Annotated in this window: 55 protein-coding genes and 1 other RNA gene (2 of these 56 running past the window's edge); 2 read left to right on the forward strand and 54 right to left on the reverse strand. The window is 66.3% G+C overall.

Translation table 11 applies throughout. The features are described from left to right. The 53 genes from dxs to tgt all read right to left on the reverse strand — a co-directional run. Window positions 1-496: the beginning of a 1-deoxy-D-xylulose-5-phosphate synthase gene (gene dxs, locus MSB02_RS02565; RefSeq protein WP_267193646.1), read on the reverse strand. Its footprint begins 1,439 nt before the window's first position; only the first 496 of its 1,935 coding nucleotides appear in the window; the start codon lies at window positions 494-496; the stop codon falls past the left edge of the window. A 110-nt stretch (window positions 497-606) separates the two neighbouring features. Next, window positions 607-978, reverse strand: coding sequence for an exodeoxyribonuclease VII small subunit (locus tag MSB02_RS02570; protein WP_267193647.1), 372 nt, complete (start codon window positions 976-978; stop codon window positions 607-609). A 6-nt stretch (window positions 979-984) separates the two neighbouring features. Then, window positions 985-1,440, reverse strand: a complete 456-nt coding sequence (gene nusB / locus MSB02_RS02575) for a transcription antitermination factor NusB (RefSeq protein WP_267193648.1) — start codon at window positions 1,438-1,440, stop codon at window positions 985-987. Window positions 1,441-1,465: 25 nt separating this feature from the next. Beyond that, window positions 1,466-1,816 (reverse strand): Asp23/Gls24 family envelope stress response protein, encoded by a 351-nt coding sequence (locus tag MSB02_RS02580; protein WP_267193649.1) that lies wholly within the window; start codon window positions 1,814-1,816, stop codon window positions 1,466-1,468. Then, entirely contained in the window at window positions 1,809-3,218 is a 1,410-nt protein-coding gene (accC, locus tag MSB02_RS02585) for an acetyl-CoA carboxylase biotin carboxylase subunit (protein WP_267193650.1), read from the reverse strand. Before accC ends, MSB02_RS02580 begins: the two co-directional genes overlap by 8 nt. Further along, complete coding sequence (gene accB, locus MSB02_RS02590) at window positions 3,218-5,077, reverse strand: acetyl-CoA carboxylase biotin carboxyl carrier protein (RefSeq protein ID WP_267193651.1); 1,860 nt, start codon at window positions 5,075-5,077, stop codon at window positions 3,218-3,220. The genes accC and accB overlap by 1 nt, the downstream gene beginning before the upstream one ends. Window positions 5,078-5,160: 83 nt before the next feature. Next, complete coding sequence (efp, locus tag MSB02_RS02595; protein WP_267193652.1) at window positions 5,161-5,721, reverse strand: elongation factor P; 561 nt, start codon at window positions 5,719-5,721, stop codon at window positions 5,161-5,163. A 12-nt stretch (window positions 5,722-5,733) separates the two neighbouring features. Next, on the reverse strand, window positions 5,734-6,822 hold the full coding sequence (locus MSB02_RS02600; RefSeq protein WP_267193653.1) for a M24 family metallopeptidase: 1,089 nt from the start codon (window positions 6,820-6,822) through the stop codon (window positions 5,734-5,736). Next, on the reverse strand, window positions 6,813-7,265 hold the full coding sequence (gene aroQ / locus MSB02_RS02605; RefSeq protein ID WP_267193654.1) for a type II 3-dehydroquinate dehydratase: 453 nt from the start codon (window positions 7,263-7,265) through the stop codon (window positions 6,813-6,815). The genes MSB02_RS02600 and aroQ overlap by 10 nt, the downstream gene beginning before the upstream one ends. Next, window positions 7,265-8,905 carry a 3-dehydroquinate synthase gene (gene aroB / locus MSB02_RS02610; RefSeq protein ID WP_267193655.1) on the reverse strand — a complete coding sequence of 547 codons (1,641 nt, stop codon included), beginning with the start codon at window positions 8,903-8,905 and terminating at the stop codon, window positions 7,265-7,267. The genes aroQ and aroB overlap by 1 nt, the downstream gene beginning before the upstream one ends. Next, window positions 8,902-10,050, reverse strand: a complete 1,149-nt coding sequence (gene aroC / locus MSB02_RS02615) for a chorismate synthase (protein WP_267193656.1) — start codon at window positions 10,048-10,050, stop codon at window positions 8,902-8,904. Before aroC ends, aroB begins: the two co-directional genes overlap by 4 nt. Window positions 10,051-10,190: 140 nt before the next feature. Beyond that, the gene (locus tag MSB02_RS02620; protein WP_267193657.1) at window positions 10,191-10,823 is read right to left on the reverse strand and encodes a hypothetical protein; all 633 of its coding nucleotides are present in this window, start codon (window positions 10,821-10,823) and stop codon (window positions 10,191-10,193) included. Between the two features lie 24 nt (window positions 10,824-10,847). After that, entirely contained in the window at window positions 10,848-11,447 is a 600-nt protein-coding gene (pilO, locus tag MSB02_RS02625) for a type 4a pilus biogenesis protein PilO (RefSeq protein WP_267193658.1), read from the reverse strand. A gap of 82 nt (window positions 11,448-11,529) precedes the next feature. Beyond that, the gene (locus MSB02_RS02630) at window positions 11,530-12,120 is read right to left on the reverse strand and encodes a PilN domain-containing protein (protein ID WP_267193659.1); all 591 of its coding nucleotides are present in this window, start codon (window positions 12,118-12,120) and stop codon (window positions 11,530-11,532) included. Continuing rightward, window positions 12,117-13,238 carry a type IV pilus assembly protein PilM gene (pilM, locus tag MSB02_RS02635; protein ID WP_267193660.1) on the reverse strand — a complete coding sequence of 374 codons (1,122 nt, stop codon included), beginning with the start codon at window positions 13,236-13,238 and terminating at the stop codon, window positions 12,117-12,119. Before pilM ends, MSB02_RS02630 begins: the two co-directional genes overlap by 4 nt. 186 nt (window positions 13,239-13,424) lie before the next feature. Beyond that, a complete protein-coding gene (locus tag MSB02_RS02640) occupies window positions 13,425-15,044 on the reverse strand; it encodes a hypothetical protein (RefSeq protein ID WP_267193661.1) in 1,620 nt (539 codons plus the stop codon). Between the two features lie 30 nt (window positions 15,045-15,074). Then, window positions 15,075-15,620, reverse strand: a complete 546-nt coding sequence (locus MSB02_RS02645) for a prepilin-type N-terminal cleavage/methylation domain-containing protein (RefSeq protein WP_267193662.1) — start codon at window positions 15,618-15,620, stop codon at window positions 15,075-15,077. A 2-nt stretch (window positions 15,621-15,622) separates the two neighbouring features. Continuing rightward, window positions 15,623-17,188 (reverse strand): type IV pilus modification PilV family protein, encoded by a 1,566-nt coding sequence (locus tag MSB02_RS02650; protein ID WP_267193663.1) that lies wholly within the window; start codon window positions 17,186-17,188, stop codon window positions 15,623-15,625. A 141-nt stretch (window positions 17,189-17,329) separates the two neighbouring features. Beyond that, complete coding sequence (locus MSB02_RS02655; protein ID WP_267193664.1) at window positions 17,330-18,169, reverse strand: prepilin peptidase; 840 nt, start codon at window positions 18,167-18,169, stop codon at window positions 17,330-17,332. 129 nt (window positions 18,170-18,298) lie between these two features. Beyond that, on the reverse strand, window positions 18,299-18,712 hold the full coding sequence (locus MSB02_RS02660; protein WP_267193665.1) for a type IV pilin protein: 414 nt from the start codon (window positions 18,710-18,712) through the stop codon (window positions 18,299-18,301). Between the two features lie 99 nt (window positions 18,713-18,811). Further along, window positions 18,812-20,026, reverse strand: a complete 1,215-nt coding sequence (locus MSB02_RS02665; protein ID WP_267193666.1) for a type II secretion system F family protein — start codon at window positions 20,024-20,026, stop codon at window positions 18,812-18,814. Window positions 20,027-20,104: 78 nt separating this feature from the next. After that, complete coding sequence (locus tag MSB02_RS02670; RefSeq protein ID WP_323748486.1) at window positions 20,105-21,775, reverse strand: GspE/PulE family protein; 1,671 nt, start codon at window positions 21,773-21,775, stop codon at window positions 20,105-20,107. 100 nt (window positions 21,776-21,875) lie between these two features. Beyond that, entirely contained in the window at window positions 21,876-22,919 is a 1,044-nt protein-coding gene (locus MSB02_RS02675) for a hypothetical protein (protein ID WP_267193667.1), read from the reverse strand. Between the two features lie 5 nt (window positions 22,920-22,924). Further along, complete coding sequence (locus MSB02_RS02680; protein WP_267193668.1) at window positions 22,925-23,452, reverse strand: GTP-binding protein; 528 nt, start codon at window positions 23,450-23,452, stop codon at window positions 22,925-22,927. Between the two features lie 17 nt (window positions 23,453-23,469). Then, window positions 23,470-25,506 (reverse strand): DUF4388 domain-containing protein, encoded by a 2,037-nt coding sequence (locus MSB02_RS02685; protein ID WP_267193669.1) that lies wholly within the window; start codon window positions 25,504-25,506, stop codon window positions 23,470-23,472. Between the two features lie 52 nt (window positions 25,507-25,558). Further along, window positions 25,559-26,176 (reverse strand): roadblock/LC7 domain-containing protein, encoded by a 618-nt coding sequence (locus tag MSB02_RS10525; protein ID WP_323748487.1) that lies wholly within the window; start codon window positions 26,174-26,176, stop codon window positions 25,559-25,561. Window positions 26,177-26,318: 142 nt separating this feature from the next. Beyond that, window positions 26,319-27,986, reverse strand: coding sequence for a GspE/PulE family protein (locus MSB02_RS02695; protein ID WP_267193670.1), 1,668 nt, complete (start codon window positions 27,984-27,986; stop codon window positions 26,319-26,321). Further along, complete coding sequence (gene aroE / locus MSB02_RS02700; protein ID WP_267193671.1) at window positions 27,986-28,894, reverse strand: shikimate dehydrogenase; 909 nt, start codon at window positions 28,892-28,894, stop codon at window positions 27,986-27,988. The genes MSB02_RS02695 and aroE overlap by 1 nt, the downstream gene beginning before the upstream one ends. A 25-nt stretch (window positions 28,895-28,919) precedes the next feature. Then, window positions 28,920-29,408, reverse strand: a complete 489-nt coding sequence (locus tag MSB02_RS02705; protein WP_267194113.1) for a YqeG family HAD IIIA-type phosphatase — start codon at window positions 29,406-29,408, stop codon at window positions 28,920-28,922. A 12-nt stretch (window positions 29,409-29,420) separates the two neighbouring features. Continuing rightward, the gene (locus tag MSB02_RS02710; RefSeq protein ID WP_267193672.1) at window positions 29,421-30,098 is read right to left on the reverse strand and encodes a tetratricopeptide repeat protein; all 678 of its coding nucleotides are present in this window, start codon (window positions 30,096-30,098) and stop codon (window positions 29,421-29,423) included. 5 nt (window positions 30,099-30,103) lie between these two features. After that, complete coding sequence (locus MSB02_RS02715) at window positions 30,104-30,841, reverse strand: ABC transporter permease (RefSeq protein WP_267193673.1); 738 nt, start codon at window positions 30,839-30,841, stop codon at window positions 30,104-30,106. Beyond that, entirely contained in the window at window positions 30,838-31,791 is a 954-nt protein-coding gene (locus MSB02_RS02720; RefSeq protein WP_267193674.1) for an ABC transporter ATP-binding protein, read from the reverse strand. The genes MSB02_RS02715 and MSB02_RS02720 overlap by 4 nt, the downstream gene beginning before the upstream one ends. Window positions 31,792-31,796: 5 nt before the next feature. Further along, complete coding sequence (gene mltG / locus MSB02_RS02725; protein ID WP_267193675.1) at window positions 31,797-32,924, reverse strand: endolytic transglycosylase MltG; 1,128 nt, start codon at window positions 32,922-32,924, stop codon at window positions 31,797-31,799. Further along, on the reverse strand, window positions 32,921-33,352 hold the full coding sequence (gene ruvX, locus MSB02_RS02730) for a Holliday junction resolvase RuvX (protein WP_267193676.1): 432 nt from the start codon (window positions 33,350-33,352) through the stop codon (window positions 32,921-32,923). Before ruvX ends, mltG begins: the two co-directional genes overlap by 4 nt. Before the next feature lie 4 nt (window positions 33,353-33,356). Further along, window positions 33,357-35,984: an alanine--tRNA ligase gene (gene alaS / locus MSB02_RS02735; RefSeq protein WP_267193677.1), complete on the reverse strand. Its 2,628-nt coding sequence runs from the start codon at window positions 35,982-35,984 to the stop codon at window positions 33,357-33,359. Between the two features lie 31 nt (window positions 35,985-36,015). Beyond that, window positions 36,016-37,245: an AI-2E family transporter gene (locus tag MSB02_RS02740; protein ID WP_267193678.1), complete on the reverse strand. Its 1,230-nt coding sequence runs from the start codon at window positions 37,243-37,245 to the stop codon at window positions 36,016-36,018. A gap of 1 nt (window position 37,246) precedes the next feature. After that, window positions 37,247-38,032 (reverse strand): SigB/SigF/SigG family RNA polymerase sigma factor, encoded by a 786-nt coding sequence (locus MSB02_RS02745; RefSeq protein ID WP_267193679.1) that lies wholly within the window; start codon window positions 38,030-38,032, stop codon window positions 37,247-37,249. Beyond that, window positions 38,025-38,420 carry an ATP-binding protein gene (locus tag MSB02_RS02750; RefSeq protein ID WP_267193680.1) on the reverse strand — a complete coding sequence of 132 codons (396 nt, stop codon included), beginning with the start codon at window positions 38,418-38,420 and terminating at the stop codon, window positions 38,025-38,027. Before MSB02_RS02750 ends, MSB02_RS02745 begins: the two co-directional genes overlap by 8 nt. 32 nt (window positions 38,421-38,452) lie before the next feature. Continuing rightward, the gene (locus MSB02_RS02755; protein WP_267193681.1) at window positions 38,453-38,785 is read right to left on the reverse strand and encodes a hypothetical protein; all 333 of its coding nucleotides are present in this window, start codon (window positions 38,783-38,785) and stop codon (window positions 38,453-38,455) included. Window positions 38,786-38,847: 62 nt separating this feature from the next. Next, window positions 38,848-40,146 carry a replication-associated recombination protein A gene (locus MSB02_RS02760; RefSeq protein WP_267193682.1) on the reverse strand — a complete coding sequence of 433 codons (1,299 nt, stop codon included), beginning with the start codon at window positions 40,144-40,146 and terminating at the stop codon, window positions 38,848-38,850. A 2-nt stretch (window positions 40,147-40,148) separates the two neighbouring features. Continuing rightward, entirely contained in the window at window positions 40,149-40,703 is a 555-nt protein-coding gene (locus MSB02_RS02765; RefSeq protein ID WP_267193683.1) for a TlpA family protein disulfide reductase, read from the reverse strand. A 27-nt stretch (window positions 40,704-40,730) separates the two neighbouring features. Continuing rightward, window positions 40,731-40,901, reverse strand: a non-coding RNA gene (gene ssrS / locus MSB02_RS02770) — 6S RNA. 48 nt (window positions 40,902-40,949) lie between these two features. Further along, window positions 40,950-41,264 carry a hypothetical protein gene (locus MSB02_RS02775; protein WP_267193684.1) on the reverse strand — a complete coding sequence of 105 codons (315 nt, stop codon included), beginning with the start codon at window positions 41,262-41,264 and terminating at the stop codon, window positions 40,950-40,952. 9 nt (window positions 41,265-41,273) lie between these two features. Continuing rightward, window positions 41,274-43,043, reverse strand: a complete 1,770-nt coding sequence (gene aspS, locus MSB02_RS02780; protein ID WP_267193685.1) for an aspartate--tRNA ligase — start codon at window positions 43,041-43,043, stop codon at window positions 41,274-41,276. 15 nt (window positions 43,044-43,058) lie between these two features. Next, the gene (gene hisS / locus MSB02_RS02785) at window positions 43,059-44,330 is read right to left on the reverse strand and encodes a histidine--tRNA ligase (protein WP_267193686.1); all 1,272 of its coding nucleotides are present in this window, start codon (window positions 44,328-44,330) and stop codon (window positions 43,059-43,061) included. A 72-nt stretch (window positions 44,331-44,402) separates the two neighbouring features. Beyond that, window positions 44,403-44,777: a hypothetical protein gene (locus MSB02_RS02790; protein WP_267193687.1), complete on the reverse strand. Its 375-nt coding sequence runs from the start codon at window positions 44,775-44,777 to the stop codon at window positions 44,403-44,405. 100 nt (window positions 44,778-44,877) lie between these two features. Next, window positions 44,878-45,495, reverse strand: a complete 618-nt coding sequence (locus MSB02_RS02795) for an MBL fold metallo-hydrolase (protein ID WP_267193688.1) — start codon at window positions 45,493-45,495, stop codon at window positions 44,878-44,880. Then, on the reverse strand, window positions 45,492-47,690 hold the full coding sequence (locus MSB02_RS02800; RefSeq protein WP_456151389.1) for a RelA/SpoT family protein: 2,199 nt from the start codon (window positions 47,688-47,690) through the stop codon (window positions 45,492-45,494). Before MSB02_RS02800 ends, MSB02_RS02795 begins: the two co-directional genes overlap by 4 nt. A 73-nt stretch (window positions 47,691-47,763) precedes the next feature. After that, window positions 47,764-51,399 (reverse strand): single-stranded-DNA-specific exonuclease RecJ, encoded by a 3,636-nt coding sequence (gene recJ / locus MSB02_RS02805; protein ID WP_267193690.1) that lies wholly within the window; start codon window positions 51,397-51,399, stop codon window positions 47,764-47,766. A gap of 71 nt (window positions 51,400-51,470) precedes the next feature. Continuing rightward, window positions 51,471-52,388, reverse strand: a complete 918-nt coding sequence (secF, locus tag MSB02_RS02810) for a protein translocase subunit SecF (RefSeq protein ID WP_267193691.1) — start codon at window positions 52,386-52,388, stop codon at window positions 51,471-51,473. Beyond that, window positions 52,381-53,727 (reverse strand): protein translocase subunit SecD, encoded by a 1,347-nt coding sequence (gene secD, locus MSB02_RS02815; RefSeq protein WP_267193692.1) that lies wholly within the window; start codon window positions 53,725-53,727, stop codon window positions 52,381-52,383. The genes secF and secD overlap by 8 nt, the downstream gene beginning before the upstream one ends. A 43-nt stretch (window positions 53,728-53,770) precedes the next feature. Further along, window positions 53,771-54,031: a preprotein translocase subunit YajC gene (yajC, locus tag MSB02_RS02820; RefSeq protein ID WP_267193693.1), complete on the reverse strand. Its 261-nt coding sequence runs from the start codon at window positions 54,029-54,031 to the stop codon at window positions 53,771-53,773. Window positions 54,032-54,175: 144 nt separating this feature from the next. Continuing rightward, window positions 54,176-55,297 carry a tRNA guanosine(34) transglycosylase Tgt gene (gene tgt, locus MSB02_RS02825; protein ID WP_323748488.1) on the reverse strand — a complete coding sequence of 374 codons (1,122 nt, stop codon included), beginning with the start codon at window positions 55,295-55,297 and terminating at the stop codon, window positions 54,176-54,178. A gap of 80 nt (window positions 55,298-55,377) precedes the next feature. Here tgt and MSB02_RS02830 point away from each other — a divergent pair, with 80 nt between their 5' ends. After that, a complete protein-coding gene (locus MSB02_RS02830; protein WP_267193694.1) occupies window positions 55,378-55,950 on the forward strand; it encodes an RNA polymerase sigma factor in 573 nt (190 codons plus the stop codon). Next, window positions 55,928-56,962 carry a hypothetical protein gene (locus MSB02_RS02835; RefSeq protein ID WP_267193695.1) on the forward strand — a complete coding sequence of 345 codons (1,035 nt, stop codon included), beginning with the start codon at window positions 55,928-55,930 and terminating at the stop codon, window positions 56,960-56,962. The genes MSB02_RS02830 and MSB02_RS02835 overlap by 23 nt, the downstream gene beginning before the upstream one ends. A gap of 21 nt (window positions 56,963-56,983) precedes the next feature. Here MSB02_RS02835 and queA read toward each other — a convergent pair whose 3' ends face one another. Then, window positions 56,984-57,671, reverse strand: partial view of a tRNA preQ1(34) S-adenosylmethionine ribosyltransferase-isomerase QueA gene (gene queA / locus MSB02_RS02840; RefSeq protein ID WP_267193696.1) — the 3' portion only. 347 nt of this gene lie beyond the right edge of the window; 688 of the gene's 1,035 nt are visible here — the last part of the coding sequence; its start codon lies off the right edge, out of view — the gene reads right to left on this strand; the stop codon is at window positions 56,984-56,986.

The raw sequence follows: 57,671 nt of genomic DNA on the forward strand, positions 1-57,671 counted from the left end.
GGTGGCCCGCATGGTCCAGCGCCTCGAACGCCATGCCCCCGGTCAGCGATCCGTCGCCGATCACCGCTACGATGGTCTCGTCCGTGCCGTTCAGATCGCGCGCAGCGGCGAGACCCAGCGCCACCGAGATCGACGTGCTCGCGTGCCCCGTGTCGTGCACGTCGTAGGGACTCTCGGTGCGCTTCGGGAACCCGCAGACGCCGCCGTACGTGCGCAGCGTTCCGAATCCCTCCCTGCGCCCAGTGATGAGCTTGTGGACGTACGCCTGGTGGCCTACATCCCAGATCACGCTGTCAGCGGGGCAGTCGAGCGCCCGGTGAAGGCCCAGCGTGAGCTCCACGACACCAAGGTTCGGCGCGAGATGACCGCCCGTCTCAGAGACGGTAGCGATGAGAGTCGCCCGGATCTCGGCAGCCAGCTGCGTGAGCTCCTCGCTGCTGAGCGCCTTCAGAGCGGCCGGTTCGTTTATGGAATCAAGAATGGGCGTCTGTGACACTGATCAGGCACACTCCCGTGCGTGGGGGTCGCGGCGGCACCCTGGATTCCCATCGTACCACCCGCGCGCTGCACGAATGCCAGCGCCGCAACCCTGCCGTAACTGGCCGGTCACTCTGCCGATGAGTCGGCCTGCTGCGCGTCACCCGTGGCATCGGCACCCTCATCGGGGTCCGCGCCGTTGAGCGGCTGACCCGGCACATCGTCTTCAGCGGCCGTGCCTTCGATGTCGGGAACGACCACCTCACCGGCCCCGGACGCATCATCCGGTCCACCGGTGCCGTCGACCTCTCCGCTCCCGGGCGCAGGAGCGGCACTCATGTCCGTGTGGTCGACGAGCTCGGTGCAGATATTCGCGAGGCGGACGCCCTCCTCGAGCAGATCGAGGCTCTTCTCGAGCGACGTGTCCTTCTTGCGCGCCTCTGCGGCGATCTCCTCCAGCCTGACCCGCGCGGTCTCGAACGTGTACCTCTCATCCGCCATCGCCGGTCAGACCCCTTCCTCATGTTCCACGTCATCGGTCACGTCGTCCGGTACCGGCTCGCCACGCAGCTCCGCGATCTTGCCGAGCACCCCGTTGACGAACTTGGGCGAATCGTCACCGCCGTACGCCTTGGCCAGCTCGACGGCCTCGTTGATAGCCACCGAGGCCGGAACGTCCTCCTCGAACATGATCTCGTACACGGCCAGACGCAAGATGTTCCGGTCCACGAACGGCATACGCATCAACGACCAATGCTGTGAGGTGGCTTCGATGCGCGCATCCACCTCGCCCTGGCGCGCCTCTGTGCCGAGCACGAGCTGGCGGCAGTAGTCGGAGGGCTCCCCGTCCTCGTCGTTGAACGATCGGGTGTCGAGTATCGACCGGACGTCCTGCCCGGTGATATCGCGCTGGTAGAGTATCTGGAGCGCCTGACGGCGCGCGCGGGTTCGCTCGAGCATCATCTACCCGTACCCGGTCTACCGTACGTCACTGCTCGTCCGGGAAGACGACCCCGTCGACGTACACGTCGACGGAAGCGACCGCCTGGCCGGTGTGCGTGAGCAGGGCGTCCGTGACCGCACGCTGGACCTCGGTCGCCACCTCACGCAGCGGCCTGCCATACGATGCGCTGATCCGCACGCTCGCGGTGAGTTCGTTACCCTCTCCCACCTCGACGACCACACCGCGAGCCGCACCCTTGGGCACAAGTCCCGCGAGTCCGCCCGCAGCCGGCACGATCGCCGCCACGCCCTCCACGGACTGCGTAGCCACCTGGGCGATGGTCTCGAGGACGCCCGGGGCGACCCCGATGCCGTCCAGCGTGATCTCCTCAGACATCGTGCCCCTCCTCGGGTCGGGAGCCGTCGATCACGAACGCGTTCAGAGCAGCCTGGTCGACATGCTGCTCAACGTAGTCAGTATAGACCTCGGCCTTCACGAAGTGCGGTTCCTCCACCACGAACTGGTGGAACGGGATGGTGGTGGGGATGCCGACGACGATGAACTCGTCGAGCGCCCTGCGCGCACGGGCGACCGCCTCATCCCGGGTCTCGCCCCATACGATCAGCTTGGCGAGCAGGGAATCGTAGTACGGGGGCACCATGTACCCGCCGTACACGTGGCTGTCCACGCGGACACCGAACCCTCCCGGCGGGTTGAAGCACTCGACCATCCCGGGGTGCGGCCTGAAGTTGTGTATCGGATCCTCGGCGTTGATGCGGAACTCGATAGCGTGGCCGCGAAGCGTGACCGAATCCTGCGAGGCATGTGTCATGCGGTCGCCGGCTGCGATCCGGATCTGCTCCTTGATGATATCCACGCCGGTGATCTGCTCGGTCACGGGATGCTCCACCTGTACGCGCGTATTCATCTCCATGAAGAAGAAGCTGCCATCCGTGTCGAGCAGGAACTCCACGGTGCCGGCGTTCACGTAGTCGACCGCACGAACCGCCTTCAGGGCCGCTTCGCCCATCGCCGCCCGCAACTCCTCGCTGAGCGCGGGTGAGGGCGCCTCCTCGATCAGCTTCTGGTGACGCCGCTGCACCGAGCAGTCACGCTCGTAGAGGTAGATCGCATTGCCGTGCGTATCGGCGAGCACCTGGATCTCGATGTGCCGCGGCCGCGACAGGTACTTCTCGAGATACACCTCGTCGTTGCCGAACGCGGCGGCGGCCTCCGTCTTGGCCGCGGTGAAGTTGTGGACGAGCTCCGACTCGTCGGCGGCCACACGCATGCCCTTGCCACCGCCGCCCGCGGACGCCTTGATGAGCACGGGAAAGCCGACCTCGCGAGCGAAAGCGAGCGCCTCTTCGGCCGTTTCGACGATGCCGTCGCTGCCAGGGACGCACGGCACTCCGGCAGCCATCATCGTGCTGCGTGCCACCGCCTTGTCGCCCATCCGCTCGATCGCATCCGCCGAAGGACCCACGAACACGAGGCCTGAGTCGGCACATGCGCGGGCGAAGGCCGCGTTCTCCGCGAGGAACCCGTACCCCGGGTGCACGGCGTCGGCGCCGCTCGTGAGCGCCGCGGAGATGATGTTGGGCATGTTGAGGTAGCTCGCCGACGATGGCGCCGGACCCACGCACACGGCCTGGTCGGCCATCCGTGCGTGGAGAGAGTCCCTGTCAGCCTCCGAGAAGACGGCCACCGACCTGATACCCAACTCCTTGCACGCGCGCACGACGCGGAGTGCGACCTCCCCGCGGTTGGCGACGAGCAGTGTCCGTATCGCAGCCACTAGGCGACCGGCTCGTAGTAGAAGAGGACCGCACCGTACTCGACAGGCTGCGCGTTGACGGCGGCCACCTCACGGATGACGCCGGCCTCCTCGGCAGCGATCTCGTTCATGAGCTTCATCGCCTCAAGGATGCACAACGACTGGCCCTCGGCCACGGTATCGCCCACCATCACGTACGGGTCGGCGCCCGGCGACGGAGACGCGTAGAACGTGCCGACCATAGGCGCGGTCACCGCACGCCACGTTGCGGGTCGCCCGGCGGTGGATGTGGTATCGACCACCTGGGGCGACTCCGGAGCGGCAGGCGCCGGCGGAGCGGGGACATGCTGGTGATGTGACGGTTCGACCGACGTGCCGCCCTTGCGGACGACCACGCGGGCATCGCCCTCCTCGACAACGATCTCGGTGACGTCCGAACTCTCGATGAGCTTCACGAGCTCTGCGATGTGATTCACGTTCACTGCGTCGTCCTCTCTGGCATGATCGATCTCGCGCCCGGTCATGAACACAGCGCCTTCGGCCCCCTCGCGATGACGCTCGAGGAACGCTCGCGCCTCGTTGGGGAACAGCGCGTACATCAGTACGTCTTCTTCAGTGTGCGCAAGGTCGCCGACCTCGGCGGCCACCTGGTCATACGTGGTCGTCACCAGCGATGCCGGACGGACATCGGCGGGCAGCGGTTCCGCATCGCGCAGGACGCTCGCGACGACATCAGGATCCATCGGACCGGGCGCCTTGCCGTACAGTCCGCGGATGTAGTCCTTCATCTCCTGCGGGACCACCGACCACCGCTTGGCGGTGAGCACGTTGATCACCGCCTGCGTACCCACGATCTGGGACATCGGCGTCACGAGCGGCGGATACCCCACCTCGGCGCGGACCTTTGGGATCTCAGCGAGCACGTCGGACAGTCTCGAGCTGGCGTTCTGTAGCTCGAGCTGGCTGATGAGGTTGCTCATCATGCCGCCCGGGACCTGATGGCTGAAGACCTCCATATGCAGCAGCGAGGTGACGCCTCGCTTCAACTGCTTGGCCTGTCTGATGTCCTCCCAGTACTGTGCGATCTCGAAGAGCAGGTCGAGATCGAGGCCGCTGTCGTAGGGGCTCTCCTTGAGCGCCGCCACGATCATCTCCACCGCCGGCTGACTGTTGCCGAAGGCGAGCGCCACCACCGCAGTGTCTATGATGTCCGCACCGGCCTCAGCGGCCTTGAGGTAGTTCATGGGCGCCATGCCGCCGATGTAGTGACAGTGCACGTGGACCGGCAGTCCCACTTCGTCCTTGAGCGCCCGCACCATCTTCTCGGTGCGGAAGGGCGTGAGCATGCCCGCCATGTCCTTGATGCAGATCGTGTCGGCGCCGAGATCCTTGAGCTGCTCGGCATAGCGGATGTAGCTGTCCAGCGTGTGCACCGGGCTGACGGTGTACGAGATCGCGCCCTCGAAGTGCGCGCCCGATTCCTTGATGGCGAGAGCTGCAGGCGTGATGTTGCGGATGTCGTTGAGCGCGTCGAAGACCCTGAACACGTCGATACCGTTGCGGTGCGACGCCTTCACGAAGCGATCCACGATCTCGTCGCTGTAGTGACGGTAGCCGACCAGATTCTGGCCGCGCAGCAGCATCTGGAGCGGCGTGTTGGGACAGTGCTGCTTGATGACGCGAAGCCGGTCCCAGGGGTTCTCGTCGAGGAACCGCAGCGCGGCATCGAACGTCGCGCCGCCCCACACCTCGAGCGACCAGTAACCCACCGCATCCATCTTGGGCAGGATGGGCAGCATGTCGCCGAGCTCCATGCGGGTGGCCCACAACGACTGGTGGGCGTCGCGGAGCGTCGTGTCGGTGATCTTGACCGGTCGCATCGCACCGTCCTCTCAGCGGGTAGGCGTGGACCACCGCAGGAGCACTTCTGCCTGCGGGGCCGGTCGGAACAGTATAGCGGAGGCTACACGCGCGTGATATAGGACCCGTCGCGCGTATCGATCTTGAGCGTATCGCCCTGTTCCACGAACATCGGGACCTGGACGACGGCGCCGGTCTCGAGGGTGGCGGACTTGGTGCCGCCCTGGACCGTGTCACCCTTGAATCCCGGGTCGGTCTCGGTGACCTCGAGCTCCACGAACATCGGCGGCTCCACACCGATCATCTCGCCGCCGGCGTAGACCACCTGCACCTCGTCGTTCTCCTTGAGCCACTTGGCCGCGTCGCCAACGAAGTCGGCCGCGATCTCGAACTGCTCATAGGACTCGGTGTCCATGAAGTGATACGCAGAGCCGTCCGAGTAGAGGTACTGGAGACGCTTCTGCTCCACCCGTACGTCGTCCACCTTCTCGCCTGCACGGAACGTCACGTCGTTCACGCGGCCGGTCTTGAGCTCCTTGAGCTTGGTGCGCACGAATGCGCCGCCCTTGCCCGGCTTGACGTGCTGGAAGTCGACGATGATGTACATCTTGTCGCTGTACATGATGCACATGCCGGTCTTGAACTGGTTGGTGGCGACAGCCATATGTGGACCTTCCTAGATCTCGATGAGTTCCTTCGGGGCGTTGGTCAGGCGACGGTGACCCCCGTCGTCAACGACCATCAGGTCTTCGATTCTAACACCTGCCACACCTTCGACGTAGACGCCTGGCTCGATGGTGACGACCGCGCCGTCGCGCAGCGATTGAGTGCTGCGGGGGCCGATCGTCGGCAGTTCGTGGATATCCAGACCCACTCCATGCCCGATGCCGTGCGTGAAGTAGTCCCCGAAGCCGCGCTGCGCGAGCACGTCACGGCCCGCCTTGTCCACATCGACACAGGGCATCCCCGCGCGTACGGCTGCGATGCCGGCCTCGTTGGCGGCGAGCACCGCGTCGTAGATCCGGCGCTGCTCGTCCGTTGGCTTGCCCACGCACACGGTCCGGGTCATGTCGGAGCAGTAGCCCCCCACACGTGCGCCGAAGTCGAGCACGATCATGTCACCCGGCTGCACCTCCCGCGGGCCCGGGATCGCGTGCGGGTGCGCTCCGTTGGGGCCCGACGCGACGATCGGCGAGAACGGCATGCCCTCGGAACCGTTGCGACGCATGGTGAACTCCAACTCGAGCGCGATCTCGGATTCCGTCCTCCCCGGCACGATGTATCCGAGCATGTGGTGGAACGCCTCGTCCGCGATCGCGGCCGCAGCCGCGATCCGGCCGACCTCTTCGTCCTCTTTGATCTGACGGAAGTCCTCGATCAGGTGGTCGATGACCCGGACGGCGCCCCTGAACTGCTCGGAGATGAACTTGAACCGGCCATAAGGCACGCTCGACTCGACGGCGAGCGAGTCGACGTCCATGGCGTGGAGCTCATCGCAGACCTCCACGTACAGGTTCTCGCGTTGGATGCCGACCTCCCATGGCCCGCCTTCGGCCGCCGCTGCCGCGGCGTCGGCATATCGCATGTCGGTGTAGAACCGGGTCACATCGGCGGTCACCAGACATGCGCCATTGATCCCATCGTCTATGACGCCGTCGAAGCCCGTCAGGTACCGAAGGTTGGCCGGAGCGCTCACGAGCACGGCCGTCGCCCGCTCATCCTCCATGCGTCGGCGGAGCTTGCGGATGCGTCCTTCTATGTCCATTCGTCCTCCTTGCGAAGATGCCTCACGAGACGCTCAAGGCCCGCGGTGTAAGAAGCGGGTCCCAGGCCGCTGATCTGATCGATACACACTGGTGCCGTGACGCTCACGGCGCGGAACTCCTCACGAGCCCCGATATCGCTGAGATGCACCTCGACCACGGGGAGACCGGTTGCCGCGATCGCGTCACGCAGCGCGTAGGAGTAATGCGTGTACGCTCCCGGGTTGAACACCGCCCCGTCACACTCGCCCATCGCCTCATGCAGCCGGTCGATCAGCGCCCCCTCGTGGTTCGACTGGAAGAACATCACGTCCACGCCGAGGTCACCCGCGGTATCGGCCACGAGCGCCTCGATATCATCGAGCGTCTTGGTGCCGTACACCTCCGGCTCACGTCTTCCGAGGAGGTTCAGGTTCGGCCCGTTCATCACGAGTATCCGCAGCATCATGCCTCCCGGTCGATCACGGAACGCCATTCCTGCAGCGCACCCAGCACAGTGGCATCGTCGAGCGCCACCACCCGCCAGCTTCCCGGGCGTTCGACCAGAACGAAGCGCACAGCGCCGGAACGCGCCTTCTTGTCGGACTTCATGGCCGAGAGCACGGCATCGGGAGTGAAGCGCTCGACGGCGTCGCCGACCTGCTCCAGGAACGCCTCACGAGAGCCGCCGATCCGCGCAACGAGCCCGTCCACCCTCTCCGCCAGTGAACGCGGCGCATCCGCCACATCCACCGCCAGCGTCATGGCGAAGCGCATGCCCTCGGCCACCGCAAGCCCGTGCGGCAACCTGTCGTATCCGGCAAGCATCTCGAGGGCATGGCCCAGCGTATGGCCGAGGTTCAGGCACTCGCGCGTGTCCGACTCACGAAGGTCGGCGCTCACCACGGCCGCCTTGAACGAGGCCGCGTCATGCACCGTCTGCCTGATCGTGGCTGCGTCACGCGCCATGATGCGCTCCGTACGCGACTCGAACAACTCGAACGCGGCGTCGCCGGCGAGCACCGCCGCCTTGGCTGCTTCCACCAGGCCGTTCGTCCACTCGGACGCCGGAAGCGTGTCGAGCAGCGCTGTGTCGGCGAGCACGAGCCGTGGCGGCCAGAACGCCCCCGCGAGGTTCTTACCTGCGCGTAGATCCACGGCGGTCTTGCCGCCGATCGCGCTATCGACCTGCGCGAGCAGCGTCGTGGGAACCTGCACGACCTGCACCCCGCGCATGTAGGTCGCCGCGCAGAAGCCGGCGATATCGCCCACGACACCGCCCCCGAGAGCGACCACGCATCCGCCGCGGTCGAGACCGGCTGCCGCGAACTCCTCCAGCAACACACCCGCCGTCTCCCAGGACTTCGACCGCTCGCCGGGTGCGATCACGTGCACCGACAGCGTGGCGCCTGAGCGTTCGATCGAGGCCGTCACACGATCGCCGACGAGATCGCGGACGTGCTCGTCAGTCACGAGAGCGATCCGCCGGGCGCCGGTGACGTCCCGGATCCTCGCGCCGATCTCATCGATCAGTCCGGGTCCCACCACGATGCTGTACGCATCCGGCGACCCGGCCTCCCCTACCGGGATGCTCGCCGAGGTGAGCGAGCCGACGACCGCGGCGACGTCGTCGGCCACATCCTCGGCCGGCCGTCCCACTGTGTCGATCACGTGGTCGGCCGTGCTCGTGTAGAGACCGAGTCGTGCATCCAGGATCGCGCGGGCCGCTGAGACACCCGCCCCCGCGAGCAGCGGACGACCGGCGGCGTCCCCCACGCGGGCGATCGCCTCCTCGGGCGTCACCGACAGGTACACGACGGTGCCAAGGCCGCGCAGAAGCGCCCGATTGTCTTCGCGCAGGATCACACCGCCGCCCGTTGCCACCACGGCGGCCGGCTCCCGCTCCAGGGAGCGGAGCGCGTCGTGTTCGGCGCGCCGGAACCCGGATTCGCCGTGCGTGCGGAAGATCTCGCTCACCAGCGCCCCTTCGCGCTCCTCGATCATCGCGTCCAGGTCCAGGAACCGGCGCTTCAGGCGCGCAGCGACGAGCCGACCCACCGTGCTCTTGCCGGCACCCATGAACCCTGTGAGGAAGACGTGGCTCACCAGGCGATCCTCTCCCGGTACGCCGCAAGCGCCGTCCGCATGTCGTGGAGGCAGGCCCCGCCAAGAAGGCCCTGGTATGCGTCGGCGAGCACGAGCGCCACCTCGGCCTCGGCCACTACGGCGGCTGCCGGTACCGCGCACACGTCGGAGCGTTCGCGGGCCGCATCAGCGACCTCGCCGGTACTGATGTCCACGGTCCTGAGCGGCCGCATCAGCGTAGGTATCGGCTTCATCGCCGCACGCAGCACGACCGGCTCGCCCGTGGTCATGCCGCCATCGATGCCGCCCGAACGATTCGTGGCGCGCCGCAGCCGGCCGCTCTCACCCAGCACGATCTCGTCGTGGACGGCCGAGCCGGTGCGAGCCGCGGCGGCGAACCCGAGGCCGAACTCCACGCCTTTGATCGCGGGTATCGACATGACCGCCGAGGCGAGACGCGAATCGAGCCGCTGTCCCTGCTCGGCATAGCCGCCGACACCGGGCACCAGCCCCTCCACGCACACGGCGAACACTCCGCCGAGGCTTTCGCCCTGCTGACGGGCATTATCGATGGCGGAGCGCATCTCGGCGGCGACATCCGCGTCCGGACACGACACATCGCTCGTCGCCACCGCTGCCGGGTCCGCCTCCTCGGGACCGAGCGCCCCGGTAGCCGCCGGCCCGATCCGCTCGACCCATGAGCGCACCGATACGCCGAGAGCCGCGAGCAGCGCACGTGCGACAGTCCCCGCCGCCACCCGCGCCGCGGTCTCCCGGGCGCTGGCCCGCTCGAGTATGTCGCGTACGTCGGCGGCGCCGGTGCGTTGCACGCCCCCGAGATCGGCGTGACCGGGTCGCGGAGCCGTGACCGCTTCCACGCCGTCACCACTTCCCCACGGGTCCATCACCTCGGACCAGTTCGCCGCATCACGGTTGACGATCCTCATGGCCACCGGGCTGCCGAGAGTGCGCCCGAAACGTACTCCTGCCACCACAAGCGCACGGTCTGTCTCGATCGCCATACGACCGCCACGCCCGTATCCTTGCTGGCGGCGGGCCAGGTCGTGATCGATCGTCGCACGGTCGAGCTCGATACCGGCCGGCACGTCGGAGACGATCACCACGAGCTCCGGGCCGTGTGATTCCCCTGCCGTTGTGTACCGCACCGCATCGCCCCTCTCGTATCGGTACCTGGATTCTACCGCAGTGGCGGGCCGGCCCTACCGTACGCCTCGCGCTTCCTTCAGCAGAGACACATCGGGCGCCGCATATGCGACGCCCGACAAGGATCGTGTGCTGGGCCCTGCTACTTCGTTATCCCCTGACCCACCGCCAGGGTCACCTGGATGTCGCCGTAGAGCATGGTCACGCTGGTGGAGCTGACCCGCAGCACTTCCCACGGTGTGTCCGGGATACCCTCTCCGGGCCCGAGCGTGTACGTGGTTCCGTTGTACCGCAGCTCCGCCTTCATGATGCCGTCTTCGGTCACCACACCGTCGAGATACAGGACATCGAGCGTATCAGGAGTGACGGTGTCGGTGTCGCCCGGGTCAGTGGTAGTCGTCGAATCCGTCGATGTGCTTGTTGTGGGGAGCGGCTCGAGCAGCGGATCGAAGATGTCCCTGAACGTGAAGACCTCGCTGTTGCGGACCTCGGCAGCCGGTGCGGCCGCCTCGACCGTCATCGTCGAGTCTCCAGAATCGTCTTCAGCCTGGCCGGTCTCAGTGACCTCGACCACAGCGTCGTCGATCGCATCGGAGAAGAGCGAGCCGAGTATCACCGCCGCTACGACACCACCGATGATCGCCAGCAACGCCAGGGCGCCGACGATACCCACAAGGCGCCCCCCGGGGGTCGAGAAGAAGCCCGGCTTCTTCTCCGGCACATCGGTCGTCTCCGGCGCCTGCGCTCCGGTCGCATCCATGCGGTCATCAGACATAGCGGTCACCTCCTCGCTGCTCGATCATTGGGCGGCCGGAGCCTCGGTCGAAGCCGCGGCCATGACGTACACTTCGATGGTGCCTGATACGTCGATGTACGCGTCCACTTCCTCGGTCTCCGGCACATACGTGAACGTCATCACGGTCACTCGCGTCCCACGGTCGAGGTTGTTCACCCGTCGGCAGAAGTCGATGACATCCGCCCACTGCCCCGTGCAGCCCACCGTGAGCTCCACCACGTCATACGCCTGTGAAGAGCCGTCTTCGGCCACCGGCGCTGCCGAGATGTCGCCTACGGAGATCGTGGGCAACTCCACGCCCGCCGCGTTCGCCACATCCTGAAGCTCGATGATCACCGAGGGAAGCTGCGGCGAATCGGGCACCTGGTTGGCGATCTGCATGAGCTCGACCTCATTGGCGGCTGCCTGAGCCTTGACGCTCTGACGGCGCGCCAGCAGAGCCTGGGCCGTCTGCAACTCCGTCTGGGCCGCTGCGATCTCCGTGTCCACTGCCGAGGCCTGCTGGAACTTCGGCAGGATCGCCAGGACCACGAACGCGATCGTAAGGACCGCGATGACGCCGATCGCGATGTACATCTGCATCTGGGCTGAAAGACGGTTCATCGCAGACATCCTCCGCTACGGGGCGAACGTACTCGGCGGGGCAGGCTCACCCGTCGCGGGTCTGTTGTATCCATGTATCGCATCACTCGGCCTCACCCTCTGTGGCCGGGGGCACGACTTTCGACGTGATGGTGTACTGGATCGCGTCCTGCTCGGCGAACTCGGTCTTCACCGAGCTGGCGAGCCAGACGTCGCTGAGGTCTTCGAGGTCCGCAAGCCTCACGAGCGCTTTGGCGATCGCCTTGTGGCCGAGGTCCGGGACATCGTCCGGGGAGTCTATCGCGTACCCCGCGAGAGAGATACCCGCATCTTCATCAACGGCCATCGTCTGCACCCACAGGTCCGAGGGGAGCACCAGCGACACCTCGTCGAGCAGCTTCGCCCAGTCGATCCGGCCGCCGAGAGCCGCCTGGACGGTGGCCTGGCGCTCCTCGAGCTCGCTTGCCCGGGTCTCGAAGATGGCGAGTTGATCGGCCTGCGCCTGGATGGCCTGGGCCTCCTGCTGGACGGCCGCGAGTTCGTCCTTCTTGTTCTGGAGCCTGTAGTTGGCGACACCCCACACGCCCGCAAGGAGCACCGCGATCACGATCGCCGCAACGACGACCCATATGATGCGGCGTTCCGCCTGCCGGCGCTCGAGTATCTCCGGAGGAAGCAGGTTCACACGCATCATGACTGCAACCCCCCCAACGCCAGACCGATCGCCGTGACGGCACCCATCCTATCGGAGCCGAGCGCCTGCTGGGCGCCGGAAGCAACGTTGATCCTCTCGAACGGGTCGGCCACGAGCACCTGGGCCTGCAGCCCCTTCTCGAGATACGAGGCGAGGTTCCGCAACTGCGCGCCGCTTCCGGTAAGGAGGATGCGCTGGATGCTGCGCACCTGCGCCGTCTGCGTGAGGTAGTAGTCGAGCGATCGCCGTACTTCAGCGATGAACTTGTTGACCTCCCGCTCGATGGACTCCTGCACCACCGGCACGTACTCGGGATCCACCCCCTGGATCGCGGTGTCAGCGCCGGCGTCGATGCTCGGCAGTCCGACGCGGCGCTTCAGATCCTCGGCCTCGTCGAACCCGATATTGAGCACGTTGGCCACGGCGTGGGTGAACGTGCTGCCAGCGAGCGACGATATCCTGTTGAAGCGCGGCACGCCGCGTTCCACCACGGTGATATTGGTGAGGCCGGACGAGATGTGGATGATGGCGGTGGCCTGGCCGTCGTCGTCGGGCAGGACCTGATCGCTATCGCCCATCAACGCACGCACCACCGCGAACGAGGAGACGTCGATCTGGTCGAGCTTGAGTCCGGCCCCCTCGACCGCCGACACGGTGTTGGCGATCATCTCGCGGTGCGCGGCGACCAGCAGCACCTCCATCATGTGCTCGTCGCTCTGCGTCATGTAGTCGCCGATGATCTGGAAGTCGAGGATGGAGTCCTCGACGGCCATAGGGATGTAATCCTGAGCCTGATACTGGATCGCGCTCTGCAGCTCGCCGCGCTCCATGAACGGAAGGTCGATGAGCCGCACGATCACGCGCTGGTTGGAGACGCCGACATTGACGTTCTTGCCGCGCACCTTGGAGTGGCGCCAGAGGTCCTTGATCGCCGCTGCCACAGCGCCCGTGTCGACGATCTCGCCGTCAGCGACTGCGCCCATGGGAACAGGAACCGAGCCATACCCGGTCAGCGTGAAGCCGGAACCGGTCGACTTGACCTGGGCGACCCTTACGTGATCGGTCCCGATGTCGAGACCACAAGCGGTCTGACCTGAGCCGATGGAGAGGGAACCCAACGGTGTCCTCCTTCTGCTTCTGCTGCTACGGCAAGACTGCGACTGGTACTGCTACTGCGACGTTCCCCCGGACTGACGTGCTCCATATGCAGGCATCCGAGAATCTGCATACAGCACATAGTTGGGACTATCGAACATCAGTTCATGCCGGGTTGTCAATAGCGGCCGGTCGTCACGCATGGCTGATCACCCTCGCGTCCACAGTCCTGGCGCGAGCAGACCGGAGCCGGAACCGGGTAGCGAGTCGGGCAGATAATCGGGAAGCAACGGGTTGGTGACCAACGTGCAGTTGTTGGCCGTGAACTCCATCTGTGTGGCGAGGACGGTGCCCCTGACCAGCATGTTGTTGGTGGTGAAGTGCGCTGTGCCGAGGCAGTAGTACGCGCCCGCATAATCGGGCAGGATGTCCCTGAGCGCCTCGCGGTCGGAGGCCGATGTGCCGGCCAGCGGGTTGTTGCCTCCCTGGTTGAACCAGATGTCGCCGGGCGTCACCAGTCCGAGCGCCCATTTGTTGTTCTCCCCCTGGACGTTCGTGCCGTAGGGCCGTAGATCGCACTCCATCGCGATATCGCCATTCGCTACGATCGTGCCATTACCGACGTACGTGATCGGACCCGCACTGCGATCGAACGTCACCGGGCCGTCCACGAATACCGTGCCGCTGATGTACAACACGCCGGTAGCCGCGTTGTAGGAGAAATCGTCCCAGCGGTTCGCCGGATACGAGTCGACGCCGGTCGGCCCCGGGCCGGCGATCATCACGCCATCGGTGGTGTTCACCGAACCCCACGCGCCAAAGCTCGTGTTCCCGATCGTGAGCGCAGTGGCACCGGTCCCCAGACTGCTCACCACACCGCTCTCCGGGCCGATGAACTTGTACGGTTGCGATGAACCGGGGTTCGCCATCGCCCTGCTCCAGGTGGTGGTGTTGGGCGGTTGCATGTTGTCATACCGCGCGGGGTCGTTCTCGATGTCGGTCTCGAGGTTGATGAGATCGGTCGACCCCATGATGTTGTCGAACGACTCGTCCTTGGCCAGTTGTGCCGACTCCTCGATGCCCACCTGGTCGAGCGGCGGCAGCGAGATCTCCGGAACCCTCGATACACGCGTACCGACGTACACGCCAACACCCTTGCCCGTACCGCTTCCGGTGTTCTCGGGGATGGCCGGCAGCCCGTCGGTAGGGATGCCGTCGCAATAGACCTTGATCGGCTGCACCTCGATGCCGAGCCAGGAGTTCGGGTTCTTGCGGCGTATCACGCCGTTCTTCACGAAGAGCGGACCCTCGAGCACAGCCATGTTCGCCTGGATGTTGAGGTCGCCCTGCATGTAGAACGGGCCCACGATGCTCGACGTGCCGTTCAGCGCCGAGGAGCCGCTCATCAGCGAGTCGGAGCCGGTGGAGAGGTTCATCTCCCACAGGTTGATGAAGTAGAACCGCTGCTGGACCGTCTCGGTCACGCCATCAGGACCCGTTCCCACCGACGTGAGCACCCACTCGCTGTCGCCCAGATCCTCGATCGTGATCGAGTAGGCCCCGTCCGGTGTCGACCCCACGATCGGACCGCCTGCGGCCATGGCCACGGCAGTTGCCTCCGTGAACGTGGACAGGACCTCGTCCAGCCCGCTCGAGGCGACGCGGAACGCCTTGGTGTCGTTCTCCATCTGCACGGACTCGTGTAGCGCCTGGCTCGCGATGGTGTAGCTCGTCACCGCCAGGATCGAGATGACCACGCCGATCCCGAGCACAGTGACGAGGGCGACCCCGCGGTCGTCCCTGATCATCGAACGCAGTCTGCGCCCCATTCTGACCCGCTCCTTCAGCATCAGCTGACCTCAGTTCCGTATGAAGACCGTGCGGCTGTCGCTCAGTGTTGAGTCACGGTACGACACCATCAGCGTGACCTCCACGTGTGTGGCGTCGTTCGCCACATCACTCATGTCCGTGATCTCGCCATCAGGACCGTAGTACCGGAACAGCGGCACACCTGCTGCGATGTTGGCATTCGACTCCGACCACACGGTCTGCTCGGCCGTACCACTGGCGGCCGTCCCCCGCGTGACGAGTAGCTGCGTTCCGTTCACTTCGAACTGCCAGCGCTCCTGAACGCCATCCGCGTTCTGGTCGGTGAAGACGGCGACCCGGTTCTGCTGGACACCGGGGTAGCTGACATCGAACCCGAGGGACTGGGTGAACACCTGATCGACCAGGTCCAGCGGCGCGGCTATCTCCTCGCTCACGAGCGCCTGCTCGTCGCTGAAGGCCGTGCCGCTCATCGCGATATGCATACCGCCGTAGGCGACGCCCATGATGATGCCGAGCAGACCGATCACGGCGATCAGTTCGCTGAGCGTATAACCGTCATCGTGGCGAAGAGACATCGTCACCACGTTCCTTCAGTGAACGTGTACGTGCCGGAAGCGCTGGACGCGGTGCTCACGGTGTTGGAGACCACCGTCTGAGCGGTACCGCCACTGTAGCCCTCAGGAGTGAACGTGACCTCGACCCGGTACGAACGCACCGGGAAGCTCATGTTCTTGCCGCTCACCTCGACCGTGTCCTCACACGTTGCGGATGGCCCTGTCTGGACCACGGTCTCAGCGCCATCGGTGATCCGATAGAACGTATACGTGATGCCGTCGGATACCGGGAACTGCGGCAGTGAGCCACTCAGGTTCGACGTGACGACGTAGGAATACGTGCTCCCCTGTCTGCTGGCGTCCACTGTGTAGGTGCCTGAAACGAGCGGCCGTGACACGAATATGGTGTTGACCCAGCCGGAGCGCCAACGCGGACTCTTGGCGCGCACGTGTGTGATGTAGCGCCGGAAAGGCAGCGTTTCGATAGCGTGAGACATCGTGTCGCCATCGTAAGCGCTCGCGTCGGACCACTCGTACGAGTCGACGTAGTTCCAACCGAGCCACGACTCCTCGTAGGTATCCCACAGATCCTGCCGGTGCCAGACCACATCGTACCCCTCGGCGCCGTGAGACCCGTCCATCACCTTGGGCCAGGAGATCGATGTGCTCGTTGCCGACTCAGGCAGCGCCGCCACCGATGCCGGGGCAGGCGGCGCGAAGTTGTCCACGAGGTAGTAGCGGACCACGTCGTCCGATCGCGCCGGGGTGGCATTGTCGGTGACGGTGGCCTTCAGGGTGCGCCACCCGTCCTGTACCTGTCGCACGTCATACGGAGCACCCACCTCCGGATACACCGTCTCGATCTCGTTGGTGTCCCACATGAACAGCAGGAGCGTGGAGCTAAACGACTGTGTGCCGCCAGGCCAGACGGCAGGGTCTCCATCAGGGTTCTCGCAGGGGAAGCCGTACGACACCTGCACGCTGGCGATAGTCCGGCCTTCGGCAGCGGCCGCCTCGACGTCGATGTAGAACGGCTGTGCGGCCGTGCTGTACTGTTCGGGCTCAAGCCCCAGCGGGGCCCACGAGGTGTCCCAGGCCACGGCGCGGTCAGGCGGCATCAACGAACCCCAGGTGATCGTCGGGTCCAGCGCGTCCGAAGGCGTGGTGAGGAACTGTTCCCTGTCGCGGACCGTCACCTCTGTGCTGGTGTTCGTCACCCCTCCGCGGCCATCGGCGATGGTGATGTCCACCACGAGCGTCTTCAGGGCGTCGTTGCCCACCACGGGGGTGACGGTGGGATGGATCGTGATGGTATACCCGTTGGTCACCTGGACCGTCTCGGTGGTAAGCACGCCACCTTCTGTCACCAGGGCGACATCCTCGAACGGCAACGCGTGCACCGACTCGATGTACGCGTTGAGCGCGTTGGTGAGGATGTTCTTCTCTTTAGCCTGGGCGCCCATCAGCGTGGTGCGACCCACAAGGCCGAGCACACCCGATAGGATGATGAACATGATGACCGCCGCCGCCATGATCTCGACGATCGTCATACCGTCATCGCGCCGCGCCCGTTCCCAGATGCCCCTCATCTGTCCCACTTCCATCCAACACGCCATGGACGACATCGCACTATGCGCATGCCGCTGTTGCATGGCTCTGTCTGCTGTATCGGCAGTGGCCGCGCCTCACTTGAGCGTCCGGCTTCCTCGCCGAGCATTCTAGCAGCCCGTTCACGCGATACCCACGAGGCTCAGATAGCCGCTCACGAGCGCAGGTCCAAGGACGGCTGTTATGGCAGCACCAGCGGCAAGCCACGGGCCGAACGGGACACGCCGTTGCGAGAGGTCGCGCCCACGCGCGATGACCGCGCCGCCGACCGCTCCGAGGAGACTGGCGACGAAGAAGGTCACGAGAACGTACGGACCAAGGAACAAGCCGAGCGCACCGAGCAACTTGACATCTCCCATACCGAACCCGCTCCGCCCTCGTATCGCGCTGTACACGAATGCGATCATCGCTGGCAGACCCGCACCGAGCAGCACCCCGATGAGCGAGAGGGCGAGCGGGTGCGCAGCCACACCGCTAGCACCGTCCGCGGTAAGAGGCACGACATGCGCCCCACCGAGCTCCGAGAGAAGAGCGCCAAGAAGCCCGACGGCTGCGAGCGTGGCGACGAGCGGGTTCGGCAGCCGCATGTGCTCGAGGTCGATCAGCGAGAGCGCGAGCAGGAACCAGAAGAGCGCCGCACCGAACAGAGCGCGCGCACCCGGCCCCCACACGAGAGCCGCCGCAACGAAGAGCGCGCCCGATACCGCCTCGACAAGCGGATACCGCGGAGCGATCGGCTTGTGGCAGTGACGGCAACGGCCACGCAGAACGAGCCACGAGACCACAGGGATGTTGTCGTACCAGGCGATCGGTGTGTCGCAGCCGGGGCAGTGCGAGCCGGGGTGCGCGATGGACTCACCGCGCGGGACACGCCAGATCACGACGTTGGCGAAACTGCCGAACAGCAGCCCGAAGAGTCCCATCGAGAGAGTGAAGTACCACCCGGGGATGTCGAACGCCACGCCACACCTCTCGTTGCACGGATGTCAGCGCACAGCATACCGCAGATGGCACCGGGCGAAGCAAAGGACCGGCGGTCGCCCGCCGGTCCTTTGCTCACGTGCACCGGATGAACTCCGGCTTGGTGAAGGCTACTCGTAGTTGTGCTCTCCGCCAGTACCGTCTCCGTCGACGTCAAACACACACGAGAAGTCGCCATCGGTAACCGTGTATGCAGTCGTACCGTCAGACGGGCACACGGTGGAGCCGTCCCAGTCCTTCACGTAGATGCCTGTCGTGCCGTCGGCCGCCTCCGCGGTTCCGAGCGCAGCCTCGGCAGTTGCCAGGTCATCAATGGTGGTCTTGTCGTTGTTCGGGTTCGCCGCAGCCCACTGCTCGGTTGCACCGTCGAGGGTACGCAGGTTCGACTGGCAGGCGCTCCTGCGCGCCGAATCACTGGCCGCGTTGAACACAGGGATAGCGATAGCAACAAGGATACCGATAATGAGAACCACGACCATGAGCTCGACGAGGGTGAAGCCCTCATCCTTCCTGAACATCCGCATCGATGTTCACCTCCCTTTCACTTGCGGACATGAGCGGGAATCCCCGCTAGTACACTTATCGGCAGTGCGGTTCGGGACTTTAGAACGAATCCCGCAAAGTCAGGCCACCATCGTGACGGCCTGGAACATCGGCATGTAGAGCGCGATAACGATGCCGCCAACCACAACTGCCAGCACGACCATGATGATCGGCTCCATGGCCGAGGCGAGACCGTCGATCGCGGTGCCCACCTCTTCGTCGTAGAAGTCGGCGATCTTGATGAGCATCTGGTCGAGCGCTCCGGTCTCCTCGCCCACGGCCACCATCTGCACGACCATGCCGGGGAACACCGGCGATTCGCCCAGCGGTTTGGCGATGGTCTCGCCTTCCTTGATCGCTCCCCGCGCCGACTTGAGGGCGCGGGTGACCACCTCATTGCCTGCGGTGTCAGCCACGATATCCATCGCCGAAAGAATCGGGACGCCTGCCGCCACAAGCGTGCCGAACGTACGGGTGAAGCGGGCCACCGACGTCTTGCGGATGATGTTGCCGGCCACGGGCATCCGGAGTTTGATGCCGTCCCAGATGAACTTGCCCGAGTCGGTCTTGGTCCACTGCTTGAACACGAAGAACAGGATCACGAGCACGATGGCAGTGATCACGCCCTTGATGCTCGCAACGTAATCGGACATGGCAACGAGTACCTGGGTCGGAAGCGGCAACTCCTGCCCTGCGCCACTGAACATCTCGATGAACGTCGGCACCACGAACACCATCATCGCGATGACCACGACCACCACAAGGATGGAGATGACCATCGGGTACATCATCGCGGACTTCACGCGTCCCCTGAGGTGGGCGTCCTGCTCGAAAAGGTCCGCCACGCGTAGGAGCACCTCGTCGAGCACACCGCCGGTCTCGCCTGCCTTCACCATGTTGTAGAAGAGCGGCGGGAAGATCTTGGGATGCTTCATCATCGCCTCGGAAAGCGACTGACCGGCCTCCACGTCACGGTTGAGTTGCGCGATGATGTCGCGCATCTCCTTGTTCTCCGCCTGATCGGCGAGGATGCTCAGGCACTTCGTGAGCGAGAGGCCCGCGTTGATCATCGTCGCGAACTGTCGCGCGAAGATGGTCACGTCCTTGATCTTGACCGACGTGCCGAACTGGATCTTGTTGAGTTGCGCGAGACGGTCCTCGTCGAGGTCGAGGATGATATAGCCCATCTGGCGGAGTTTGGTAGCGACCGCTTCGCGGCTCTCCCCCTCGAGCTTGCCGCTCACGACCCTGCCGGTCTTGTCACGGACGTTGTACTTGAAGGTGGTTGTGGCCATCACCCACTCCTTAACCAGGGATCCCCTGAACACGATAGTACACTCGGCATGCCAGAGCACGAACTGAAGGGCCGCCCGTCACACGATGACCCGCGAGACCTCCTCGATCGAGGTCTGGCCCTGGCGACACTTCTCGAGGCCGTCCTGCTTGAGCGTGAGCATCCCCTGCTGCATCGCCACCTCGCGGATCGCCTCGGCGGTGGCCTCCTTGATCGTGAGGTCGCCGATCTCCTCGGAGATCATCATGACCTCGTGGATACCGACACGTCCGCGGTAGCCGGTGCCGCCGCACTTCTTGCAGCCTTTGGGCCGCCATAGGCGCTCGGGCAGCGCATCCTCGGCGAATCCCGCGTCAAGCGCCAGCTGCTTGCTCGGCTTGTACTCCTCTTTGCAGTCGGAGCACAACCGCCGTCCCAGGCGCTGGGCGAGCACGCAATCGACCGCGGAGGCCACGAGGAACGGCTCCACGCCCATCTCGGTGAGTCGGGTGATGGCGCCGGCCGCGTCGTTGGTGTGCAGCGTGGAGAGGACGAGGTGGCCGGTGAGCGCCGACTCGATGGCGATCTTGGCCGTCTCCTGGTCGCGGATCTCACCCACGAGGATGATGTCGGGCGAACAGCGCAGGAACGAGCGCAACGCCCGTGCGAACGTGAGGCCGGCCTTCACGTTGGTCTGCACCTGATTCACGCCTGCGAGGCGGTACTCCACCGGGTCCTCAGCTGTGAGGATGTGTTTCGCGGGCGTGTTGAGGACGTTGATGGCAGCGTAAAGGGTCGTCGACTTGCCCGAGCCGGTGGGACCGGTGACCAGAATGGCGCCGTAGGGCTTGCGGAAGGACGACTCGAACCGCTCGAGCGCCGACGGCAGGAAGCCGAGGTCCGTCAGCCGCAGCATGATGTTGTCCTTGCGCAGGATACGAAGCACCACGCGCTCGCCGTAGACGGTGGGCAGCGTGGACACACGGAAGTCCATCGCGTGCCCGCCGATGGTGAGCGCCGTGTGACCGTCCTGCGGCTTGCGGGTCTCGGCGATGTCCATGTCGGCCATGATCTTGAACCGCGATATCATCGCCTGCTGCGTGGACTTGGGGCTCCGCATCATCTCGTGCAGCACACCGTCGATACGGTACCGGACGCGGAGGTCCTTCTCCTGCGGCTCGATGTGGATGTCGCTCGACCTGTCAGCCACAGCGCGGTTGATGATGTAGTTCACGAGCTTGACCACTGGCGCATCGTCGGTGATCTCGGTCATGTCCTCGAGCGTGAGCTCCGCCGTGTCGCCCCCGGCGTCGAGGTCTTCCTCGCTCATCGTGGTGGCGACCTTGTAGAACTCGTCGACAGCCGCGACGATGCTGTCCTTGGTGGAGATGGCCGGGGCGATCTCGTACCCGGTGATGATGCGGAGGTCGTCGAGCGCAAGCACGTTCTGCGGGTCGGCCATAGCAACCACAAGGTGGTCGTCTTCGATCTCGATAGGCATCAACGTGTAGCGGATCGCCAGCTCACGCGGTACGAGGGCGATCGCGTTGGCATCGGGACGCTTCACCGAGAAGTCGATGTACGGGATCCCGATCTGCTTGGCCATCACCGACAGGATCCCGCCCTGCGTGGCGTATCCCAGGTCGACCAGGACCTTGCCGAGCGGGCTCCCGGTGACCTTGTGGATCTCTATGGCGTCTGCAAGCTGGCGTTCGGTGATGATGCCCGCGCGCAGGAGCAGCATCCCTAGCCGCTCACCGGCTTCAGCCACGAATCATCGCCCCTCTGCGATCGGATACGACGTAAGCGGTACACCCGCATGCCGATAGTACGACAGATGCGGTGCTCCGCGACAGACGCCGATGCCGGCCTCAGCGATCGCGCGTGGCGTGCAGGTCGCCGAGCAGGATGGCGGCCAGGCGCTGGAACTCGGCATGGCTTCTCGTGCCGGGCTTGACGCCCACGCGTCCCGGACCCGCCGTGAAGTGCAGCTCGACCGGCGCCACGAGCGAGTACTCGGGGATGGAGGAGGCATCCACGACGGACGGCTCTGCGACAGCCGTTGCCGGTGCAGGCTCCCGTACCGGCGCGGCGGCGGGTGCGGGCTCCGGCGTCGGTTCGGAGGCCGTTGCGGGTTCGGGCTCGGGCACAGGTTCGGGCTCGGGCACAGGTGCAGGTGCAGGTGCCGGAGCGGGCGACGACAGTGCCTGACCGATCGACGGCGGGGGCATCAGGGGCGGCGCCTCGAATGAAGGCTCCGGGTCGCCGACCGACTCGGCGGGGACAGTCGCCTCCTGCTGCCCGGACGGCATGAGCGGCTGCTGCTCCTCGGCCACGCGCATGAGCCGCTCGAGCTCGTCGCCGAGCGAGTAGCCGGGCATGGCGGCCACCGCTGGCTGCGATGCGGGTTCGGTGGCGGGCATTCGGGGCGACAGAGCGGCTGGCGAAGGATCCGCCGCGGGTGCGGGTGGTGCGACCGCGGGTGTCTCCGGGGCAGGCGGAACTGCCGCCTGACGGGCAACGGGCTCCTCCACCTCTGTGGAGACCTCTGCGTGATCGCGTACGGTCAGCGGAGGACGAGCCGGGCTCACGTGTTCCGGTTCGGAGCGGTGCACCTCGGGGATACGGAACGGAGCGACCTCGGCTTCCCGGGATATGACCGGCGTTGTCGCGCTCGATCTGCCGCTCGCCACGGGGCCACGCGGAACAGCGGCACCCTCCCGGGGCGCCGCGAAGAGATCGCCCGAATCCTCGGCGAGATAGCGCGCCTCGGCATCATGCTGGTCGTCATGCTCCGCGACGTGGCTCGCCCTGCGTACCGCGGCACGATAGCTCGCGATCGCGTAGACGAGATACGCGAGCAGGACGACGACGAGCAGCGCGATCCCCCCGAGGATGTAGAGCCCCTGGTCCATCACCCTCAGTCCATGCTGTCGAGGATCCGATAGAGCAGCCCCAGCAGGACCGCCTTAACGCTCTCTTTCTCGCGGGCGTCCACCGGCAGCAGCGGCACGGTGTCCTCGAGCGCGATGGCGGAGCGCACCCGCCGCAACGTCTTGACGTCGGTGGCCGGGACCTTGTTGGCCGCCACCACGAACGGCACGTCGGACATCTCCTTGAAGAAGGCGATCATCGCCTTGGCGTCCTCGAACGAGCCTTCATCCTCGGCATCCACGATCAGCACGAATCCCAGCATGCCCTCCGAGAGCGTCTCCCACATGAAGGAGAACCGCTCCTGACCGGGAGTGCCGAAGAGATACAGCACCACGTCGTCGGAGATCGTGATGCGGCCGAAGTCCATGGCGACCGTGGTCTCGCCGCTGCCCTCGCCCGAGGCGTCGCTGATCTGGCGCTCGGTGGAGAGCACCGTGATCTCGCTGACCGCCTTGATGAAGGTCGTCTTACCGGCATTGAACGGACCGGTGACGATGACTTTGACCGACTGCATGCGCGCTCCGTCCCTTGTCAGAGATCCTCGATGCCCTGGATGATCTGCTCGAGCAACTCTTTATCCACTGTCTGGTCGATGTGGAGCCTGCCGCCCTCTCCCGGCTCGGGTATCGCATTCACGGTGGTCACCGGTCGGGCGCGACCGGTACCTCCGCCGGTCAGCGCGGTCAGCTCGTCGCCGAGACCACCGCTCAGACCGCTGCCGGTATCGAACTCCGCAAGGAACGAGTCGGTTGAGATGTACTCCCCGGTGCTCTGCTCCTCGCCGAAATCGGTCTCGGACGCGATGACCCCCGAACCTTCTTCGGCAGACGCGCCGAGCGACTCGAGCAGCGAGTCGAGATCCTGGTCGGACCCGCCTTCGGGCGCGGCGGTCTCCGCGACGCCTTCCTCCGCAGGCGCCTGCTCTACCGGCGCCTCCTCTGCGGGCGGCTGCTCTACCGGCGCTGGCTCCTCGGAGATGGACTGCACGAACTCGGCCCAGTCCGACTCCGACCCGCTCTCCACCTCGACCGCCGCCTGCTCCATCTCGGACATCGGTGGGCGGCTCTCGCTCACGGGCTCCGGCTCCAGCAACTCGGGCGGATACTCGCCGAGACCAAGGGTGCGCAGGTCGCTCTCGAAGTCGCCGGTAGGCATGAACTGCGATGGCTCCGTCTCCGCCACCGGCGGAGCGGGAATCTCGGCGAGATCCGACTCCGGTATGGCGCCGAAGCCTACGTCGTCACTGTCCGCCGCGGGCGTCTCGTACGTCTCGGCCTCCGCAGGCGGCTGGTGCTCCTCAACGACCGAAGATGGTTCCTGATCCTGGACATCATCCGCCGGTGGCTGTGCGATGCCCATCTCGGCGAGCAAGGCCGACTCGTCCCACGCGTCCTCCACCGTGGGAGCGTAGGGCACGACCGGCGTCTCATCGGCGGTCTCCGGCTCGTACCCGAGCTGGGGGAACTCATCGAGGGGCTCCTCAGGCGCGGCCGGCGGCTCCTCCTCAAGCGTCTCAGCAGCAGCGGCATCGTGCGGGGAGAGGACCGCCTCCATCATCTCTGTGAAGACCGCCATGTCATCGTCGCTGGGCGGTTCCGCGCCCACCGAGAGGAATTCGGGCATCTCCGGAGCGGCGCGCACGTCCTCCCCCGCCGGCGCCTCCTCCGGCTGCTTCTCGACCGCCGTGTCCTCCGGGGCGTGCACTTCGGGCTCCGACTCCACCACTGCGGATGCGTCCGCCTCGGGTTCGGACGCCGACGGGCCGGACGCTTCACGCTCAGCACGCGCGGCGGCAGCACGCGCCCGCTTCTCCTCGCGAGCGGCACGCTCGGCCCGCAGCCTCTCGACCTCCTCATCCGACGGCACCTCGAGCAAACCTGCCGAGAAGAGACCGTAGATGACGCGCGCAACCTCGAAGTCGGTGCTGCGCACCTCCTCGGCAAGCTCACGCACCGAGCGCGTACCGTCGATCAGAAGGAGCAGGTTCCACTCCACGGGCTTCAGCGAGATCTCGAAGGTTCCCTCGCCCGGAGCTGTGGCCATCTTGAAGACCATGTCAGCCGACGGGACCTTCTTCTTGATGCGGTTCCACTCCTCGAGCCGCCGGCTGCCCTCCATGACGATGTTCTCAACGGAGACCGACAGGCCGATGTCCTCGTGCAGGACCTCCGGCAAGACCTCGAAGTCGAAGTCGCCTTCGTCCCACCGCATGATGTCGAAGATCGTGTCCTGGATCTGCTCCTGGACGAAGGTCTCGAGGACGTGCTGGGTGATGTAACCCTCGCTCACCAGGATCTCGCCGAGCCGGCGCTCGCCGCCCTCGGCCTTGTGCATCTCCAGCGCACGTTCGAGCGCCGCCGGCGTTATCCGCTGCGCGCTCACCAGCCGATCGCCAAGCAGCTCATGGCGCCAGTTGGACTGCGCGAAGAACACGTCGCCGTCGCGGAACCAGATACTGCCTTCCGCGTCGGGACGGACGATGCGCAGCACTCCGGTCTTCCCGCTCAGCTGAACGAGCTGGAAGACGTCTGGAAGACTGAAGTCCTTGAGGTTGCCGCGCAGTGCCATCGCTTCGAACCGTCACTCCCCCGGGGCATCGTATAGTGCCGGTGCGTGCGGATCAGCCAAGAACGTTGCCGATGCGCTCCGCTATAGCCTTCATGTCGTACAGGACGAGCCCCAGTTTCGCGCTGGGATCGGCCATCGCCGTGAGGACCGCCCTGCTTCCTGCGGCGATCAGCAGCACGTAGCCGTTCTCCCCCTCGATGAAGACCTGCGAGAGGTGACCCCTGCCGAGTTCGGCCGCCGCGCGCTCGCCGAGACCGAGGATCGCGGCCGACATCGCGCCCACGCGGTCGGCCTGCATGCCCGCCGGCAGCGCCGACGCCATCGTGAAGCCGTCAAGGCTCACAAGCGCAGCGGCCTGGATGTCGCCGTCCTCGCGCATGAGCTCGTCGAGCGCCTGCGCCAGCTGCTCCTCGCGGCTCATCTGCCGTGTCGTGGCCTGTGGACGCGCCGCCTGCGGCTCCGCGGGCTGAGGCGCCGGAGCAGCGGCCGGCGCAACGGGAGCGGCCTGCCGCGCCGGCTGGGCCGCCGGCGCCGGAGCCTGGGCGGGAACGGTCTGCGCGGGCTGGGGTGTGACCGGAACGACGACCGGCGCGCCGAGCAGGTCGTCGTCGTCGTACGACTCGTCATCGGTGTCGCTGATGAAATAGTCGCCGATGCCCTTGTCCACCATCGTGTCGTCACCTCCGGGAGCGGCCGTCAAACAGACCGGGGGGTCGTAATGGCGTGCGCGACCAGACCCGACCTGGGGCAAGCAGTCTCAGTCTCTCACGTCGCCGATACCGAAACAACCGGGAAAACGCAGGTCGGACGTGCTAGACGACCACCCGCATGATCTCTTCGATCGAGGTGAGACCGGCCAGGACCTTCTCGAATCCGTCGTCACGGAGCGTCTTCATGCCCTCGTCCACGGCGATGCGGGCGATCTCATCACCGGACGCATGATCCACGCATGCCCGCTCGATAGACTCGGTCACGGTCATCACCTCATGCACACCCATCCGACCCTTGTAGCCGATGTCGTTGCACTTCACACAACCGACCGCCCGATAGAGCTTCGGGGGTCGTCCGGGCTCGTACGGGAATCCGATCCGCTGCAGCACCTCTTCCTCGGGGACGTACTGCTCCTTGCACTCCTTGCACAGTCGCCGGGCGAGCCGCTGGGCGAGCACGCAGTTGATCGCCGAGGCGGAGAGGAATGGTTCCACGCCCATCTCCGTGAGACGGGTGAGCGCCGAGGGGGCGTCGTTGGTGTGCAGGGTGGAAAGGACAAGGTGCCCCGTGAGAGCGGCCTCGATCGCGATCGTGGCGGTCTCCTTGTCGCGGATCTCGCCGATCATCACGACGTCGGGGTCCTGGCGGAGGATCGACCGCAGAGCCGCCGCGAACGTGAGGCCCGCCTTCTCGTGTACCTGCACCTGAGAGAGCCCCTCGAGACGGTACTCGACCGGATCCTCGACCGTGATGAGGTTCACGGTGGGCCTCGTCGTCTTGTTGATGGCGGCGTACAGCGTGGTGGACTTACCCGAACCGGTCGGGCCCGTCACCAGAAGGGCGCCGTACGGGCGCGAGATCGCCTCCATCACGCGCTCCATCGGCTGCTCAAGGAACCCGAGGTCCTCGAGCGACATGAGGATGGCGTCCTTGCGCAGGAGACGCATGACCGACATCTCGCCATGGACCGTGGGCAGGACAGCCACCCGGAAGTCGACCGACTTGCCGTCGAGCATCACGCCGAAACGGCCGTCCTGCGGTATGCGGCGTTCAGCGATGTCCATGTTGCACTGGATCTTGAGCCGGCTCATCAGCTGTCTGTGTATCTTCTTAGGGCTCCGCATGATCTCCTGGCACACGCCGTCGATGCGGAACCTCACCCGGAGGTCGTTCTCACCGGGCTCGATGTAGATGTCGCCGGCGCCCTGGCGGATGGCCTCGGTCACGACGTGGTTGAGGATCTTGGCGACCGGCGCCTCCTCATCCTGCACATCCACGCGGTCATCCTCGACGGTGGCCGACACGTCTTCGATGTCGCCGACCATCTCTTCGACGTTCGCCTGCATGCTCTGCTGCTTGTCGAGAGCGGCCAGCAGATCGCTCTCCGTGGCCACGACCACGCGGATGTCGTATCCTGTGACGATACGGATGTCGTCGATCGCCAGGACGTTGGCAGGATCGGCCATCGCCACCACGAGCTCGTCGTCCTGCACCTTGATGGGGAGGCATGTGTGCCGCCGCGCCAGATCGATGGGAAGCATGGTCACAGCGCTCGCATCGACATCGATGGCGCCGAGATCCACGAAGGTCAGCCCCATGCTCTCAGCAACCGCCTGGGCGATCGCGTTCTCCTTCACGATGCCCTCGCCGACCAGGACGCCGCTCAGCGACCGGCCAGAGGTGTCCGAAAGGGCAGCGTCGAGCTGCTCCTGCGTGATCACCCCGGAGTCGACCAGAACGCGGCCGAGCCGCTTTCCGGAGGCGGCCATCACGAGTCATCGCCCCCGCCGGCGCCGGTTGAGAGCGCCTCGAGCGCAGTCTCAGCGGCGGCCCGCATGACATCGCGCGGGGTGCGTGACTGCGCGACCTCGCCGCCGGCCCAGATGTCGATCGCGAGGGCTCCCTGCGCGACCAGCATCCCGAGTCCGCCGATGCCGTGTGCGCCCACCTGAGCGGCAGCTCGCAGGAGCGGCGTCTCCGGACGCTGATACAGCATGTCGAGCACGACCTGGCCTTCGCGGAGCCATGACGCGGGAACAGGGCTCGGGTCGTCGAGACTCATGCCCACCGGCGTCGCGTTCACCACGAGATCGGCGCTGCGCACTGCGTCAGCTGCTGATCCATCCAGGGGATAGGCCGTCGCGGTGGTGCCACGCAGATGGTTCGAGACCCTCGCGAGCACGGATTCCGCACGCGCGGGATCGCGATTCACCAGCACCACACTGGAGCTTCGCGCAAGGATGAACGCCGTCACCGCGGCGCCGGCGGCGCCGCCTGCCCCGATTATCGCAACACTCGCCCCAGCCGGATCGAAACCCGCGTCATCCGCCAGCGACTCCAGCATACCGCGCCCATCGGTGTTGTAGCCGATCAGGCGGCCGTCGACGCAGTGGACCGTATTGACGGCGCCCGCCATCTGCGCGAGGGTCGCCGTCTCGTCGCACAGCTCCAACATCGCCTGCTTGTACGGCATGGTCACGTTGAAGCCCACGAACGGCAGACGTCTCGCGGCCTCCGTGAACGCGAGCAGGGCGTGTTGGTCGGTTACGCCGAAGGGCAGACACGCCCAGTTGAGGCCGAGCGATTCGTAGGCAGCGTTGTGCATCACGGGCGACAGCGACTGCGCGATCGGCCAGCCGATGACGGCGGTCGGTCGTGTCCGTCCGTTGATGATCACGCGCCACCTCTCCCTGTCATCGCCCTCAGGCCTCGGGGTTCCTCCCCGCCATTATGCGCTGTTCCAGCCGTCGAAGCACCCGGGTGTGAGGCAGGTCCACGTGCGTGAGGGGCTCCACCAGGACCGTCACCGCCCCGGCGCAGTTGCCGCCGAGGATATCCGTGAACAGCTGATCGCCGATCATCGCACACGCACCCGGCTCCGAGCCGAGCAGTCTCATAGCCCTGCGTATGCCGAATGGCAAGGGCTTGCCCGCCTTGGGCACCACGGGGAAGCCGAGCGCCGCGGCCCGCTCGTGGACGTCATCGTGCCAGTTGTTGGAGACGAAACAGACTGAGAACCCCCGACCGGGCAACGTAGCGAGCCAGTCACGGATCTCAGGCACCACGGTGGTCGAATGATGTGGCGAAACGGTGTTGTCGAGATCGAGCAACAGCGAATCGACACCGGTGGCCTTGAGCGCGTCGAGATCGATCGCGCACACGCCGGTCACGTAGTGGTCGGGTCTGAACAGCGCGCTCGCTCCTTAGTGGTCCGGGACTCCGTCGTGGTCATGGTCGTGGTCCTCATGGGACAGCTCGTCACCCAACTCCTCGTCGAGACGCTCGAGCCGGTCCTGCACGAGCGCATCGAGGTCGTCCCTGTCCGCCTGCCGGAAGATGTCCCCCAGCAGCGGGTACCACTGGTGCTGCTGGATCCCGTCAAGCCACTCGATGTCATCTTTCAGGACACGCTCGGCGATGACCACCGCCGTGTCGAGGCCCTCTCCGTAGAGATACTCCATCTGGGCGAGGTTCGACAGGAGAAGACCCGCGCGAGGGTTCGCTTCCACGCCTCTCTCGGCCATCACCAGGGCTTCTTCCACCCGGCCGTTGTCAGCGAGGATCCACGAACCCACGGAGTAGGCCTGCTCCTGATGAGGGTCCAGCGCTATCACCAGGCTGATCGTGCTCAGCATGTAGCGCTGCTCACCGATAGGGATCTCCGAGTAGTAGCCGTGCATGACCGGGTGCAAACGGTTCCACAGGGCGGCGGCCGCATAGGTCTTGATCCCGGTGAGGTACGACGACGCGGCGCGCCCGACCGCCTCGTTGGTCTCGGCTCCCGACGCCTCGGGCACGAGCGAGTCGGCCATCGCCTGACCGCCGAGCACGAGCGCCAGGCACACCGCCGCGACCACGATGTAGCGCTGCAGGTCGCGCATCGGACTCACAGGTCCCTTCGGGAGAAGAGCGCCACCCCGACCGCGAGAGCCAGCCCGGCGAAACCCGCGAACACGGCCAGCATGCTCGCGACATACAGCGCGGGCACCCCGGACCCGTGGGCGACGGGATTGACCACGTTGAACGCGTCCAGCGACGGATAGAAGGGCCGAAGAGCGAGCGCCCCCTCCCCGCCGAGGAGCGTGGAGCGGGAGTGCCCGATGAACAGCATTGCCAGGCTCGCCGTGACCACCACGACCGGGCCTGTGATCGCCGAGACCGCCACCGCGAACGCGGCTATGACGCCCATCTCCAGCCAGACGGCCAGGGCCCCCTGCCATAACTGCCACATCGCGTCACCGTACCTCAGCACGGCGATGACCTGCTCCACGGCGGTGAAAACCGCTATGGCGCCGCCCGTCACCACGAAGACGCCCAGCCATGAGCCGACCAGGTATTCCCACCTGCCGACTCCTTTCGAGATCACGTTGTAGACGGTCCTGTGCTCTACCTCCGAGGGGACGCGGTTCGCGGCGAGCGACAGCGAGAGCACCAGCGCGGTGGCGAACGACAATGCGAGCGCCACCTCCCGGTAGACCGCGTCCTCCACACCCAGCCCGTAGCTGGGCAGCGACGGTATGGCCATCGCGAGCAGCGCGGCGAACACGAACACGATGTACACGACCTTGCGTCTGAGGCTGTCCGCCACCACGCCCCTGGCGATCGTCCAGATCCGGGACATCATCGTGACCCCACCTCCCCGGCCGAACGTGTGAGCAGCCTGGCGAAGTAGTCCTCCAGCGAGTCCCGCACGGGCGAGACCGACACGATGACGCCGCCTGCATCGTCGATCGCGTCGACCACAGCACGGACGGACTCGTCCGGGACCGAGAACACCGACACACCACCGGAAACGGCTACGTCTTCGGCCAGGTCACGCACCTCGGGCGGGAGTCCCGCCTCCAGGCCGCGCACGCGTATCGACGTACGCCCCTCCACGTTCAGGAGCGCATCCAGTTGGCCTTCGGCCGCGACGACGCCCGCATTCATGATGGTGACCTCATCGCACACCGCCTCGACCTCGGAGAGCTGATGTGAGGACAGCAGGACGGTGACGCCCCCGCCGCGCAGTTCGAGCATGAGGTTTCGGATGTCACGCTGGCCGACCGGGTCGAGACCGGACGCGGGTTCGTCCAGCACCACCACCGCCGGGTCGTTGATGAGCGCCTGCGCGATCCCCAGCCGTTGCAGCATGCCCCGCGAGAACGCGTCGAGCGTGGTCTTCTCGCGACCCTGCAATCCCACGCGCTCCATCAGCCGGGACGTCCGCTCGACGATCTCATCCCGCGGCACCCCGGCAAGCTGCGCATACAGCCTGAGCGCCTGGTCGGCTCGCAGATGCTGCGGGAAGTACGGCTGCTCGGGCATGAACCCGACACGGCGGCGCCCCTGCGGATGCGTGGAGTCCTCGCCAAGGATGCGGAACTCCCCAGCACTCGGCTTCACCAGGCCTAGCAGCATCTTGATGGTCGTGGTCTTGCCAGCGCCGTTAGGACCGAGCAGACCGTGGATAGTGCCTGGCGCGACGGCGATATCCACACCACGCACCGCGTCGCGCTCGGGCGCGCCCACTATCGGTTTGTATCGCTTGCGAGCGCCTGTGATACGTATGGCCGATGTGCTCACGACATCCATGACGTTCAGGGGGTCACCTCTCTCGACTTCTCCTTGGCTTCAAGGAACTCCTCATACGTCTCCGTGAAGGTATGCGCTCCGTCCGCGCTCGTGAGGACGTAGTACAGGTACCCGGTCTCGGCAGGCGAGGTGGCGGCCTCCAGCGCCGCCAGGCCCGGGCTCGCTATCGGCCCCGGCGGCAGACCGTCGTACTTGTACGTGTTGTACGGACTGTCGACCTCAAGGTCCTTGTTCAACAGCCGGGGCCGGTTCTCCTTGATGACGTACTCGATGGTCGCGTCGATCTCAAGACGCATCCCTCTGGCGAGACGGTTGTATATGACCGAGGAGACAAGCGGCCGCTCATCGGCGAGACGTGCCTCCCGCTCCACCATGGACGCAAGTGTGACCACCTCATGCGATGTGAGCCCCGCCTCCTCGGCGTATGAGAGGTCGAGGGTGGCGAACTGCTCGGCGAACTGGTCGAGCATCAGGATGATCACGTCCTGCGCGGTGGAGCCCTCGGCGATGCGGTAGGTCTCCGGGAAGAGGTAACCCTCCAGGGACCCCTGGAAGCCGTCGCTCACGAACGGATACTCCTGCTCGAAGGATGGGGCACCGCCCAGGCCGAGCTCTGCGATCTCGTCTGCGGAGATCCCCGTCTCCGCACCGATCCGCTCCGCGATCTGCTCCACCGTGAACCCCTCCGGGATGGTCACCGTCGTGTAGGCGACCGGTGGCCCGGCCACCAGCGTGTCCACCACCTCGTCGTACGCCATGCCCGTGATCAGGTCGTAGACCCCCGGCCGCAGCTCACTGTCGACCCCGTCCAGCCTGGCACGCAAACGGAACATGGCCGCGTTCCCGATCACCCCGGTGTCCGCGAGTATCGACGCGATGGTGGCCGTATCCGCCCCGTCCGGGATCTCCACCTGCACAGGCTCGCCCGCGACCACGTCGGCCTGGGGGGCGAACAGGACACGCCACACGCCGTACGAAGGAACGCACACCAGGAGAGCCGCGACCACGAGGATGACGACCGCCGCCAACGCCCGGCGGCGAGAGCCCGCGTCGGCCGAGTGCACCCCGCGCGCCGAGAACCGGCGCGCAAAGCCCGCCGACCCCCGCCCCGAGTGTTCGCGCCGACCGCTCATCCTGACTCCTGTGACCCGTTCCGTCGGCCATCGAGCCAACTTTGCAGCAGGAGCGCGGCCGCCACCTTGTCCACGGAGCCTCGCTGCTCCTTCTCGCTGAGGCCGGACGCCGACATCATGCGCCGAGCCTCGGCGCTTGAGAGGCGCTCATCGGCATAGGCGAGCGGCACCCCCACGGCCCCCGCGAGCCGCTCGGCCGTCGCCTGCACGGCTTCAGCCTGGGGTCCGGTCTCGCCCGAGAGCGACAGCGGAAGCCCCACCACCAGGCACTCCGGCTCGTAGTCTTCCACGAGACGGGCGAGCGGGCCGATGTCCGAGGCAAGCGAACGGCCGTCAAGCACCGTGAGGGGCGATGCCACGCTGCCCGATGGATCCGACACGGCGACGCCGATGCGGACCGATCCGATGTCCAAGCCGAGAGCGCGCATGCGTTTACCCGACGCCGAGCGCAGAACGGGCCTCGGAGAGCGCCGCCTCGATGCCCGAGGCGTCCTTGCCACCCGCCTGCGCCATCTCGCGACGTCCGCCGCCGCCGCCCTTGATCCGTGGTGCGATGGCTTTGATGAGCGACCCCGCGTCGAATCCCGCCTCCACTGCTCCCGGCGTGCCGGCTGCCAGCAGGAGGGGTGCACCGGACTCGGGATCCTTCGATGCGATCACTGCCGCCGCCGAGTCGCCCAACCGCGTACGTACGACGTCCCAGACACCGCGCATCTCTGCCGCGGTGATGTCGGGGACCTGCGCGATCACCACGGGGTAGCCCGCGTCAAGGGCGCCCTCGGCAAGCGATGCGGGATCGAAGCCCGACAAGTGGCTCTTCGCGCGCTGCGCGGCGTTCTCCAGGTCCTTCACACGCTTCACGAGCGCTCCGGCCCGCTCGGCCACGTCGAACCTGCCCACCTTGAGGACGGACGCCGCTTCGCCGAGCTCGGCCTCGACGCGATCGGTGTACGCCAGAGCGTCGAAACTCGTCACCGCCTCGATGCGGCGGAGGTTGGCTCCCACACTGCCTTCGGAGACGATCTTCAGCAGGCCGATCTCGCTCGACCAGGCCACATGCGTGCCGCCGCAGAGCTCCTTGCTGAAGTTGCCGACCTCGAGCACGCGGACGATCTCGCCGTACTTCTCACCGAAGAGCGCCGTCACACCCATCTCACGCGCGGTGGCGAGCGAGGTCTCGTAGTTGAGGACCTGGTGGTTCTCCATGATCTTGTGGTTCGCCATCTCCTCGATTCGGTGCAACTGCTCCGCCGAGATCGCCTCGAAGTGCGTGAAGTCGAAGCGCAGCCGTTCGGGCGCCACGAGCGACCCCGACTGCCGGACGTGATCGCCCAGGATGCGGCGCAGCGCCCAGTGCAGGATGTGTGTCGCCGTATGGTTGCGGCGGATGCGCTCGCGGCGCATCACGTCTATGGCGGCATGCACCGTGTCACCGACCGAGATGCCGCCCGCCTCCAATATCCCGACATGGGCGACGAGCCCCGGTACCGCGAATCGGGTATCGGACACCGCGAAGCGCGTATCGTCGGCCGACAGCACTCCGGTGTCGCCTACCTGGCCACCCTGCTCGGCGTAGAAGGGGGTCGCCGCAAGCACGACCTCGCCCTCCTGTCCCGCCTCGATCCGCTCCACGGAGGTGCCGCCCACCACGATGCCCACGACCGTGCTCTCCGCCTCGTCTGCACCATAGCCGAGGAACTCGGTGGCCCCGGCCGTCCGGGCCATCTCATCGAACGCGCTCCCGAAAGACCACGACTCGTCCTTCACCGCGGCGCGCCCGCGTTCGCGCTGGGCCTCCATGGCGGCCTCGAATGCCTCGTGGTCCACCTCGAGGCCCGACTCCGCGGCGATCTCCGAGGTCAGTTCATACGGGAAACCGTACGTGTCGTGCAGCGTGAACGCCTCGGTGCCGTCGAGCACGGTCTCGCCCCCCACATGCGCCCGCTCCATGGCCTCGGTCAGGAACGCGAGTCCCTGGCGGAGCGTCGCGCTGAACCGCTCCTCCTCCGAGGCGACGATACCCCGGATGAGTTCGGCGTTGTCCACGAGCTCGGGGTAAGGCGTACCCCATCGCCCGATGACCGTGTCGATGAGCTGCACCATGAACGCGTCGTCCACGCCGAGCAAGCGACCGTGCCTGATCGCCCGCCGGAGCAGACGCCTGAGCACGTATCCCCGCCCCTCGTTGGATGGCAGCACGCCGTCGGCGATGAGGAACGCCACTGCGCGTGCGTGGTCCGCGAGGATCCGGAGCGACACGTCGGTCTTCTCGGCCGCCCCGAGCGAGACGCCAGAGAGGCCCTCGCCCACGGCAACCAACACGCGGAGGTCGTCGGTCTCGAAGTTGGTGTGGACCCCCTGCATGATGGCAGCGACGCGCTCGAGACCCATGCCGGTGTCGATGTTCTTCTTGGGAAGCGGTTCGAGCGTGCCGTCGTCCTGGCGGTCGTACTGCATGAACACGAGATTCCAGTACTCCACGAACCGGTCGCAGTCGCAGCCGGGCGCGCAGGTGTCGAGCCCGCACCCCACCTCGGGACCCTGGTCGTAGTAGAGCTCCGAGCACGGACCGCACGGACCGGTGGGTCCGGCGGACCAGAAGTTGTCCTTGGCGCCCATGCGCACGATGCGGTCCTGCGGGACGCCGACCTCGTCGCGCCACACGGCCTCCGCCTCGTCGTCATCCTCGTAGATCGAGAACCACAACCGGTCCGGATCCATCCCGAGGACGTCGGTGGAGTACTCGTACGCCCACGCGCACGCCTCGCTCTTGAAGTAGTCGCCGAAGCTGAAGTTGCCGAGCATCTCGAAGAAGCTGTGGTGGCGCCCCGTAGTGCCGATGATGTCGATGTCGGTGGTGCGCGCACACTTCTGGCACGTCGTGGCGCGTGTCACGCCGATGTCGCGCGCGCCGAGGAAGACCGGCTTGAACTGCACCATGCCGGCAGAGGTGAGCAGCAGCGACGGGTCGTCCGGCACCAGCGAGGATGAGGGCAGCCGCTTGGCGCCCTTGCTCTCGAAGAACGACAGGAAACTCTCTCGGATATCGGCTGACTTCACGTGGATGCTCTCCTCGGGTGCGCTCGCATGTTCAGGTACGGTCGGACTCTCCGGCCGCGCCGGTCTTGTCCTGGTCGGCAGTGCGGACCTGGTCCTCCGGTGGCGTGTCCTCGCATTCGCACTCGTCTTCGGACGCCTCGGAAGACGCACGGAAGAGCGCTCCGCCCTCCGACGTCAGCTTCGAGTCGGTGTACTTCTCGAAGTAGTAGACGAACAAGCCCTTGCCGATGGCGGCCACAGGGATCGAGAGCAGCAGGCCCGCGAATCCGAACAGGGTGGCCCCCGCAAGCAGCGAGAATATCACCAGCAACGGGTGCAGGTCGACCTGCTCGGACATCACGCGCGGCTGCACGAAGTACTCGGTCACCTGCTGGGCGCCAAGACAGATCGCCACGGCTCCCACTATGTGCAGGGGGCTCACGAACGCCGCGGCGATACCCGCGATGATCGCGGTGAGCGCCGGGCCGATCCACGGTATGAAGTTGAGTACCGTGGCTAGCAGGCCGATGACGAGCGAATACGGCACTCCGATGAGCCACAGGCCGATCGTGACGATCACGCCCGTGACGAGCGAGATGGTGAACATCCCGCGGAGGTAGCCGCCGAGCACGCGGGAGACCGTCCGCGTGACCACGGCTGCCTCATCGTGGCCCTTCGGACCGGCGAGCATGATGATCTCCCGGTTGATCGCGGGGAGGTCCTTCAGGATCCAGAAGCCCACAACGAGCGACAGGACAGTGGTGACGAGCAGCGACACGGCCGACCCGCCGACACTGAAGATCTCCCGGGCAAGCACGCTCGACCACTCGGCGGACTGTCGCGTGATCGTGTCCTGGAGGTTGGCCAACGCGTCTTCGACCCAGGGCGGCATGACGAGGGCCTGATACCTGTCCTGCAGGTCCAGGAAGAGGGTCGTGGCTCGCTCGTAGTACCCCGGGAACGCTTCCACGAACTCGCGCACCTGCTCCACGAGGGCCGGGATGAGGAATCCGAGCATGACGCCCAGAACGGCGAAACTCACGAGGTAGCAGATGCCGACGGCCAGACCGCGCTTGACCCCGCGCCGCTCCATGGCCGCCACCGGACCCCTGAAGATGAAGACGATCACGATCGCGAGCAGGAAGGGCACGAGCGCCGTGGACACCTTGCCGAGGATCCACCCCGCCGCGTACAGCAGGATGCCGATGCCCACCAGCGACCATGTGACCGTGAACACCCGCGACCAGCGGTCCTTGGACTCGCGGCGCAACAGCGGTGCCATCTCAGGCCTCCTCGATGACGATATGCTCGCGCAAGGCGCGCAGCGTCTTCCTCAGCAGGCGGGAGACCTGCATCTGGGATATCCCTAGCATGCTGGCGATCTCCGTCTGCGTGAGTCCCTGGAAGAAACGGAGATACAGGACGTGCTGCTCCAGCGGTGAGAGGCGCTTCAGGCCCTCCGAGAGCGTCGTCCTGTCGTCCACCAGCGCCATCAGCTGATCGTCTTCACCGACATACTCGAGGATGCTGAAGGAATCGTTGCCATCGGAGTTGCGGTCGGTCTCCAGCGAAACGAAGTTGTACGCCTCCGACGTCTCGAGCGCCTCCAGGACGTCCTCGGTGGTGACTTCAAGGTACTCGGCTATCTCAAGTATCGTGGGCGACCGCTGCTCACGCTGTGTGAGCGCATCGATCGCCTGGTTGACCCGGAACGACAGTTCCTGAAGGCGCCGCGGCACCTTGATGGCCCATCCCTTGTCGCGGAAGTACCGCTTGAGCTCGCCGACGATGGTGGGCGTCGCGTAGGTGGTGAACTCCACCTCGCGCTGGATGTCGAACCGGTCGATAGCCTTGATCAGGCCGATCGTCCCCACCTGGATCAGGTCGTCGATCGGCTCGCCCCGGTTGCGGAAGCGGCTGGCCAGGTACTTGACCAGGTTGAGATACATGGTGATGAGCTCGTCACGCGACTCCTCATCGCCATGTTCGTGATAGTGGATGAACAGCTGCCTCGTGTGCTCCTTGTCCCACACGAGCCGCCGCTCTTGTCGGCGCTGGGCTTTAGGCACCGGGCTCTCCCGCAACGGATCCCGCACGGCGGCACAGCCGGAGACTGCACCCTTCGTCACTGCGCTCGATCTCGAACTCGTCACACACGGAACGGAGGATGAACTCCGCATACCCTCCCGGCGCTTCTTCGACGGACCGCGCATCCCGCAGCGGCCCCGCGACGATCTCGAGCGAATCGGGCGACACGAGGAACGTGAACGTAGCCTCGCCGTCCTCACCCAGGCACTGGCTGGCGTAGACGAACGCCTCCTCAGCGGCGATGCGCACGTCATCGACCTCGTCATAGGACATGCCGAGCCTGCTCGCCAGCTCGGCCGCGGTGAGCCGCACCGTCTTGGCATACTCCCCCCGCGTGGGGACGGTAAGTGTGATCCGATCGCTAGCCATGGATCCTCCTTCGATGAGACCCGCAGACGCGCTCATCGTTTGCCGAACGAACGGATGACGCGCGCAACACCCTGCGCGGCGGTGTTGACGGGCGAGCGGATGAAATCGCTCGCGGTGGAGACGGCTTCGGTCACGCCCTCGGCCTGCGACACGATCGCGTCGAGTCGCAGAAGCTCGGCGTTGACGGCGTCGATCGTCACGTCTGCCTTGTCGAGCAAGGGGACGATACGCACCCTCACGTCCTCGACGGCCGCCTGTATGTCGCGCACGGCTCTCACCGCCACCACCACACCGTAGAGAGCGACGAGCGACAGCACGATGGCGACGACCGTGAGCACTATGCTGAGGGTCCCGGAAGCGTCCAAAGCCTGCCCTTCGTGGAACTGCGAGGGTACCCGCTCAGTGTAGCAAAGGGCGTGCGCAGGACCTACGGCTCTTCCTGCTGGCCCGGCCCCTCTGCCGGGCGGTAGTACCGTCTCCCGGTGAGCCCGTCCGGCAGGTACTGCTGCTCGACCCGCGCGCCGGGATGATCATGCGGGTACTGGTACGGCGGATACAGGTCCGCGCCCGGCCGGTGCCGGTCCCGCAGATGGTCGGGCACGCGCTCGGCCCGCCCCTCACGGATGTCGCGTAGCGCTTCATCGATCGCCACGTAGGCAGCGTTGCTCTTGGGAGCCAGCGCGAGGTAGATCGCGGCATGCGCAAGGTTGATGCGCGCCTCGGGCCAGCCCACCGACTCGGCCGCCTTGAAAGCCGCCACCGCGACAGAAAGCGCCCCGGGATCGGCCATCCCCACGTCTTCCGAGGCGAATATCAGCATCCGCCGCGCGATGAACTTCGGGTCTTCGCCTCCGGCCACCATCCGCGCCAGCCAGTACACGGCGGCGTCGGGGTCGCTGCCCCGCATCGACTTGATGAACGCCGAGATCACATCGTAGTGGGCGTCCCCACCCTTGTCGTAGGGCACAGCGCGCACCGCCGTGGCCCTCGCGACCTCGTCCGGAGTCACGACCGGCGCTTCGCCTGGCGCCCTTTCGACGGCTGCGGCAGACGCGATCTGCGCCGCGAGCTCGAGCGTGGTGAGGGCGCTGCGAGCGTCGCCACCGGCACGGGTGACGATCGCGTCGAGCGCCTCCGGCGTGATGCTGACCGAACCCCCAAGACCGCGCACCGGCTCCTGGAGCGCGCGCTCCAGGATGGCCCTGATGTCATCGTCGGTGAGCGGGGTGAACTCGACGATCCGCGAGCGGCTGATAAGCGGAGCGTTCACCTCGAAGAACGGGTTCTCGGTGGTGGCGCCGATGAGGACGACCAGCCGGTCCTCCACCGCATGAAGCAGCGCGTCCTGTTGCGATTTGTTGAAGCGATGGATCTCGTCGATGAACAGCAGCGTCCGGCGGCCGGTCATCTTGAGGCGTTCCCTCGCCTGCTCGATCACCAGCCGGACCTCTTTGACGCCCGCATCCACTGCCGAGAGCTCCACCACGTGAGCTTCGGTCATGCCGGCGATCACGCGGGCGAGGCTCGTCTTGCCGGTCCCTGCAGGACCGTACAGGATGAGCGACGAGAGCGCGTCGATCTCGATAGCGGTCCGAAGAACGGTCCCGGGCCCCACGGCATCGCCCTGCCCGACGAACTCGTCGAGCGTACGCGGACGCATCCGCGCAGCAAGAGGCGCACCTTCGGTAAGGCTCTGCTCGGCCGTGTCGTCGAACAGGTCGCGCACTTCTAGCGCGTGGCGCGCTCGACCTCGCGCTTGATGACGCCGCTCTCGGCGTAGCCCTTCCAGCGCCAGGTGATGAACGAGTCCCGATCGACTATGAGCGTGTACGGCGTGCTCGTGACCCCGAGTTCGTTGGCGTACATCGTTGCGGCCTCGGCGGCGGTGGCATCACCGTTACCGCTCACATCGAACGTCACCATATCGATCAGGCCACGGTAGTCATCGACGACCGCATCAATCTCTTCGCGCACATCGTCGGTGACCAACTGCTCGCTGTCGTAGAAGTAGATGATCATCGCCCTGCCGGCATCGAGTTTGGCCTGGAAGGCGTGCGGTGTGAGCGTGGTGGTGAACGACGGGAACGGAGCGGGCGCGATGTCGTCATCGTTGGCCGAGCGATCGGTCAGATACTCGGGCCCCTCGGGCTCCGCCGGCGCGGGTGCGGCTTCCGGCTCTTCTGTGACTGGTGCATCCTCGGCCGCCGTGTCTTCGGCTGTCCCGCAGCCGATCACGGTGAACGCGAGCAGTGCTACGACGATTGCTACGACTATCCTGCGCATATGTTTCCTCCACCCCTCAGGGTATGGTCGAACCCCGCCCTGCGTGGTCGGCCGGGTGAACCTGCCGCAGCAGGTGGGTGCCCGCACCTCAGGTTCGCGCTTCCCCGAAGGGATACCACTCGCCTGTGGGATGTAGGGCTCCCGGTCAAGAAGTGTTGGCTCAACCGCTGACGCCGGGTCCACGCAAGGCAAGGCACCATCATCGTAGCATCCTCGCCGTGCACATGCACCAGGAACGACCCCCTGTCAGTCGCCGTCACCGGGAGAGGACGGGCGCTCCTCGATGTCCCGCAGCCGTGCGCTGAGCGCACGGTGCGCAAGAACGAAACCGGACGCGAGGATGCCGCCGACCAGGAGCGCGGCGATGACGACGGTCGGATCACCACGGTGATCCCACACGGAGACCACGGCGATGGCCATCAACGCCACCGCCGCGATGATACGTGTCCACCGTCCGTATCCGGCCGACGTGAGGTCCCACCGGTACACGGCGCCCACGACCATGAAGAGCAGGGAGGCCGCGATGACCACCCCCGAGGCGATGAAGACCGACGGTGACATCATGCACTCCTAGTCCGTCTTGAGGTGGACCTCGCGCAGCTGACGCGCGCTTACGGCATCGGGTGCGCCCGTGAGCGGATCCGCGCCGGACGACGTCTTGGGGAACGCGATGACGTCACGGATCGAACTCGCACCCGCGAGCAGCATCACGAGGCGGTCGAGACCGAGAGCGATCCCGCCGTGGGGCGGAGCGCCGAAGGAAAGCGCCTCGAGCAGGAAGCCGAACTGGCGGCGCGCCTCTTCCTCTGTGAGCCCGATGCGCTCGAGAACGCGGAGTTGCAGGTCGGCGTTGTGTATACGCAGCGTGCCTCCCCCGATCTCGTAACCGTTCATGATGAGATCGTAACTGTAGGAGCCCAGCGACAGAGGCTCCGACTCCAGCCGCTCGATGTCTTCCTCGCGCGGCATCGTGAACGGATGGTGGTTGGCCGCGTATCGCTCCTCGTCCGCGTCGTACTTGAACATCGGGAAGTCCACGACCCACAGCACGTCGAACCCGCTGCGCTCGATACCCAGCTCGTCGGCCATCTTCAGGCGAATGACGCCAAGGACCTCCTCGGCCACTGCGCGCGCATCCGCGACCATCAGCACGAGGTCACCGGGCTCCACACCGAGGACCTCGCGCAAAGCGGCCATCTCGTCATCCGAGAAGAACTTCGCGATCGGCGAACGTACCTCGTCCTCCGAGGTGAACGCCACCCATGCGAGGCCCTTGGCTCCCGCGTCGAGCGCCACCTGGTTGAGCGCGTCGATCCGGCCCCTGCTCCAGTCGCCCGCGCCCTTGGCGTTGATGCCCTTGATCACGCCACCGCTGGCGAGAGCTCCGGCGAAGACCTTGAACCCGCTGTCGGCGAACACCCGGGAGAGATCCTGCAGCTCCATGCCCAGTCGCGTGTCAGGGCGGTCGGAGCCGTACCGATCCATGGCCTCGGCGTAGGTGAGACGCCGCAGCGGCACCGGAAGATCGACCGCGGCCTCCTTCATCACCTCGTGCATCACGGCCTCCATCATGGCCAGCACGTCATCCTCGGTGACGAATGACATCTCGATGTCCACCTGGGTGAACTCCGGCTGACGGTCGGCGCGCAGGTCTTCGTCCCTGAAGCAACGTGCGATCTGGTAGTAGCGTTCGACGCCGGCCACCATGAACAGCTGCTTGAAGAGCTGCGGCGACTGCGGGAGCGCATAGAACGCCCCTGGGCTCATGCGGCTCGGGACGATGAAGTCGCGCGCCCCCTCCGGCGTGGACTTGCCGAGGATCGGGGTCTCCACCTCCATGAAACCGTACGACTCGAGGGCGCGACGGAACCGCTGCACGACACGGTCGCGGAGCGAGAGCGCATAGAGCACCTCGGGCCGCCGGATGTCGAGGTACCGGTACCTCATACGGGTGACCTCGTCGGTGTCGATGCCCGGCTCGATCTCGAACGGCGGCGTCTCGCTGGCGTTCAGGACCTCGGCCTCGGCGATCTCGATCTCCACCTCACCCGTGGGCATGTTGGGGTTCTCGGTGCCTTCGGGCCGACGGCGGACGACGCCGGTGAGCTTGACGACCCACTCGGGCCGGACGCGCTCCGCGGTCACGAACGCCGCGCCGGACGCGTCGGGATCGAACGTGCACTGCACGATGCCGCTGCGGTCCCTGAGGTCGATGAAGATCAGGCCGCCGTGGTCGCGACGCTTGGCCACCCACCCCGCCACGGTGACGGTCTCTCCGATCGAGTCGGCGGTTATGGCGCCGGCGATGTGCGTGCGTATCGAGTAGCGTGCGTCGAACATGAAGGCGGTCTCCTCCTAGACGAGCGAGGCGGTCACGGCGGCCACGGCCTCCGAGAGCGCCACGCGGCGTTCCTGCTTGCTTTCCATGTCGCGGAGCGTGAACTCCCCGGACGCGATCTCGTCGGGGCCCACGACCGCGACACGCCTCGCTCCGAGTCGGTCGGCCTGCTTGAACTGCGACTTCAGGCTGCGCCCCTGATGATCGAGCTCCGTGGCGATGCCCGCGTCACGCAGGCGCTGTGCGAGAGCGAAGACCTCTGCCAGCACGCTGTCGTCCACACGAGCCACGAACACGTCCGCTCTCGGTGGCGCCGGGATGTCCACGCCGGCTGCTTCGAGCGCAAGCAGCGTGCGCTCGAAGCCGAGCGCGAACCCCAGACCCGGTGTCGGTGGACCGCCGTACTCCTGCATCAGCCGGTCGTAGCGTCCGCCGCCGCCGATCGCGTTCTGCGAGCCGAGGCCCGCGTCCACCTGGATCTCGAACACCGTGCGGGTGTAGTAGTCGAGGCCGCGCACCAGCGTGGAGTCCTCGACGTATGGGATGCCAAGGCCGTTCAGGTGCGTCTTGACCTCGGCATAGTGAGCGGCGCATGCGTCGCACAACGCGTCGCGGAGCAGCGGCGCGTCGGCCATGACCGTCCGGCAACCATCCTTCTTGCAGTCGAAGGCCCGGAGGGGATTCGACTCGGCACGCCGCACGCATTCGTCACACAACTCGGCCGAGCGGGCGCGGATGAACGCGGCGACCGAGTCGCGGTACGCCGGCCGGCACTGTTCGTCGCCCATCGAGTTCAGCAGCAGACGCATGCTTCCCGCAGGGATACCCAGCGTCTCGAAGTAGCGCCAGAGGACGGTGATGACCTCGGCGTCCGCGGTGGCTCCGTCGGAGCCGAGACACTCGATGCCGATCTGCCAGAACTGCCGCATGCGGCCCTTCTGAGGACGTTCGTATCTGAACATCGGGCCTGCGTAGTAGAGCTTGGCCTGCGCCCCATTGGCCGTGAGATTGTGCTCGAGGGCCGAGCGCACCACGCTCGCGGTGCCCTCGGGGCGAAGCGTGATCGAACGGCCCGCCTTGTCCTCGAACGTGTACATCTCCTTGGAGACGATGTCCGTGGCCTCGCCGATGCCACGGGTGAACACGTCGGTGTGCTCGAAGAGCGGCGTATAGACCGGCTCATAACCGTAGCGGGCGAAGAGCTCCTGGGCGACGCGCTGCATGTGCTCCCATGCCCGCGCCACCGCGGGCAGCATGTCGGCGGTACCCTTGGGGGCCTGAGCGTTCAAGATGCGGCCTTCCGGACGAGTGGGATACGGGCGTGTGCGGTATCCGAGTGTAACGGATGCGCCGCGCAGGGGCTACGCGCGGATCCCTTCGCCCGAGGCCTGGATGCGGTTCCTCACTCGGCGCCACAAGAGCACGCCCAGCACCACCGCCGCGACCTCCACCACGTGCTTCACAGCGATGGCGGGTATGAGATCGCCCCGGATCGCGCCCAGGTCGTGAGAGTTGAATGTGATCACGCGCGGGATGCCGCCGAGGATCACCCAGACGAGAGCCGCGTTCGCGAACCGGCTCAACGTGGGATAGGCGCGCGTGAGCGTGGCGAGGTCTTCCGGAGCGCCGCGGAGCGCCTGGCGCTCGAGCGTCCACATGATGGCCGCTGCCGCGATGAGCGTCGCCGTGGCCACGTCGTGGAAGTAGTTGTTCATGACGATCAGGATGTCGAGCATTCACGGCTCCTTGTCGATGCTGCTGCAGCGGATCGTATAGCAAAGGACTTACCACACGCCGGGTCGCGATGACAGCACACCCGTCGTGCCGTGGCCTTTCTCAGGCACGCGGGAAGAACGGGTTCACGCGACGCTCCCGCGCGATGGTGGTCTCCGCTCCGTGACCGGGGCAGACGCGGGTCTCGTCGGGTAGCGAGGCGAGCCGGGCGATAGACCGACGCATCGCCGCCATATCCCCTCCCGGGAAGTCGGTGCGCCCGATGCTGCCCGCGAACAGGGTGTCGCCGCTCAAGAGGATGCCAGCACCGTAGAGGCAGATGGAGCCGGGTGTGTGACCCGGGGTGTGGATGACGCGAAGCTCGAGTTCCCCGGCAGTGATGACGTCACCGTCCCGGACGGTCCGGTCGGCCTGCGGAGCGGTCTCCGAGAAGCCGAACAGGGCTCCTCCGTTACCCGCGCTCGTCGTGATGCTCGCAGCATCGTCCTCATGCACCACGAGCGGTGCGCCCGTGGAGTCGAGGATCTCGCGGACGGCGCCCAGGTGGTCGAAGTGCCCATGCGTGAGCGTCACGGCGGCCACCCCGCGCGATCCGAGCGCTTCCAGGATCCCGGCGGCATCGTCCGCCGGATCCACCACCAGCACCGGACCGCCGGCGCCGTCGTCGACCAGCCAGCAGTTGGTGTCGAGAGGACCGAGGGTCAGCCGTTGCGCCCTCACTCCTCGCTCCCCTTCCGCCTACCGCCCTCGGGCATGGTCCGGCGGGCGTCGAAGACGCCGTCAACACCACGGACCGTGGCAAGCACCTTCTGCAGCTGATCCATGCTGCCAAGCTCGAACAGGAAGCGCAGATACGCCACACCCTGCCTGTCGGTCGATATCGCGGCCGACAGGACGTTGACGCCGGCATCGGCCAGGGCGATGGAGATGTCCTGGAGCAACCGCGTCCGATCGAGGGCCTCGATCAGGATCTCGACCTGATAGGTGGTCTTGGCCGCAGCGTCCCACTCGACATCCAGTATCCGCTCGGGGCTCCCGGCAACGAGCTCGCGGGCGTTGGGGCAGTCCTCGCGATGCACCGACACCCCGCGACCTCGGGTGACGAATCCCACGATGGGATCTCCCGGGACGGGGTTACAGCAGTGAGCGAGACGCACCAGCACGTCGTCGATCCCCTTCACCCTGACGCCCGTGCCGCTCTTGCGTCTCGACGGACGCGGCGGCGCTACCGGGATCTCAGGCTCCGGCTCGGGCGGAGCGACCGTGTGACCCTCCTTCGCGAGGACCTTGATGAGCTTGGTGACCACCTGCTTGGGGCTTTGCTTTCCTCCGCCGATGACCGCGAGAAGGTCGTCCCCTTGCTGCAGGTTCATCTCCTTGGCGACCACATCGAGCGCCTTGGAGACCGCGCTGGCGCTCACGTGCATCCCTTGCTTGCGAAGGATCTTCCCGAGCTCCTCCTTGCCCTTGGCGAGGTCGTCCTCGCGGCTCGCGCGCGAGAAATGGCTACGGATCTTGCTGCGCGCGGACGACGTCCGCACGATGTTGAGCCAGTCGCGACTCGGCCATGAGTTCTTGTTGGTGAGGATCTCGACGCGGTCACCCATCTGGAGCTCGTACTCGAGGGTGACTATCGAGCCGTTCACCTTCGCCCCCACGCAGTGGTGGCCCACCTCGGTATGGATGGCGTACGCGAAGTCGATCGGCGTGGATCCGCGCCTGAGGGAGACCACGTCCCCCTTGGGGGTGAAGACGAAGACCTCGTCCTCGAAGAGGTCGATCTTCAGCGCCTCCATGAACTCCCGCGGGTCCTTGAGCTCGGTCTGCCACTCCAGCATCTGGCGCAGCCATGCGAGACGCTCGTCGAACGCCTCGTCGGCGCGCCCGCCTTCCTTATAGCGCCAGTGCGCGGCGATCCCGTACTCTGCGGTACGGTGCATCTCCTCGGTGCGAATCTGTATCTCGAGCGGTCGCCCGGCCGGGCCGATGACGGTCGTGTGCAGCGACTGGTACATGTTGAACTTGGGCATCGCCACGTAGTCCTTGAAGCGTCCGGGCACCGGCTTCCAGATCGAGTGGACCGTGCCGAGCGCTCCGTACACGTCCTTGACCGACTCCACGATCACGCGGAGCGCGATCAGGTCGTAGATCTCCGAGAAGTCCTTACCGCGGTGGGTCATCTTCTGATAGATGCTGTACAGGTGCTTGGGCCGACCGGATATCTCACTCGAGATGCCGATGTCCTCGAGCTCGCTCGAGAGCTGGTCGATCACCTGATGCAGATACGCCTCGCGGGCCGTGCGGCTCTCGGCCACCATCTTCTGGATCTGCTGGAACTTGCGTGGTTCAAGGTAGTAGAACGCCAGATCCTCGAGCTCCCACTTGATGGACGAGATCCCGAGCCGGTGCGCGAGCGGCGCGTAGATCTCCATCGTCTCGATCGCCTTCTGGTGCTGCTTCTCGGCCGGAAGCGCGGCGAGCGTGCGCATGTTGTGCAGCCGGTCCGCCAGCTTGATCAGGATGACGCGGATGTCCTTGGCCATCGCGATCAGCATCTTGCGCATGTTGTTGGCCTGCGCCTCGGCAAGCGATGAGAACTTGATCCGGCCGAGCTTGGTGACGCCGTCGACCAGGACGGCGACCTCTTCGCCGAAGCGCTCCCGCACCTCCTTGAGGCTCACCGAGCTGTCCTCCACGACGTCGTGGAGTATCGCCGCCTCGATGGTGGCGGTGTCGAGGTTGAGTCCCGCGAGGATCATGGCGACCTCGAGCGGATGGCTGATGAACGGCTCCCCCGACCTGCGCATCTGTCCCGCGTGGTGCTCGAGCGCGAAGGCGTAGGCGTCGTCGATCCCCCGCAGGTCCGCCGAGGGATTGTACGAGCGTATCTGGGCCTCCAGGCCCTCGAGCGTCACGGACACGAACGGCCTTTCGTCACGGGGCTCTCATGTAGACAGGATACCGTCGCGGGTCGCCCCTCGCGCGGTCTCAGGGTCGTGTGGGCAGGATAGGACGGTCGAACGCGTGCAGCAACTCTTCCGCCGCGGCCTCGAGGGCCCGGTGCCTGAACTCCTCGAAACTCCGGATCTCGTCGATCCCCTCCGCGTATCGTACCGAATCCGCGAGATCGAGTTTGTCTTCGGGCGCCGGCAGCAGCGCCAGACGCCTGTACGCGCCCGCCCCCTCGCTCGCCACGAGGCCCAGCTCCCGGAAGACACCGATGCCGGTCGACACGCCCTTGTCGTTGAGGCGGGACCGGCCGCGCCGCTTGTTGGCGAGCTCGGCAAGCTCGGCATTGGTGATCTCCACCCACCCGTCATCGGTGGGCAGGTCCTTCAGTACGAGGTACAGCGCGCCGAGGTCCTCCCTGGGCGGCGCGGCTGACTCGAGGATCATCCGGTTGAGTCGCGCGTCCTTCTCGCCGAAGACGAGATGGACCGTTGCCAGCTGGCCGTCCCTGCCGCCGCGCCCGCAGAGCTGGTTGAACTCGACCTCGCCCATCGGCAGGTGATAGAGGACCACGTGACGCACGTCGGCGATGTTCACTCCCTCGCCGAAGGCGCTCGTGGCCACCACCACAGTGACGTCACCGTCCCGGAACGCCCGCTCCACGGCGTGACGCGCCTCGCGTGTCATGCCGCCGTTGTAGAAGACCGCGCGATGCTCCAGGTCCGGTACGCGTGTGCGCAGCTGCCGTGCGAGCTTGACCGACGTCTCCCGGCTGTTCACGTAGACGATGACCTTCTCGCCCCTGGCGGCGATCCCCGCGATGTACGCGAGCTTGTCTTCCGTGCCGCGCCTGTCGGAGATCGCGAGGTTCTCGCGTGTCGTGGGGTCGAGCACGACCTCCTCGATACCCAGGTCGTCCCTGATGATCGACGCCACGTCGTCCGGTGCGGTGGCGGTCACCGCGAGGACCACCGGCCTCCCCAGAGTGGCGAGCGCCCCGCCGAGCCGCGCGTACGCGGGACGGTGCCCGGAGCGCGCCAGACCCACGTGGTGCGCCTCGTCGATCACGACGAACCCGATACGCCCGGAGGCGGCGAACCGTCCGGCATGATGATCGAGGAACTCGGGCGTGGTGAGCACCACATCGAGGGAGCCGTCACGAAGTGCGCCGAAGGCCTCGTCGCGTCCCGCCGGGCCCGTTTCGCCCGTCACGACCGCCGCGGACAGGCCGAGGGAAGCGAACCGCTCCTGGAGCACGAAGGCCTGATCCGCCACGAGCGCCCTCAAGGGATAGACGAACACCGACGCCGAACCCTGCGCGATCGCCAGGCGGGCGGCGTGCAGATGGAAGATCAGCGACTTGCCCCGGCCGGTGGCCATCACGGCAAGCGTGGATCGACCCAGAGCAAGATGGGCAAGCGCATCGCGCTGTGCCTGGTGAAGGTCGCGGTCGCCGATCAGCCAACGGGTGAGCTCCTCGTCGAGCTCCACCGGGCTCAGACCCGCAAGGCGCGCCCGCATATCGGCGGCCGCCTGCAACGACTCTTCGTCCGGACCCGCATCGACCGCACGACGGGTAACGAGCACGTTCACACCCAGGCTTTCGCCCTCGCCGCCGCCGGTGATGTCGGCCACTTCGACGTCGTACTCGACACCTGCATCGAGCACCGGCGCGAGTGCCGCCGCCAGCCTGCGGTTGAAGAAGCCCACCTGATCGCCGAGGGGGTCGAACACCGCACACGCGTTGGAGTCGTACTCGTTGTCCGGTTGACGTTCGATGCGGAGCGGGACGCCGGGCTCCAGACGGGCCACGACCTCCTGACGTCCCTCGAAGGTCACGCCGGCGAGCTTGGTATGGAAACTCGTCGCATCGCCGATGCCGGCGTAGTCGCCACGGGCCAGGATCTCGTCGGCGTGTTCGAACAGGTCGTCGACAAGCTCCGCCGCCGCTGACCGGTCACCGGCTTCACGCTGCCTGACGTCCCGGACCAGGAGCTGGATACGTTCGACGCCCCGCCATTCATCCAGCTCCAGCTCATAGACGAGATCGACCGCGGACTCGGTGTCCGCGAGCGTCTCGATGTCGTTGCACCTGAAGGCGATCGACGGCACCGCAGCCACGCCGTCGAACGCGGTGAATCGCAGGTGGTCGCCACCCTTCCCCACCCGTTTGCGCCCGTTCATGAACACCCCGTAGGAGGCCAGCAGCGGGCACCGGTTGGCGAAGCCGAACGGGCCGAGCGCGGATATCTCCACCGCCAGCTCACGTGAAAGCGTATCGAGCGGGACCTCGGCGTCCACATCGATCCGGCCGACGAACACCTCATCCGGCACCTCGGCGAAGCGCCTGCGCAGCGCGTCCCGGAGGTCGTCGAGCGCCGTTGCCGGGAGCGTCGCCCCCACGGCCATCTCGTGTCCTCCGAACCGCGTGAGCATCGGTCCGATCGCCGTGAGAGCGGCATACAGATCGATGCCCTCGACGCTGCGGCCGGACCCCTGGGCGACCGCGTCCTCTATGCAGAAGACGAGCGCCGGCACGCCGTAGCGCGAAACCAGCCTCGAGGCGACGATGCCCCTGACCCCCTCGTGCCAACCCTCACCCGCAACCACCAGTACCCTGTCGCCGGGTCTGTATGTCCTTTCGGCCTCCGCGAGCGCCGCGACCAGTAGGTCCGCCTCCGTCGCCTGCCGCACGCGGTTGTACTCGTCGAGCGCGTGTGCGAGCTCGGTGGCCTCGTCGATGTCTTCCGCCAGCAGAAGCGACAGCGCAGTCGCCGGGTCGGCCATGCGGCCCGCCGCGTTCAGCCGGGGGGCCAGCGCGAATGCGACCTGGTCGGACGTCAACGTCGCGGTATCCACGCCGGCGACCGTCGCGAGTCCCGCGATACCCGGCCTGGGCGAGTGCCGCACCGACTGCAGCCCGTGGGCCACGAGAGCCCGGTTGGCCCCGACGAGCGGAACGATGTCCGCCACCGTGCCCAGCATCGCGAGATCGGTGAGCGATCGCCACACCTCGTCGTCGGCGAGGATCAGGCCGACCTCCCTCACCAGCGCAAGCGCGACACCCGCACCGGCGACCGGCGGACCATCGTCCGCCAACTTGGGGTCGGCGACGGGCACATCGACGGGCACGTCCTCACCGGGCTCATGGTGGTCCGTGATGACCACATCGATGCCACGGTCGCGCAGCGCGCGGACCTCGGCGCAGCTCGAGATGCCACAGTCGACGGTCACCACGACCTCGGGACCCATGGCGACGAGCCTGGTGAGCGCCGGCTCGGTCAGGCCGTATCCCTCGGTGAAGCGGTGGGGCACCATCGCCTCCACGCACCCTCCCAGCATGCGGAGCCCCAGCGCGGTGGTCGCTGCGGCGGAGATGCCGTCAAGGTCGAAATCGCCGAAGACGACGATCCTCTCGCGGGCGCGCACCGCCGCCGCCACCCGTGCGGCGGCAGCATCGAGGCCGGGGATATCCCGGGTGGCCACCCAGTCGCGCTCGAGCGACGGCGTGAGAAAGGCCCGCGCTTCATCCGCGGCGGCGATACCGCGCGCCAACAGGATGCCCGCCGTCACCACGGAGAGCCCTGTCTCGCGCGCAAGGCGCCTGGCGCTGTCGGCGTCCGGGCGCGCGACATCCCAGCGACGGCGGCATGCGGCGGTATCGGTGACGGTCATGCGCCTATTGTAACCGCGGAGACCGGCCCCCGAAGGAGCCGGTCTCCGTATCCGCCCGTACCGGGCCGAGTCTACTTGGCCGCATGCGCCGCGTACTTGCGCTTGAGCGCCTGGAACTTCGGCTCGCGCTCCTTCCAGACCGCATAGAGCGGGCTGGCCAACCCGATCGTGGAGTAGGCGGCCGCCAGCAGGCCCACCGCCATCGCAAACGCGAAGTCGCGCAGCGTCTCCCCGCCGAAGAAGAAGAGCGCGAACACGGGGATCACCTGGATGAGGCCGGTGTTCACCCAGCGCATGAGCACCTGGTTGATCGACTCGTTCGTCATCTCCATGAAGCTCATCTTCGTGAGCCCGGTGGCGTTCTCACGGATGCGGTGGAAGACCACGATCGTGTCGTACAGCGAGTAGCCGAGGATCGTGAGCACCGCGGCGATCGTGTTGGGCGTCACCTCACGTCCGGAGATGGCATACACACCGAGCACGATCGTGGTGTCGTGCAGCAGCGCCAGCACCGCGGTGAGCGACATCTTGTACTCGAACCGGAGCGAGATGTAGATGAGGATGGCGACGATGGAAACGGCGAGCGCCACCAGCGACGCCTCGGTCACGTTGTCGCCCCAACCGGGTCCGATGGTCGTGACGTTCGCGTCCTGCGCGGGAAGGCCGAGCGTCTCGCTTACCGCCGAGAACGCCTCCTGGGCCCGTGCCGTATCGGACTCCGCGGTCCGCACGATGAAACCGCCGTCATCGGTGGGCTGGATGGTGGCGTTGGAGGTATCCGGAACGCCTGCTTCCTCGAGCGCGGCACGCACGTCCTCCGTGGTGACCCCCTCGGCGCCCGAGAGCGTCATCGTGGTCCCACCCTGGAAGTCGATGCCGAACGTCAAGCCCCTGATGAGGAGAGCGGCGATGCTGATCGCGACAAGGGCGCCCGACAGCGCGAAGAAGTACTTCTTCTTTCCCATGAAATCGATGCGTGTCTTAGCCACGGGTACCGCCCCCTTTCACTCCCCAGAAAGCAGGCGCTTTCGACATCGTCCCCTCGGCAAGCATGCGGACGATCGGACCGGTGAACAGGAGCGCAGCCACAAGGTCGATCGCGATGCCCAGTATCAGGGTGAACGCGAAGCCGCGCACCGGACCGATCGCGAGGGCGTAGAGCGCGATGGCCGATACGAGGGTCACGATGTCGGCGTCGATGCTCGTACCGATCGCATGCCGCACAGCCGACTTCGCTGCGCTGCGGTGCGTCTTGCCGGCCTCGATCTCCTCCTTGAGGCGCTCGAATATGAGAATCGACGTGTCGACGGCCACACCGATGCCCAGGATCAGACCGGCGATGCCCGGAAGGGTGAGAGCGAAGGCGTTCATTCGTGAGAGGATGCCGAGCGAGCCGAGCATAAGGAGCGCGTACGCCACGAGCGCCACGATGCTCACGAGACCCAGGCCACGGTAGTAGGCGACCATGAACGCCGCCACCAGTGCGAGTCCTACGAGACCCGCCAGCAGCCCCTGGTCGAGCGATTCCTTGCCGAGGGTCGGGCCCACGAGTCGCGATTCATCTATCGCCACCTCGGCGGGCATGGCTCCCGACTGCAGGATCGCCGCAAGGCCCTTGGCCTCGTCCACGGTGAAACTGCCGGTGATGAGCGTGTCGCCGTCGAGGATCGGCGTCTGGACCGCGGGGGCTGATTTCGCCCGGCCGTCCAGCGCGATCAGGATCTGACCACGGGTGGCCGACAGGCGTGTCGTCACATCACCCCATACGTCGGCACCCTCGCCGCTCATGGAGATAGACACGGCGGGATTGCCGTACTCGTCGGTGGTGACACGGGCATCGGTCACGACCTCGCCCGTCATGAACGGTTCGTACCCCTCGGGATCGAGCTGCGGGAGCGTCGTCTCCTCGCCCGAGTATTCGGCCTCCAGCTGCTGTGCGATCAGGTCGAGCGTGGCGGTATCGGTGACGCTGGTCAGATCCACGAACTCCAGCTTGCCGGGCTCGCCCAGCAACCTGAGCGCGTCCTGTGCGTTCTGCACGCCGGGAAGTTGCACGAGGAAGGACCGCTGCCCCTGGCGCTGCACGCTGGCTTCGCTCACTCCGAACCCGTTCACGCGCTCGATCAGGATCGTCTCCACCCGGCTCATCGTTTCCTCGGTCAGTTCCTCAGCGCCCAGTGGTGACGCCGTGAGCGTGACCGAGAGGCCGCCCTTGATGTCCAGACCCTGCGTTATCTTCTCCTCGAGCGGCCAGAAGGACCACACCGAGACGGCGAGCAACAGGGCCAACGCAATCAGGGCCCAGGCGTTCGTTGGCTTCAGCTTCATCTGGTTCGACTATCTCCTCTTCCTCGCGCCCCGGAGGGCGACCCTATACCTCGAGACGTGACGCCACTGCGGACCGGGCGAACTCGATCACCACGCCGGGGGCGACCTCAAGACCTACCCTGTCACCGTCGATGGTGCGCACCGTGCCGTACAACCCGCCCATCGTGACGACCCGGTCACCCTCGGCAAGCGACGCTACAAGAGCGGCATGCTCCTTCTGGCGCTTCTGTTGCGGACGGATCATCAACAGGTAGAACGCCCCGAAGATGACGACGAGAGAAAGCAGCTGACCGTACTGTTCCATGGTGAGACCTCCATGACTTCACACACGAGCATCGCGCCCTTACGGCGCGAGCGCATCAACGCATCATAGCATCAGTGCGAAACGGCTCCATCAACACGATGCACACGGCCATCGCGTCGCACGGGACCGCAGCCCGGAGCGACTTCAGTAGTCGTCGTGACCAGGGCCGTTCCGCCACTGTTCGAGGAACGCGGAGTAGCGCCCCTCCTCGATCGCAACGCGCGCGGACCGGGCGAGATCGATCAGCACGTGCAGGTTGTGGATCGACAGCAGCGTCGACCCGAGCATCTCTTTCGTGGTCACGAGATGGCGCACGTACGAACGCGTGTAGGTGGCGCACACGGGGCACGAACACGCCGGGTCGATCGGACCGTGGTCGCGCGTGTAGCGCGCGTTCTTCAGATTCATGCGCCCTTCGGACGAGAACGCCGTGCCGGTACGGGCGGTCCGGGTGGGCAGCACGCAATCGAAGAGGTCCACCCCGAGTCCGATCGCCTCGAGCATGGTGGTCGGGTTACCCACTCCCATGAGATAGCGGGGACGATCCGCCGGGAGAGCCGAGGCGACCGGCGCGAGGCTCTCGAGCATCAGGTCGTGCGGCTCCCCCACCGAGTAGCCGCCGATGCCGTATCCGGGGAACCCGATCTCAGTGCAGCGCGCGACGCTCTCCGCCCGCAGGTCGTCGAACACGCCCCCCTGCACGATACCGAAGAGCGCCTGGTCCTCGCGAGAGTGTGCGGTCTTGCAGCGCGCGGCCCACGCAGCAGACCTGCGCACCGCCTCGGCCACCATCGGCTTCTCGGCCGGGTACGGCGGGCACTGGTCGAGTTGCATGATGATGTCGGCTCCAAGCGCCTCCTGGACCGCCATGTTGTCCTCGGGGGTCCAGAAGTGCCGGGCTCCGTCCACGATGGAGCGGAACTCCACGCCATCGTCGGTGAGCTTCAGCGTGTCGGCGAGACTGAACACCTGGAAACCGCCCGAGTCGGTCAGGATGGGCCTGTCCCACCCCATGAAGCGGTGCAGCCCTCCCGCCTCCCGGACGATGTCGGCGCCGGGACGGAGGAACAGGTGGTACGTGTTGGCAAGGACGACCTCCGCCCCGATCTCGCGGAGTTGCGCGGGAGTGACGCCCTTGACGGTGGCCCGTGTCCCCACCGGCATGAACATGGGGGTGTTGATGACGCCGTGCGGGGTCTGAAAGCGCCCCACACGCGCTCGTGTGTCCGGGTCGTGCGCGATGAGGTCGAACGAGAACGATGACATGGGCAGATTCTACCAGGCATCGGGGTATGCTTCTCTCGATGAACCCGTAGCGCCTCAGCACCGTCTTAGGAGAGGTGGGCATGGTCACTCGCGTGATGGGCGACGCCGATCTGGTCGCCGCGGCCGCATCCGGCGATCACAGCGCTTACGCGACGCTCGTCCGTCTCCATGCCGACGCGGTATACGCGCATGCGCTGCGTTTCTTCGGCGATGCGCCGACCGCTGAAGACGCCACGCAGGAGGTGTTCCTGAAGGTGTTCCGCAGCCTTGGAAGCTTCGACGGCCGCGCCCGATTCAGCACTTGGCTGTACCGGGTGACGCGGAACGTGTGCCTTGATATGGTGCGCGCCGGCAAACGCACGCCCCTGCCGCTCGACCCGGTCGATCTCGAGCCAGTCTCACAAGCCGATTTCTCCGACGATGTCGCCTTCACCGATGCGCTCGAGACCGCGATCGCAACGCTTCCGCCTGAGGAGCGCGAGGCTCTTGGCGCCATAGGATTGTTCGGGCTCACCTACGCCGAGGCGTCAGACACGCTCGGGGTACCCGAGGGGACCGTGAAGTCGCGGGTGTTCCGTGCCAGACGGACCCTCGCCCACATACTCCGGGCGACGGAGGGAGGTGGCTTCGATGGACTGCCTCAGCGCGACTGAGATCATCTCGGCGGCACACGACGGAACGCCGGTGGACCCCGGCGTGCTCGCCGATGCGCGCGCCCACTGTGAGACCTGTCCGGAGTGCGCCGCGTTCGCGGAGACCCTCCTGCGGATGGAGCAGGTGGCGCCCCCGCGCGCCCCGATCCCGCTCGTGGAGGGGATCATCGAAACCACCCGGGCCGAAGCGGGTGCGCCCGTCCCACGGCCTGTCGAACAGGACACCGCCTCCGGTTCCACGGCGCCTCTGCAGCGTCCGGGCGGCAGGCTCCTGCCATCGTGGTGGCAGCCCCGCATGACCGCGTTCGTCTCTGCCGCGGCGGTGGTTCTCGTGGGAGTGGTCGCGTCCCTCGCTCTGATCGGACAGGCCGGACTGACCGGCTCGGAGGCGGACCTTGAGCAGTCGCTTGAATCCTTCACCATAGACGCGACCGCAGCGGACGACGCGGGCGACCGTGGCGCCGAGGAGAGCGCCCTGGAAGCCGGGGAGGCGCCAGCGGACAGCGCCACGAGCACGGCAACGCCGGCCCCACCCTACGTCGTCTGGGACGGGACCGTGTACGTCTACGCCGGAGAACTCCTCGAGGCCCCTTCCGAGGCCACGACTATGGGCGTCACCGTGAGCGACCTCGACGAGCCGGGGCGTCCGCGGGAGCGCCCCGTCGTCACCGACCCCGACGACCAGGCGACGATATTCCTGCGCACCGCCGACGGAGGCCTCATGAGCTTCAAGCGAGTGGTGCGGGCGCTCGGGCTGCGCGAATACGCGCTCGTCACGGATCAGGCGATACCCACGTTCGGCACCTGGCCCAGACTGCCTTCGCGGTTCGAGACCCCGGGAACCGACGGCTCACCCGTGTTCACGCTCATCGGCTTCGACGATCGGAACGTGGACGTGTACGTCCCGCCTGGCGGGGACATGTCGGACGGCTTCGCAGTGGCGCCGGGCACGCCTTCCGACGATCCCGCCGCAGGCAATCCGCACTGGACATGGTGGGAGCCGGTCCCGTAGTACGGGGCGCTCCGCGGACGCCTACAGGATCAGCATGGCGTCGCCGAACGACAAGAACCGGTACCGCTCGGCGCGTGCGAGATCGTACGCCCGCATGACCAGATCGCGTCCTGCGAACGCGCTCACCATCATCAGGAGTGTCGAGCGGGGGATGTGGAAGTTCGTTATCAGCGCATCCACCACCCCGAAGGAGAAGCCCGGCAGGATGAAGAGGTCCGTAGCCCCCTCTGCCGCCTCTACGAGGCCGGTCTGCTCGTTGTACGCGCTCTCAAGCGCCCTGACGGCAGTGGTCCCAACGGCGATCACGCGGTCGCCGCGAGCCCGCGCATCGTTCACCGCGTCTGCTGTGGATCCCGGCACGCGGTAGTGCTCCGTGTGTATGACGTGGGCGGTCGGGTCGTCCTCGGCCACAGGGCGGAACGTATCGAGTCCCACATCGAGCTCCACGGTGCCGAGGTGCACACCCGCACGCTGGGCCTCATCGAGCAGTCCACGCGTGAAGTGAAGCCCCGCGGTGGGCGCGGCGACGCTGTGTTCGTCGGTCGCATAGACGGTCTGGTACTGCTCAGGATCGCTCAGGGGTTCTGTGATGTACGGCGGCAGCGGCATCTCGCCGAGACGATGCACGGCATCGATGAAGCGGCCTGAAGCGGTATGGAACTGGATGAGTCTCGCGCCGGAGTCTTCGAGCACGTCGACCACCAGCCCG

Source organism: Anaerosoma tenue (assembly GCF_023161965.1).
Lineage (GTDB): Bacteria > Actinomycetota > Coriobacteriia > Anaerosomatales > Anaerosomataceae > Anaerosoma > Anaerosoma tenue.

Coding starts and splice junctions, on each gene's coding strand:
- MSB02_RS02570 (WP_267193647.1), bottom strand. CDS start 978: ATGGCGGATGAGAGGTACACGTTCGAGACCGCGCGGGTCAGGCTGGAG.
- nusB (WP_267193648.1), bottom strand. CDS start 1,440: ATGATGCTCGAGCGAACCCGCGCGCGCCGTCAGGCGCTCCAGATACTC.
- MSB02_RS02580 (WP_267193649.1), bottom strand. CDS start 1,816: ATGTCTGAGGAGATCACGCTGGACGGCATCGGGGTCGCCCCGGGCGTC.
- accB (WP_267193651.1), bottom strand. CDS start 5,077: ATGCGACCGGTCAAGATCACCGACACGACGCTCCGCGACGCCCACCAG.
- efp (WP_267193652.1), bottom strand. CDS start 5,721: ATGGCTGTCGCCACCAACCAGTTCAAGACCGGCATGTGCATCATGTAC.
- MSB02_RS02600 (WP_267193653.1), bottom strand. CDS start 6,822: ATGGACATAGAAGGACGCATCCGCAAGCTCCGCCGACGCATGGAGGAT.
- aroQ (WP_267193654.1), bottom strand. CDS start 7,265: ATGCTGCGGATACTCGTGATGAACGGGCCGAACCTGAACCTCCTCGGA.
- MSB02_RS02620 (WP_267193657.1), bottom strand. CDS start 10,823: ATGTCTGATGACCGCATGGATGCGACCGGAGCGCAGGCGCCGGAGACG.
- pilO (WP_267193658.1), bottom strand. CDS start 11,447: ATGAACCGTCTTTCAGCCCAGATGCAGATGTACATCGCGATCGGCGTC.
- MSB02_RS02630 (WP_267193659.1), bottom strand. CDS start 12,120: ATGATGCGTGTGAACCTGCTTCCTCCGGAGATACTCGAGCGCCGGCAG.
- MSB02_RS02640 (WP_267193661.1), bottom strand. CDS start 15,044: ATGGGGCGCAGACTGCGTTCGATGATCAGGGACGACCGCGGGGTCGCC.
- MSB02_RS02645 (WP_267193662.1), bottom strand. CDS start 15,620: ATGTCTCTTCGCCACGATGACGGTTATACGCTCAGCGAACTGATCGCC.
- MSB02_RS02650 (WP_267193663.1), bottom strand. CDS start 17,188: ATGAGGGGCATCTGGGAACGGGCGCGGCGCGATGACGGTATGACGATC.
- MSB02_RS02660 (WP_267193665.1), bottom strand. CDS start 18,712: ATGCGGATGTTCAGGAAGGATGAGGGCTTCACCCTCGTCGAGCTCATG.
- MSB02_RS02665 (WP_267193666.1), bottom strand. CDS start 20,026: ATGGCCACAACCACCTTCAAGTACAACGTCCGTGACAAGACCGGCAGG.
- MSB02_RS02675 (WP_267193667.1), bottom strand. CDS start 22,919: ATGGACCAGGGGCTCTACATCCTCGGGGGGATCGCGCTGCTCGTCGTC.
- MSB02_RS02680 (WP_267193668.1), bottom strand. CDS start 23,452: ATGCAGTCGGTCAAAGTCATCGTCACCGGTCCGTTCAATGCCGGTAAG.
- MSB02_RS02685 (WP_267193669.1), bottom strand. CDS start 25,506: ATGGCACTGCGCGGCAACCTCAAGGACTTCAGTCTTCCAGACGTCTTC.
- MSB02_RS10525 (WP_323748487.1), bottom strand. CDS start 26,176: ATGGTGGACAAGGGCATCGGCGACTATTTCATCAGCGACACCGATGAC.
- MSB02_RS02695 (WP_267193670.1), bottom strand. CDS start 27,986: ATGGCCGCCTCCGGAAAGCGGCTCGGCCGCGTTCTGGTCGACTCCGGG.
- MSB02_RS02710 (WP_267193672.1), bottom strand. CDS start 30,098: ATGCGCGACCTGCAGCGCTACATCGTGGTCGCGGCGGTGTGCCTGGCG.
- MSB02_RS02715 (WP_267193673.1), bottom strand. CDS start 30,841: ATGATGTCCCGGATCTGGACGATCGCCAGGGGCGTGGTGGCGGACAGC.
- MSB02_RS02720 (WP_267193674.1), bottom strand. CDS start 31,791: ATGGATGTCGTGAGCACATCGGCCATACGTATCACAGGCGCTCGCAAG.
- mltG (WP_267193675.1), bottom strand. CDS start 32,924: ATGAGCGGTCGGCGCGAACACTCGGGGCGGGGGTCGGCGGGCTTTGCG.
- ruvX (WP_267193676.1), bottom strand. CDS start 33,352: ATGCGCGCTCTCGGCTTGGACATCGGATCGGTCCGCATCGGCGTCGCC.
- MSB02_RS02740 (WP_267193678.1), bottom strand. CDS start 37,245: ATGGCACCGCTGTTGCGCCGCGAGTCCAAGGACCGCTGGTCGCGGGTG.
- MSB02_RS02750 (WP_267193680.1), bottom strand. CDS start 38,420: ATGGCTAGCGATCGGATCACACTTACCGTCCCCACGCGGGGGGAGTAT.
- MSB02_RS02765 (WP_267193683.1), bottom strand. CDS start 40,703: ATGCGCAGGATAGTCGTAGCAATCGTCGTAGCACTGCTCGCGTTCACC.
- MSB02_RS02775 (WP_267193684.1), bottom strand. CDS start 41,264: ATGTCACCGTCGGTCTTCATCGCCTCGGGGGTGGTCATCGCGGCCTCC.
- aspS (WP_267193685.1), bottom strand. CDS start 43,043: ATGTTCGACGCACGCTACTCGATACGCACGCACATCGCCGGCGCCATA.
- MSB02_RS02790 (WP_267193687.1), bottom strand. CDS start 44,777: ATGCTCGACATCCTGATCGTCATGAACAACTACTTCCACGACGTGGCC.
- recJ (WP_267193690.1), bottom strand. CDS start 51,399: ATGACCGTCACCGATACCGCCGCATGCCGCCGTCGCTGGGATGTCGCG.
- secD (WP_267193692.1), bottom strand. CDS start 53,727: ATGAAGCTGAAGCCAACGAACGCCTGGGCCCTGATTGCGTTGGCCCTG.
- yajC (WP_267193693.1), bottom strand. CDS start 54,031: ATGGAACAGTACGGTCAGCTGCTTTCTCTCGTCGTCATCTTCGGGGCG.
- tgt (WP_323748488.1), bottom strand. CDS start 55,297: ATGTCATCGTTCTCGTTCGACCTCATCGCGCACGACCCGGACACACGA.
- MSB02_RS02830 (WP_267193694.1), top strand. CDS start 55,378: ATGGTCACTCGCGTGATGGGCGACGCCGATCTGGTCGCCGCGGCCGCA.
- MSB02_RS02835 (WP_267193695.1), top strand. CDS start 55,928: ATGGACTGCCTCAGCGCGACTGAGATCATCTCGGCGGCACACGACGGA.